We start from the raw sequence: 56,994 nt of genomic DNA, 5'->3' as shown, positions 1-56,994 counted from the left end.
CCAGCGTTGACACTGGAAGCGGGGGAATTGGCACTCGCAACGGATACAGGTAAGGTTTACGTAGGTACAGGCAGCGGAGATAAGGTCATGGTGAATCCTGACCAAGCGGCCGCAGAAACAGCTGTTAAGCTAAAAACGGCTCGTACCATTGCGCTGGCAGGAGATGCTACCGGATCCACACCATTTGATGGATCAGCCAACGCTACTATTACTGTGGTTCTCCCCAATCTTGCTACGGCAGGCACTTACACCAAATTAACGATTAACGCAAAGGGACAGGTTATTAGCGCCACACAAATAACAGCTGCTGATATCCCGATGCTGACATTATCTAAGATCAGTGATGCAGGCACAGCAGCTAGTAAAAATACGGGTACAGCAGCTGGAAACGTTCCACTGATCGGAGCCAATGGTAAGTTGGACGATAGCATCTTGCCCGCACTAGCGATATCGGATACTTTTGTCGTCGCTTCACAAGCTGCTATGCTAGCTTTGACGGCTGAGGTTGGAGATATTGCAGTTCGGACAGATCTAAATAAAACGTTTATTCTCCGGTTATCTGGTGCTTCTACGCTTGCTAATTGGCAGGAAATCCTTGCACCTACTGCGGCAGTGTCCAGTGTGGCTGGTAAGACCGGAGTTGTTACACTGTCTGCGTCGGATGTAGGCTTGGGTAATGTGACTAATGAGAGTAAAGCAACAATGTTTACTAACCCTTCGTTCACTAATCCAGTAGTGACCACTCAAGCCACTTCGGATAACAGTACTAAGGCGGCTTCAACTGCATTTGTTAAAGCTCAGGGATATCTAACCGCATCCGACACCATTGACGGCGGCACATTTTAGGAGGTGCATTATGGCAAATAAAATACAGTTCAGACGCGGGTTAAAATCCGCTTTACCGACACTTTCCGTGGGGGAGCCGGCGATTACCACAGATACGGGTGAGGTATACGTGGGACACGCAGGAGGCAACGTTGGACTTGCAACTGCTTCGCAGCTGGCGGAAAAAGCGAATCAAACTAGCCTCAATGCAACGAACACAAAAGTTGGATTCATCCGCAATGTAAAAGAATTTGGCGCAGTGGGTAATGGATCTGTGGATGATACAGTTTCCTTCCAGACCGCTATTAATAGCTTGGGAACACGAGGCGGAAAGCTATATGTGCCAGCTGGTAATTATCGATTATCGGATATGCTAGACATCACTAACTCAATCACGATAATCGGGGATGGTTGGTCTATGCGAGATGGCACAACCATATTATCATTTTACATGGATGGGAAACCTATCACACGACCTGCTATTAAGATACACAAAACTGAATGCGTACATCTTGAGGGTTTATACGTTCTTAACAATGGCGTTGAACTACGTGATGGGATATCTATAGATGGTGGTAACGGTGGCGCGAACAATGAAATGAACAGTTTTGTGTCATGTGAAAAAGTGATATCGAATAAATTTAAAAACAACTTTTTTGTATCCCATACTTGGCTGGTATCGTTTAGGGATTGTTACGCAGGTCACGGAACGTTTGGGTGGTATTGTGCAGGTGGCACAATCACTACACTATTATTTGATCATTGTTATACCGCCAGTCAATCCGCGAGAGCTTACTACATCAATGGTGCTTATTACACGACTTTCATTAGTTGTGCTACGGATTATGCTCCGATAGGTTACAAATTTTCTAACGCGGAAAATGTAGTAATGATTGGTTGTGCTGCAGAAAGTTGCATTGATACAGCTATAGATACAGATAATTCAACTGTAGTTATTGATGGGTTCGTATCGGTAGGAAACGGAACAGGCCAAAACGGAAATTATGCAACGATGTTAAACGCCGTATCTTCGCGCATTTCCGCAAGGGGATTTAGCGAGATTACCTTAGCTGATCCCAATGTGAAGATCGCATCTGTTTCTTTGGGGAATGACGTTACCGGTGAATATGTATCCTCTGGCAAAGAGTTATTAGGAATATACTACCCTAAGAACGGTAAATTCCTTTTCAATGGACAAACATACACGACAGGCGTACCAACTACAACTGGATGGAAAACAACGGACATGGGTAAAGTGGTATATGAGTCCGCACCAGTTCAGGCGGGAAATGCCGGGAGCAAGTATGTGACATTCGGATATCAACGATTAACATCAGGAAATGGCAATGAACTTGGGATTGACTGGCTTGCGTTGAGAGCATTGACTGGTCAATAAAAATTGTTGTTTTTACCTTTGACTGAATGTATGATATTTTCATACACAGTAAAGGGGTTGTAGAAGTGAGTTGGCTACTGTTGGTTTTTGGAATTATCAGTTACTTTTATGTGATTTTTAATGTGGACATTATTTTTTTAACACCCATATTAGGAATGGCGTTGCTCTGTTTTAATGCTTTATTAGTTACTCACATAGCAACAAAAGAAAAGCATACATTACTTGGCCTGTTAAATCCATTCTTGAGTCGGAGCATGCGATTTAAAAATGTAATTAGACTCCCTAACATTTATCGAATTGGCATACTCTTCATACTGGCAATTTCGTTGGTCTTACGTCTTGGTGTAGTTGATTTGGATAGGGATTTAGTGCCTGGGAGCGATGAATACGTATATCACTATGGGGCTGAAAACCTCCTGAAACATGGGGTTTTGGCGTTTGATAGAGAGGGAACTATGTTTAGTGGTATCCAGGAGATAGTACCCACCACGGCATTATCCCCTGGATACCCGGTTTATATTGCAATAATATATTTTCTTTTTGGTCACTCGACTAAAGCGGTATTATTATCACAATTAGTTTTGAGTGTCGTTTCATTGATCTTAATGTTCAAAATTCTAGAATTGTTAAGAATGAAGAAGCCATATGTGCTAATATCACTTGCTTTGGCAGCGATTTATCCAGGGTTAATATACAATATTGATCGCATGCTCACAGAGCAATTGTTTATGACTTTGCTTTTGGCATTTACTTATTTTTTCTTAAAGAGCCTTCAGAATAATAATATCTATTTACTTGGGTTATCCGCAGCCATTTTGACTTGTGCTACTCACATCAGGGCTTTGGCCTTACCGTTTGCAGCCCTTGCAATATTATTTTTATTGGTATATGGCAGGAGGGACAAGAAAAGTATTATACGAAATATAGTTGTATTTATTGGGATCATTATATTATTTATGCTCCCGTGGTGGATTCGTAACTGGATAACGTTTGACAAATTTATTTTGTTTTCGGACGCAGGGTACAGTCCTAAGGTTTGGGGAGCAGTGCCATACTTTATTGATATGACAGCTACTAATAATCAGTCTTTAGAGAATGTTTTGAAAAGTAACCTAACGCCAAACCCTGCAGTTTACTACAAATGGAGAATTTTTGGATTCTTTCAATACATGTGGGGTGATCTTTGGGACGAGCGCCTAGTGCATCCGTTCAAGTATTTTAGGCCGCTTATAGCATTGCAACAGTTAATAATTGTTCCTTGTGTTATCGCCATTCCTTTTCTGTTGAAAAAATGTCGAAAAGAAGTTCTATTTTTATCATGCTTTCCTATAGCATTTACATTGATGAACATGCCGTTTCATGGGCTACCCAGATATGTCTATCCATCAATACCATTTGTGATAATACTTGTAGGGGTTTTATTGGAAAGGGTTGTCGATCTTTTTAAGAAAAGAGAAGTCTTAACCTCAAATGAATTTTTATTTAAGTGGCAAGGTTTACTTGAACGTTGTTTCCGTTATGGATTTATGGTAATTGCTTCTGCGTTTGCGATCATATTATTCTACAGCGTTTATTTCTTTGCTTATAATATCAATACGGAAATGTCAGAGTATCGCTTAGGCAGATATCTTGGAACATCGGTCGAATCAGTGAAGTCTTCTGAACCGGTATCAAGCAAATTTTATGGTGCGGAAGAAGTGCTAGTCGAAAATAGCGTTTCTTTGACGAAGGATACTTTTAAAAACATCCCTCAAGCGCCGTCCATCATCAAAGTTCATGACGAATTATTGAATGATGACAGAATTGTGACAGAGGTTGATTTAAACATTCAAGGCGGTTATATCCACGATTATATGACTATTTACTGGACTGGTAAAAACACAAAGGAAATATCAGAAAACACCGTCTATAAGTTTCCAATTAACCGTTTTGAGAAATCTCAGAAGATCTACATTGATGATGACGTTAATTTTTTGATGATTGTTCCAGCAGTATTTAGAGGTGGTAGTTTTACAATAGATTCGGTACAAATACAAAAGTATAAAGTGCAGTAGGATCATACTGTTCACTACTGAACAACCGAAAATGGACATGAAAAAAGAGCTGCCGGATCATTCCGAAGGCTCTTTTTTGTTCCATTAAAGTTTTCAATTTCCCTATAGGAATTATATCCCATATATCGTATTATTGTTCCATATGATTATTGGGGGAGATCAAACAATGTGGCATGCTCAAAGAAAAGTTATAGCTGGGATATTGAGCTTCATATTCCTTGGATTAGTTGTGTATGGTGGAATGACCAAAGTCTATGTGCCAGAAGGAACTAAGTTAGAAGTAAAGGTATTAGATACAGATTTTGTTCAGGAATTTCCACACATGTTCACCAAAGTTGATAGTGGTTTAACGATGACTGAGGGGATTCAAAACGGATTATCTATAACGGGAAGAACTATATGGGCTGGAATGAAAAGTACCTGGGCAGATTATTCGAATGGATTTCCAGATGGGTTATTTAAAAAGATTCTATGGCTAATTTTTGGTATACCAATTGAGGCAATTAAGTATTTCTTTGTTTATTTAGTGATGTTTTTCATGTTTATTTATAAGTTATTTCCTTTGGGTGACGCTGGATATAAACTCTCTTTAATATTATCTTCTTTGATTCCACCTTTGATGGCTGTATTAGTATCAATAATCCAGCCAGAAGATGACTCTCCAAGCCATGATAAATCAGAAACGACTGCGCAGAATTGAGCGCAGTTTTTTATTTATGAAAGGAGCCTACAACATGCAAAAGCACCTTAAATCCTTTGACCGTAACCGTTCCCCAACTGGCTTACTAGTCCAGTGCACCGACGTTCAACGCCGACGTCGACTTAATAGCGATTATGAAATCTCCTTCACTGTTCCGATGACGAGCGATGACTACAAAGAAAAGATCATACCTAAAGGCCACGTTCAAGACGAGCGTGGCCAATTTTATGTCGTTCAATCACGCGCCCGGGATCGTAACAACAAGATAATCAGCGCTCAAGTTCTCTGCACACATATCATGTTTAAGATGATCGACTTCAAGATTCCGTATGATCAATATATCGATGAGGCGTATGGTGTTCATATTAGTGAGTTGTTAGATAAGATTAGCGCCGCAACTGGTTATGTGTACACCTTTGTTCTGCACAATACTTTCGATCTCCGAGACGTAAAAGACTGGGGAGCGACCACGGCACTGGCAGCATTGCAGGAGGCTGTCAATCTTTATGGTTGTGAGATTGAACCGGATAATACTGTGATTCACCTATACAAGCGTATTGGCAGCGATGATGGCTTTGAGTACCGGATCCGTAAGAATATCATCAGTGATAGTTTCAAGGATGATAATTCGAATCTGACAACTCGGATGTTCTCGCAGATGAAGGACGGTCGGACATTCATTGGTATATCTGCTGACTTCCTGACCACCGAAGAGCGCAGTCTTCTGCAGTCCGTTCCTGATGCAATCGTAGACAACAAACTGGCTGTCAATTACCTGATCTCACCTTATGCTCAATACTGGACCAATAACGTCAACATCTTTTATGACGGAGAAATGATCGATCAAAACATTGAAGATCCAGAAGAGTTGCTAATAGCCACTCGGGAGGTTCTACGAAAGAAGGAGATGCCAGAGTTTGAGATCGGTGTTAGTGCGGCAGATATCTATAAGATTGATCCAGATGAGCAACAACCGAGATTAGGAGATACGGTTTATGCTTATGACCCTGATATAGAGTTACAGAGAGTGAGCTGCCGGGTGGTGGAACTTACAGAATATCCTTTCTCCATGGATAAACATAGCCAGGCTACTCTCTCCAATTATCAGATGCGGGATGATACGCAGGTGTTGGCAGATCTCGAGCGGAGCAAACAGATTCTAAATGATCTGTTATCCGGAGGTCGGGTTCGTGCTTCGGCTTTCGAGGAATTTGCGAAACAGGCTGTTATCGACATCAACGCATCTAAGACAGAGATTAAGTATGACGGTAGAGGGATAGTACTTCAGTCTACTGTTAATGCTCTCGATCAAGTCATTATGACATCAAACGGAATCATTGTTACTCGAGACGGCGGCGCTACGGCTATGACGGCAATAACCGCAAATGGAGTTTCAGCTCCGGCTGTTGTTGGGATTCTTGGTAACTTTGTAGAGATGAAGATCGGTGAGGGAGAGAACGTTACTCAGATCAATCTTAACGGGATAGCTGCGGGGCGTTCGGATTTTCATTCAGCACCATTCCGTGTTTACATGAACGGTGATGTAGTGGCGAGGTCGATAACACTGACTGGCTTGATCGAGGCTTCTTCGGTATATGAGACAGACTTTTACGCTGGGACCATAACGGGGGCGAAGATCCGGACAGCTGCACCTGGTATTTATCCGCGAGTGGAGATCGATCCTTCATCTATAGCATTTGGAGTTTACTCTGATCCGAACAGTGGAATATTGATTCCGGCTTATGATGGCGGTGTAAGTAAAATCAGGTTCCTAGCAAATGGAAATGAGTCAGCAATTTTCAATTCGCCTACATCCGGATTTATCTTTCAAGGATTTGGTGATGCAACTATCTCTGGATCAAATGTTCGATTGAATCCGTCAAGCGGATACATTAGGATTCCATCATGGGGAGCGCTTTACTCTAATTCAGATAGTTTGACTTTACAAAATGTACTCGATTCTATTAATAGTTCTATCGTTGCATTGTGGAATGCGTTGAACTGAAAAACCAGCATATCGCATTCTCTCACCGTTAATCTTGGATCTCATAATCACGGAATTGCTGGTGCAGTTAACTGGGGAGGTTCATTCTCAGTTTCTTAAAAATATCCTACCATGTCGTTGACCTCTTGGATATACTTGGTATATTACAAAAATGGGAGGTCAGATATTGAATAAGAAGATTATAATCATCACGACCGCTGCACTTATGCTTGGTGGCTCAGTCGGTTTTGCAGCTGCAAGCTCACCGTTAATTGGTGCTAAGGTGCAAGGATTATTTACAGTTCAGAAGGTGGATGGAACGAAGATTGGTGATGCGGTCATTATCAACGGTTCTGCATATGCGCCAGTTCGTGCCATTTCAGAGGCGACTGGAACAGGACTGAAGGTGGAAGGGAAAAAAATAATCATGGAAAGTACTACGGAAACAACACCATCGATTGGTGAGTCAACAAGGGCGGAAGCAGTAGACTTAGATACGAAAAAGGCGAGTATTGAGGCGGAAATAGCAAAAAAGAAGGCAAACATCGCAGATCTAGAAACAAATGTGATTCCTCCATTGGAAGCTCTTGCGAAGGAACTGAAGAACAACGGGACACTAGGGAAACAAAATCAACAAATGGCCGATGACTATAAAATACTGGTCGAAAAACGTAAGACTGAACTCGCTGATCTTCAAAAGCAACTTGCTCAGATTGCTGAGTTGCAGAAATAGAAATGAATAGAAAAATAAATTGTCTGCTGCTAGTCGTTATTCTATTGTCAGGGTGCTCATCTAATAATGAACTTGCTGAGCCAAGCCCGTCTCCTTCGCCTGTTGTAACGGCGTCTCCAAGCCTGGACAACTTATATAATGAGGCCAAGAAATATTATGAGTCTGGAGATTACAAAAGTCTTCTAACTGCTGGGGATACTTTGAACAGTCATTATCCAGAAGATCCAAAGACCAAGGAAGTCTTAACCTGGACAACTGAATTGTATAAGGAGACTAGCAGTGAATTGGGGGATGTATCATCTTCGCCGTCTCCAGATGAAGTTGAGCCAACCAAGTCTCCAGAAGAGATTAAACAAGCGTTGTCCGGTCTGAGAGAGCGCAAGGATGAAGTACGTGAGATCTCATTCTTCTACGCTCAGTCGACTTCCGAGTTCGTAGATGAGAACGATGTGTATGTATATTTCTCGAAATCCAAGGATGGCGTTATCTCGAATCCGCGCTTTAAAATCCAATATGCTGGGGATGATTGGGTTTTCATTGATAAGTACACCATTAATGCTGATGGCGAGATTTTCGAGATCACTCCTGAATACTCAGAAGTCGTAAGAGACAACAACAGCAATGGGGTTTGGGAGTATTACGAAACGTACATTGATAAAGATACCATCGATATGGTTCGGAAAATCGCAAATGCTGAGAAGGTCATTATTAGATCTTCAGGGGAAAGCCGTCACTATGATATGACACTTACTAAACAACAGAAACAAGCAATGCAGAAAGTGCTGAAGGCCTATGAAGATGCAGGTGGATTGACCATAATTTTCGACATTGATCTTTAATTAATGGAGGGCTTTTGTGAAGAAACCTATTGTTTGGGTAGCTGCAGTTCTGCTGCTACTTTTCGCCTTCAGTGTCTTAATTTATCCAACTCCCTACCGATACTTAGAGTTTGAATATGACAACAACGGCGGTAGGGTCCCGGTCAGATTGAATGTGATCACTGGGAAAACTGAAACATTCACTCCTATGTTTGGCTGGACAACAATAAGAAACCAAGAACAGTGAGTCCTCAGAAGAGGGCTCTTTATTTATTCCCTAGAAAGGAGATGATCCTTGTGAAAATAACAAATATCGGCGTATCCATCGATCTCACTCAGCCAGTGCAGGAAGTGGTAGATATTATTTCCATCGTTTTAAATCACCATCCTAGCCGACACCAAGAGATCCTTGAGGCTATTGATATAAAGGTCTGCGAAGCGCTGGCAGATCTCCAAAGGCTCAAAGAACCACCGCCACAAGAGACTGAGGATAAAACAGAAGAAGCTGTAATGTAGAAGACACGCCCGACATGGAGCGTGTTTTTTTATGCCCTCGGAACTGATTCGAGGTTGATTGGTATCCTAAACAGAGAGAGAAGGGAGCGGGGGAATGAATAGTAACGATGTATCGAACTTAGAAAAGCTGTTACCGCTAGCAGACAAATACGGCCTTGCTTATCTGGTTGCGCTTGTACTGCTGTTTTTTGTGATCTTACAGTGGAGGGCAGTAATGAAAGGCGATCTAGTCCCGCGAGAACTGTTAGATCGCGCTGAAGAGGACCGCGACCGATTACAGGCAATTCTGGATAAAGAACGAGCCGACTTTATGGCTCCGACACTAGAGGTGCTACAAAGACTGAAAATAGATCATGCTGCTGCCAGCGGTAATGACCAGGATAGGGGAGGATAACGTGTTGAGTAAATTAATCAAACGATTCTCCTGGCATAAAAAGAAAGAGAAAGAGATGGAAACCGCATCTCGCCGGGTGGCACTGACGATTCTTCGTTATAAAGAGTCGTCAAAAGAAATACAGGAAGAGATCGAACGAAATCGATTTGCTCGATACCTGGTTTACGATAAGGGGGATCACCATGGGATTCATTGATGTTTTATTGCTGCTGCTTTATGTCATTGCCATTGGGTCGGCGATTTACATCTTGTTCAAGCACAGATCATATTTTTACGATAGGTTTCAAAAAGGCGTCGTCAGTGTCTTCATGCTGACGATGCTTTTTTTCTTGGGTGCTTACACCTTTAAAATGATGATCACCTTGTTAATTCGGGCATCTGTTGTGTTTGGATTCTCCAGTCCTGAATTATCTGAGTGGCTACTGCAAGGCTGGACTATTGCACAGATTGGGACAACTGGTGGACTGATCTCTTTGGCATGGTTGACACACTCTGGACGCTACGATCAGTTTGTGCAGTTGCGGAAGATTTATAAAAAGGGAGACGATGAAGAATATGATCAAAAATAAATATTCAATTGAGCGACGTTACATCAACAAGCGACAGAACGTTCGGCCCGGCACCCGGCTTGTATCGGGGACACCGGGCTTTTTAGTTGCCCATGATACCGGGAATCCCGGAGCCACAGCGGATAATCACTTCAATTATTTCCAGACTCTTATTAACCGTTCAGCCTCCGCACAGGTATTCATCGACGATAAGAAGATTTTGGAGATTATCCCAACGGGGACTGGATCCGATCCAGCTGAGCGTGCATGGCATGTCCTATATAACCTAACCACTGATAATAAGCTTTACGGGGATGATGCTAATGACATCGCTCTAGGAGTGGAGTTGTGCTATGGAGGCAAGATCAATACCCTTGATGCGTATAAGCGTTTCGTCTGGTATCTGGCCTATTGCTGTGATATGTGGAAGCTTAACCCGCTGACTCATATCCCAAGCCATAAACAGTTGGACCCAACCCGCAAGAGTGACGTTGACCAAGCTCTGAAGACTATCGGAAAGACACTCAAGGATCTGCTCTATGATGTGGTAAGAGAAATGCAGGAAGAACCGGCTATGATTGTGGCACCTACCGCAGTGCAGTTACCGTCCAATGTAGCCCAGGCTCTCATCGATGATTACGTATCCCCAGCATGGTTTGTGGCTCGGAAGGATGGAGACTCAGTAGGCACTTTGCATCTACACAATCTCGCTAATAACCTGCGTCTGGCTGCTCGCATCCCATTGCAACCAGGATCAGCAGCGCCATTCACGCAGCTGCCGAAGAGCAACGTCCAGGAACTTGTGTTTCGTTGGTTGTCACCGGGCTGGATGGCAGCAAAGGTTAAAGGAGATAAGACAGCGATGTCGTTCTACAATAATACGGCGAATCACCTGCGGGCAGCTGCTGGTATGCCGAAAGAATAGGAGAGATTTAAATGCAACCAATTATTGACCAAGCTCAACCGTATATTACTGCCGTTGCATTGGCTATTGTTGGTGTAGTGGCTACTGTAATTTTGCGAGCAGTAGCGTTGCTACAACAGAAGGCAAATTCATGGTTTGACGCAAAGCTATCTGTATCTCAGCGGGAACTGTTGCATAAAATTGCCTCAGAGGGTTTTGCCTTTGCTCAGACCGTTTACAAGGATCTGGGTGGAGAAGAGAAGCTGCAGCAGGCGCTCCTTTATTCCTCAGATCATTTGGCAGCCAAAGGGATAAAGGTATCCACTGAGGAAATCCGCGCAGCAGTTGAGGATGCTTACCTGAAGTACAAAGCGACGGTGTTAACCAAGCAATAATTCATATGCCCACTGGCTTCGGCTGGTGGGCATTTTTTATTTGAATAATATTACAAATATGTTGTATAGTTAACTCTATCAAAAGAAAAGAGGGTCAATTGTTGAAAGTATACCTACCTGAAAAGATGAACAGAGCTACGATGTACAATTTCATTAACGAAATTATCGATGATGACAGACAACCGAAGGCTGATTCATTTGAGTTTATGTTCAATACCTTGAAGTTTATTGAACCTGTTGGTGTGACCGTTCTTAGTAATATAACCGAGTGGTTGATCGACAAAGGAATAGATCTGGAATATACATATCCCAAAATAAACTATTTTGAAAAAATTAACTCAATGTGTTATTTGGATGACTCCCTTTATTTCGAAAGATACTTGAATGAAAAAATAAGACCCAACGCTGAACCGCGTCCAACAACGATTCCCCTAACTTTGGTGACGATAAATGAGAGTTACCAATGGTTTCAGAAAGTGATATTCTGGATGTCCGGGAAATTGGGCATTACCACTGAATCCCTTGCTGATTATAAAATGTGTTTTCAAGAAATTTTCAACAACATTAATGATCATTCTACGGAGCACATTGGCTGTGCTTTTATTCAGCATTACCCCAAAGAAAATAAAATATGCATTGCAATTTCTGATTTTGGTGTAGGAATACCATACAACTTACAAAAACTTCATCCATCATTGAATGACGCACAAGCAATAAAAGAAGCAGTGAAACAAGGAATTTCAACAAAAAGTACACCGAGAAATAGAGGGGCCGGGTTAGATACATTAATACATAATGTTGTACTGAATAACATGGGCAGTGTTTACATACACTCTAACTATGGTATATTAGAGTGTAAATACAAAAACGAAGGTATTCAGATGAGTAGCCGATTAAAGCGAGTGTTTTATCCGGGAACACTCATCGAAATTAACTTGCGAACAGATACAATTGAGAATATCTTGAATGACAGGGAGGATTTCGCATGGGACTAATTAAAGTTCTTGATCATGTAGCTCATTGCTACACGAATGCTGACGGAGACAAAATCAGACATCTGATCACCGACGAAATTCAGAAAAACAACAAAGTTGCACTTTCATTTGATGGAGTTGATAGCGTTTCGTCATCGTTTCTGAACTCAGCATTAATTGATCTTCTTGATGTCTACAATTTTGAACAAATCAAAAGAAACATTATTTTTGTGGATTCATCTAAGGCCATAAATGATGCAATCAAACGCCGATTTACTTTTGAAGTAAATGAAAAAAAAAAGCCCCTTGGGGTTTAGAATGATTTCCATAATTTGATTTCAGAACATTGCCATACAGGCAATGTTCTTTTTGTTTCCGAATACATGAATCATTCTTTCGTTTCTCCTTCAATCCGTAATCTGATGACTCGTGAAATACTCTCCACCTCAATTAAAGGAACCCACACTGGTCCGTCAATTGAATTAATCTTTATTCTCTCTGGATCTACTGACACCTCAACAGTTCCCTTTATCTTTTCCCCATTCATGAGCCATACTACAATCATTTCCTCTCTAACAGCCGCAACCTTCAAACTTTGCTTTAGTTTTTTGTCCATAACCACACCCCGGTATTTTTTATCATTATAAATTAATATTTGATTAGAAACGATATATACATTATTTCCCATTGATTAACGAACGCATGTTTGGTTATAATACAAACAAACGTTCTTATTTTTGGAGGCGATCACATGAAAATAAGCATCGGCCAGACGGTAGAAATCGTATATGAAGATAAATCTGGTAAGATCACTCAGCGTAAAATCGAGGTTCTTGGAATCCGTGATGGTCGGATTCGAGCCACTTGTCTTTCAACACGTGCCCCCAGAGTCTTTTTAGTCTCCAACATCCTTGCTTGGCAACCTGTGAAGGAACAGCGTTATGCTTAGCGACACAGCGCGCAAACTGCTGATGATCATGCGGCATTCGTCAGTGCACCACGGCTATATGCCAACAATGGAACAACTAGAAAATAAGAGCGGTCGGACTTCAAACAAAATAAGGGCTGGTCTTCAAGAGTTAGCCGATGGGTCATACATTCAGTGGCAAAGTGGAAAGCAGCCAGAAACCGCCTTAGTATTGGAAGGATGGGAACGAATTAAGGATCAGCCAGCAGTAATATCATGGGGAATAGATGGAGGCAATATAGATTATTGGACAGATTATTAGGAGGGTAGTCATCATGGTGAAAAAACTAGAAAGCATTTGGGACTGTAGCAGAATGATGCTACCCGAGCACAAAATACGCATCATCAGTGATGAAAGAGCACAGAGCCTGCGCAGTAAGCCAATACTCGATGCGCAAGAGTGGGAACTGATTATCATTTGTTTACTTATTCCAAGAGATACAATGAGCAGATCACAATAACTCTGTTTGAGCCAGGGCAGGATATTAATGTAAGAGGTGTTGTGTTAGCTGTTGATCGACAACTGCGACAGATCAAGTTCAAAATGGAAAATGATTATAATTGGATTAAGATCGACAATGTAATTCGGGTCACTACATAATTAAAACCCCATCAGCGATTATGCTGATGGGGTTTCTTCGTCTTCTATGTATTCTATCAAATCTCCAGTACCCACATTTAAATACCTACAGAGCTTATCTAACGTTTCCATATCCACACGCTTAGATATATTGTGATATAACCCAGACACCGTATTAATAGCAAGCCCCGTTTCTCTGGCAACTCCTCGTATAGACTTTCCTTGCAAATCCATGATACTCCGAACGTGATTCTTAATCATGGACACGCCTCCCTTTCCAAAAGTATACAGTAGCAAAATAAATGTATCAACTAGCTCATACGTGTATCAACATCCTGATACATCATGCATATATTGTATCAGGAAGCTAATACAGGGAGTGATTCATATGTTATCAGTACATTTGCGATTGGCAGAGATCTTTCATATTAATCTGAATGGACCTCTCACACTCGAAGAAGCTAAGGAGCTGCAGCACTGCTTACGGGAGAACGCTAGGTATTGTTGGGACTGTCTGATGATCGATAATCAATCCAGACTGGCGAGCAGTACGAATGATCATGAGTGGCAATTGGATCTTCAACGTAAGCTGGAGGTGCTCCGGTTGACGGGACGGGTTCCAAAGAATTAACATATATATAGAAGAAACACGTTTATAACAAAAAACCACTCGATAAAATCACGGGAAAATCACATAATCTCTTTTCGTTAGTTTGTACCTGTTTCTACTATTGAGAGGTATGTATCCATGAGCAGTAAAAATAGATCATATTTTTACACTGGTTTTGACCTGTTTTTATGGGCTATGTAATAATATAATAAAGTATATATTCAAAAACGTGATTCTAGACTGGAGATGAAACCATTGGGAAATTGATACTGAAAGGAACAAACGGCGAGCATTTTGCCAATACTCTGAAAAAACGAAGGAGGTGGGCCTATCCATCCATGTACGGAAAATGGTGGATAGGAGTATAAATTGAGCGACCCTTTACCCGGTATATTACATGTTGGTCTTATTATTTTGTTGGTATTGTTAAATGGATTTTTTGTTTCAGTCGAATATGCAATGGTGAAAGTACGAAGTGGTCGAATTGATACCCTGATTGAAGAAGGTAGTAAAAAAGCTTTTAATGCAAAAAGCATTGTCAGCAACCTGGATGGCTATCTCTCAGCCTGTCAGCTCGGCATTACATTGGCTTCACTTGCATTAGGGTGGCTGGGTCAACCGGCTATAGCTAATCTTATCGGGCCTTTATTAGGAAGCATAGGTTTAGGAGAAACTGCTGTTAATGTTGTATCTTTGGTTATTGCTCTTATGTTCATTACTATCTTGCATATCGTATTAGGTGAGCTTGCACCTAAGACCATTGCTGTTAACAAGGCTGAATCTGTCCTTTTACTAACAGCGGGACCGATGAATGTATTTTACAAAATCATGTATCCAGTGATATGGATCGTTAATGGGCTGGCGCGTGGTTTACTGCAAATTTTCCGATTAGCCCCGGCTTCAGAGCTGGGAACGGCGCATACGGAAGAAGAAATTCGTATTATCATGCAGGAAAGTAACAAAAGCGGCTTTATCGATAATACTGAAATGGCGTTGGTTGACAATATTTTTGAATTTGTGGATACGATGGCTCGGGAGATCATGATTCCGCGGACAGAGATGATCTGTCTGAATAATCATGTTTCTGCTGAGGAGAACCTTGAGATTGCCTATGATGGCATGAGGACACGTTATCCCGTCTGTGACGGTGATAAGGATCATATTTTAGGCTTCATCCATATAAAGGACTTAATTAAGGATCGTCCGCAAAGTTATCAGAAATTAATTCGTCCAATATTGACCGTGCCGGAATCCATTCAGATTAGCGCTTTGCTGAAAGTTATGCAGCGTGCGAAGACACAAATCGCCATATTGATCGACGAGTATGGGGGTACTTCAGGAATGGTGACACTGGAAGATATCATGGAGGAAATTGTTGGAGAAATTCAGGATGAATTTGATGAGGAACGTCCAGGTGTTGAGAAGCTTGGCGAGGATGAGCACTCCATTGACGGTTTGATGCTTATTGAAGAGATTAATGATCTTTTGGGTCTTCATATGGAGACTGAGGATTACGATACGATAGGCGGCTGGCTGTATTCTAAATTGGAGGTTAATCCACCTCAAAAAGGGCAATCCGTAGAATTTGATGATCATCTATTTATTGTAGAAGAGACTGAGAATAAGCGAATTTCTCGAATTAAGCTATTGCGGTTACAGTTATTGAATGAAGAAGCTGGAGCTTGATGGAATTATATATTTTAAAATAAGAGCAGCGTTTCTCCTTTTGGAGTCACGCTGTTTTTTTTGACCCTACTGTTTGCCAAAAATAGATTAATAATTATATAATTTTAAATGTATATGATAAAAACTACATTAGTCCCTAGAGGACAGAAAGGAATTCTCCTTGAGTAAACCTAAAAAAAGTCCAAACGTTCCCCAGTTGAGCAAACAAGAGAAACGACGGGTAGAACAGGAGCAACAGAAGCAGAAAACGAGAATTTTAGTTATTAGTTCAATAGCTGTAGTAGTTATCATTTTTGTTGGATTGTTTATGTTAGCTTCGAAAGATGCAGCAAAGAATGTCTCTACAGGAGAACCGGTAGAATTCAATTACAGTGAGCTACCTAGGATTGGTAATGAGGATGCACCTGTTAAGCTTGTTGAATTTGGCGATTTCAAATGTCCAGCTTGTTCCCAATTTGCTGGCTCCATGAAACCGAAAATTGTTCAAGATTTTGTCAACGAGGGAAAAGCAGCTCTTTACTTTGTAAATATGGCTTTCGTTGGTCCTGACTCTGAAACAGCTTCATTAGCTGCATTGTCTGTATACCATCAGAATAAGGATGAATTCTGGAAGTTCTATGATGCTGTGTATGCGCAGCAAGGGGATGAGAGCGAGGAATGGGCCACTGAGGATTTCTTGGTAAGCCTTGCTGAAAAAGAGAAATTAGCGATCGATTACGATCTGTTGCGTAAAGACATCCAAGAGAAAACTTATGCAGATGAGCTGAAGAAAGATATTCAGTTGGCAACTGACGCAGGCGTGACAAATACGCCTTCGCTCTACATTAATGGAGTGAAAACGGCTGAACCATTCGATATTGAAGCGATTACATCTGAAATTAACGCCGCCGCAAAAGCAGTGGAGGCAAAGTGACAAAATTCCTATCTTTTTGCAAGCGTAACTGCCTCTATCTGGCCTGGTTCGTCTCTTTGGTAGCTGTAGCTGGTAGCTTGTATTTAAGTGAAGTCTTGAATTATGAACCTTGTAAGCTTTGCTGGTTTCAGCGGATTTTTATGTATCCACAGTTATTTTTATTGGGAATTGCCACTTTCCGCGGAGATAAGCGCATCATTCCTTATGTGCTTCCATTAAGTTTGATTGGTGGCAGTATCTCAATCTATCATTATGCGGAACAGAAGATTCCAGCGTTAAGTAAAGTTCTACCTTGTACAATTGGTGTTCCTTGTAATAAAGATTACTTGAACTACTTCGGATTTATAACGATTCCTTTGTTAGCTTTAATTGCGTTTGCTTTAATTAGTCTCCTTCTTTGGTATGGACGTAAGGAAGAAGAAGTGATTGAAGTAGATGCAGAGGAGAGCTTAGGATTTTAGTTTTTACTTTGGAAGGTACAAATACGCTGAAAAGGTATTAAAATCACGGGCTAGAGGGATAATTGAAGATAATGAAAGAGAGCATCCAATAAGACGCTATATTTGAGCTTATTGGATGTTTTTTCATTCTTTTTTCATTTTTTTCAACGCTTTACTGTAGGCACTTTGTAGACTAATATTAGACCTTGTGAGAAGTTGAATATGCGCTGAATTTTCTTAGGAAAAACGGGGGAACCAAACTTGGCATTCATGCCAATGGGGTGAATCGGAACCGGGTCGAACAGACCTCTACCGTAGGGCTATAACCACAGCCCGAATCCGCCAGCTAACCTCGTAAGCAAGGTGGGAAAATGACCATGCATAAGCATGCGGATCATTTCCGTATGCTTATTTTTGTGTCTGCATTTATGAAATCCACCGATGAAAACAGCGCACGGAAATTCCGTTTCAGCTCCCAAAGAAAGGAACTGTATCCACCATGGTAAGCAAGGTAAAACGACTATTGATCGGACGTCCGATGAAGTCGAATGAACTCGATCATGAAAAGTTATCCAAGGTTAAAGCACTGGCTGTCCTGTCTTCTGATGCGCTCTCGTCTGTAGCCTACGGAACAGAACAAATTCTGATTGTACTGGTGGCTGCCGGGTTTACTGCCATCTGGTATTCCCTGCCAATTGCATTAGCCGTATTGGGCCTGCTGGCCATCCTGATTTTATCCTACCGGCAGACGATTTTTGCTTATCCGCAAGGAGGCGGAGCTTATATCGTAGCCAAGAGTAATCTTGGTATTCCGACAGGGCTGCTCGCTGGGGGTTCATTATTGGTGGATTACATTCTTACCGTAGCGGTTAGTGCCTCGGCAGGGACGGATGCGATCACATCGGCTTTTCCAAGTCTTCATAATCATACTGTTCTCATCGCTGTATCTGTTATCGTTCTATTAACAATCATTAATCTTCGCGGAGTGACTGAATCGGCTTCATTTATCGCAATTCCCGTGTATTTGTTTGTGGTTTCGATTGTTGTTCTGATTATCTCCGGTATCGTTAAATATGCAATGGGTGGCGCGCATGCGAATGTTCCTGAAATAGGAAGCGCCGTATCTAATGTAAGTTTGTTTCTACTATTAAAAGCGTTTAGCTCTGGTTGTTCAGCCCTAACGGGAGTTGAGGCCGTATCTAATGCGATCCCAAACTTTAAAGCACCGGCTGAGAAAAATGCAGCCAAGACGCTAATGATCATGGGACTTATCCTTGGCTTTATGTTTACCGGAATCACTGTGCTGGCGTATTGGTATGGTATTGTGCCAGATGAAAAGGCTACGGTTGTCTCTCAGATCGCTGAATCGACCTTTGGCCGTGGCGGATTGTACTTTTTCATTCAAGGGATTACTGCAGTGATTTTGTTCTTGGCAGCTAATACAGCATATTCAGCGTTTCCGCTGCTCGCCTTTATGTTTGCAAAAGATAAATATCTGCCACATGCATTTATGGTCCGTGGTGACCGCCTGGGCTTCTCAAACGGCATTATTTTTCTAGGAGTTATGTCTATCATACTTGTGACTGCATTCCATGGGAATACGGAAGGGTTGATTCCACTATATGCGGTAGGCGTGTTCATTCCTTTTACCTTATCCCAACTGGGGATGATGGTGCATTGGATCAAAACCAGACCCGCTGGATGGGTGAAAAGATTTGTAGTAAATACCATCGGTATGCTGACTACATTGACGATTACACTTATTTTTATCATTACTAAATTCTCAAGCGTATGGATGGCATTCATTTTCTTACCTGCTGTAATGTTCGTGTTCCACCGTATTCATAAGCACTATTTGAACACTGCGGATCAACTGCGTATATGTCCTGCTACTGATAAACCTGTAATTAAAGGAAGTACTGTAGTTGTTCCTGTTGCAGGGGTTACACGTGCTGTATTACATTCCATCAGCTATGCGAAGTCTCTAACAGATAATGTTGTTGCTGTGTATGTAGGCTTTGATGAAGAAGACATTCATAAGATGGAGCAACGGTGGGAGGAATGGAATCCAGGTGTACGCCTGATTGTACTTCGTTCCAGATATCGTAGTATCATTCGTCCGTTAGTGAAGTTTATCGATACGGTAGAGTGGAAGACAGCTGCGACGGATCACATCACAATCCTGATTCCACAGTTTATTACCAAACATTGGTGGCAAGCCGTGCTTCATAATCAGACCAGCTTTTTAATCCGCTCGTATCTAATGAATCAAAAGGACGTTGTAGTAGCGACTGTCCCTTATCATTTAAATAAATAAGCAGAAGATAAAAAAAGAGGTTATATCCGGAACGTTCGGAATATAACCTCTTTTGTATTTTATATGAAGGAAATTGTTGCAAATCCACAGAATTTGAAATTTATATGTTGACATAGAGAATGAGAATCAATATCATTTAAAAGTGAAGCAGAGGTAATGGTCACCTTTGAATATCAAAGCAGTTACATATAGGAGGGTTTTTAATGTTTTGGCTTAACAGAAAAAGATCAGGAAGCATGAAAGTAACGATGAGCGGATTAATAGTGATGACGCTTTTACTTTCCGCTTGTGGTAATAATAATGCTGAAAGTTCATCAAATGCAGGAGCAGCGCCTACAACAGCTCCTACAGCAGAATCTACAGAGGCACCTGCTGCACCTAAGACGTTAACTGATGCAATGGGCCATGAAGTATCGATTCCAGCTAATCCACAGCGCGTACTAGGTTCATATTTGGAGGACTCTTTGGTAACTCTGGGTGTAACTCCAGTAGCTCAATGGTCAGTTACAAATGGCGTTCAGGATTATCTGGCCACTGAATTGAAGGATGTTCCTACAATTAGTTACGATCTTCCGTTAGAGGCTGTAACCAGCTTTGCTCCGGATCTTATTATCATCCCATCGGAGTCTTCTGTTCAGAACGGGATTTACGATCAGTTGAATAAGATTGCACCCACTTATGTAATTGGGGATGAACTAAATCAAGATTGGCGCAAATCGTTGCTCAAGATGGGTGAGATTTTGAACAAAACCCCTGAAGCAGAAAAAGCCATTAAAGATTATGATGTTAAAGCAGCGGCTGCGAAAGAACAGCTTGCAGGAGCTATTGGACAAGAGTCCGCGGCGATTCTATGGTTGGTGCAAAAAAACTTCTATATTGTAGACGAAACCCGCAGCAGTGGAGCTGTATTATATACAGACCTTGGCGTAACGTTGCCTAACTTAGTAACAGAGATCCCAGTAGGAACAAGAGCAACTTGGAATCCGATCTCGCTAGAGAAGCTTTCTGAGCTGACCGCAGATCATATTTTCCTTGTAAATAGTGATAAGACTGAGGGTTCGGAGATCCTAGATAGTGCAATCTGGAAGGGCATCCCAGCTGTAAAAGCTGGAAATGTGCATGAAATGAGTTCAACGAGCAGCTGGCTTTACAGTGGTGCGAACGCTGGCAGCAAAATCATTGACGATGTGCTAAAAAGTCTTGTGAAATAAAAGTCGTAATTCACCATGGATGAGACTGATCATTTCGGTGGGGAAGGGCGTGCAGATCAAGTATCTCGGGATACAAAGATCTGCACCATTTTTTTATAAACCAATCCCATAGTACGAAAAATCGTTCCTGCAATTGTACAACATAAATATTTTTGCGATAATGAGAATGATTGTTGTTATCATATAAACCATTGTAACTATTGAATAAGGAGACGACTCATGGTTTCACCCTCAGATTTCGCAAATCGTATTAACAATGAACCCAAAAAAGCTCTACATACCCGACCGGCAGCTGCCATTGGTATTCTTATTTTTGGACTTGCTGCCATTGCCTTCGGATTGGCACTTTCGGTCTCAGTGGGTGCGGCAGATATCAAGTTGGCTACGGTATGGGAAGCTATATTTCATTTCAATCCAGATTTACAAAAACATCAGGTGATTAGAGAACTGCGATTTCCACGTGCTATTGCTGGCGCCTTAGTCGGTGCTTGCTTCGCAGTAGCAGGGGCTATCATGCAGGGGATGACAAGAAACCCGCTTGCGGATTCAGGGCTGTTAGGCTTGAATGCAGGAGCAGGGGTAGCGCTGGCAATAGTATTTGCTTTTGCACCCTCACTCTCATTCACTTCACTAATGTTGTATTGCTTTATCGGTGCCGCTGTGGCCTCTTTTATCGTATTCGGAATCGGTTCGCTTTCTTTTAATGGCCTGACCCCCTTGCGATTGACATTAGCAGGTTCGGCAGTTAGTGCTTTATTGGTTGCTATTAGTCAGGGAGTAGCTATTCTTTTCAACTTATCTCAGGACATAGCCTTCTGGTTAGCTGGTGGGATGGGTGGAGCTAGCTGGACTCAGATCAAGATTATATTCCCTTGGGTGGCCGTAGCCTTAATTGCAGCGATGATGTTATCACGATCCGTCACATTGCTCAGCCTAGGAAGAGAAGTTGCGGTTGGTCTGGGGCAGCGGACAAGGTTAGTTCAATTGGCATGTATGATTGTTGTGGTTATCTTAGCTGGAAGTGCGGTTTCAACGGTTGGCCCGATTGCTTTTATAGGACTAATTATTCCGCATGTTACACGTTATTTCGTTGGAGTGGACTACCGCTGGATTATCCCTTGCTCGGCAGTTCTAGGGAGCTTATTGATTATCTTTGCAGATATTGCCGCAAGAATGATAAATGCACCTTATGAGACACCGCTAGGAGCTTTAATTGCCATCATCGGCGTACCGTTCTTTATTTATTTAGCGAGTAAGCGGAAGGGGGAGCTGTAATGCCCAAATTAACCCTTACTCCAGATGAAAAAGAACGCCGTACACGCGCCCTAACGGTGTTATCACTCCTTGCTATACTGATCGTCGTTGTGTTTATAGTCAGTATGAATACAGGGTTTATGCGTCTATCCCCACTGGAGGTATTACATACACTGCTGGGTGATGGAACACATCAGCAAAAGCTTATTTTATTTGATTTCAGATTACCCCGCATCGTAATTTCATTGTTAGTTGGAGCGGGCTTTGCAGTATCGGGCTGTATTCTACAAAGTCTTGCACGTAATGCACTCGCTGAACCGGCTACGCTGGGAATAAGTGCTGGTGCAGGTTTTGCGGTAATCATTTTCATCTCGTTTTTTCCGGCTACAACAGCAGCGCCGATATTTGTCTTGCCTCTCCTAGCGCTTGGTGGGGCTGGCCTGACCGCAGCTTTAATCTATATTCTTGCCTACCGGAAGGCAGATGGTCTGTCTCCTACAAGGCTGATCCTTATCGGGATTGCGGTCGCTGCAGGAATCAATGCTTGCCAGCTTGTATTGGCACTTAGGCTTGATCCTAATAATTATCAATTTGTAGCTACTTGGATCGCCGGGAAAATATGGGGTGGGGATTGGAGATTCGTCCTTGCTTTGCTGCCTTGGATCGCGATTCTGTTACCGTTCGCTTTCTATAAAGCCCGGGTTCTAAATGTATTGAATCTAGGAGATCATACTTCATTAGGTCTAGGAATGCGTGTGGAGAAGGAACGTATTCTCCTTCTGGTAACAGCCGTAGCGCTTGCCGGCGCCTGCGTCGCAGTAAGCGGAGGTATTGGCTTCGTCGGCCTGATAGCACCACACCTGGCTCGCAGGCTCGTGGGACCCCGTCATCAGGTGTTATTACCTGCTAGTGCTTTGACAGGCTCGCTTCTTATGATTACCGCCGATACCATCGGCAGATGGGTGCTGCAACCTGCGGAAGTTCCTACTGGCATTGTGGTTGCGATTATTGGCGCACCTTACTTTTTATATTTACTCGCCAAGTCTAAAGCGTAAATTCGTTCATACTTAGGAGCATAGCTCCATAAATCTTTTAAGGGAGTTGTAGATCATGTCAGAACGTTTGAATACAGAAGAATTAAGTATTGGGTATGCAGAGGCTACTATAGTTAAAGGATTGAACTTGTCTATCCCTACGGGAAAAATCACCGCACTGGTGGGCGCTAACGGCTCCGGTAAATCTACAATCCTCAAAACGATGGCCCGGATTATGAAGCCGAAGAGTGGCACTGTAATGCTGGACGGCAAATCAATCCATAACTTTTCAACTAAAGAGGTTGCTCGTCAGCTAGCAATTCTACCGCAGAACCCAACGGCTCCTGACGGTCTGACGGTGTCTGAGCTGGTCAGCTACGGTCGTTTCCCTCATCAAAAGGGATTTGGCACGATGACCGCTGAGGATCGCAACATCATCTCCAACGCCATCTCTGTTACGGGAATGGAATCTTTTCATGATCGCCCTATTGACCGTCTCTCAGGTGGACAACGTCAACGCGCTTGGATCGCTATGGCGTTAGCACAAGAAACAGATATTTTATTCCTTGACGAGCCTACAACGTTCCTAGATATGGCGCATCAACTCGAAGTTCTTCAACTTTTGCAAAAGCTGAATGAGGAAGAGGGCCGTACCATCATCATGGTCGTGCATGATTTGAATCATGCTACTCGTTATGCGCAGCATATGGTAGCGATTAAGTCCGGTACTGTGGTTAGCGAAGGCTCACCTACTGAGGTTATGACACCAGATGTATTGCGGGAAGTGTTTGGAATTGAAGCGGATATCGTTCCGGATCCACGTACGGGTGTGCCACTGTGTCTTCCTTACGAGCTTGCTGCCTATAAAGCTGTGTAATTATCATCTAAAATCATACAACGAACAGGCTCCTGTCATTGACAAGGGAGCCTGTTCGTTGTTACAGTTGTGGTTGCCTACAATTTCATAATAACTCTTTAAAATAGATCAAGGACCATCATTTATACATGGTTAAAGGAGCATGAAAACATGAATATTGACAAAATTCAAGATGACCTAGAGCAGCTAATGACTGCAGGAATAGTGAAAAGTCATGAGAATTTAAAAGATCACGTGTACACTAAAATGGGCGGCAAGGCTGATATTTTGGCTGCACCAGCTACTTATGATGAAATTCAAAAGATCGTTACATATGCAGAACAAAATGGGATAACCCTTACGGTACTTGGGAATGGCTCCAATGTGATTATCCGTGATGGAGGTGTACGTGGGATCGTTCTGCAAACGGCAGGTCTGACCGAAATGGGAATTCGCGACAATCTCTTATATGCGCAATGTGGTGCCAAAATAATTGATGTTTCCAGATATGCGCTTGATAAGGAGCTTACGGGTCTTGAGTTCGCCTGTGGCATTCCAGGAACTGTTGGTGGAGCGCTTTATATGAACGCAGGTGCTTATGGCGGTGAGATCAAAGATGTCCTGCATAGTGCACTAGCTATAAATAAGAATGGGCAAATGGTAACTCTGCAAGGTGATGAGCTGCAATGGGGATACAGAAAAAGTGTGTTCGCAAGCGGTGAGTACATTGTACTTGAGGCCAAATTTGCTATGACTTCCGGTGATGTTTTAACGATCAAGGCAAAAATGGATGAACTAACTTATTTACGTGAATCGAAGCAACCGCTGGAGTATCCATCCTGTGGGAGTGTATTTAAGCGGCCTCCTGGCCGTTTTGCAGGTCAGTTAATTCAAGAGAGCGGCTTACAGGGTACAAGAATTGGCGGTGCTGAGGTATCCAAGAAGCATGCGGGATTTATTGTGAATGCAGATAATGCAACAGCCAGTGATTACATCGGGCTAATCCACCATGTAAGAGCGACTGTGAAGGATAAATTCGGTGTGGATCTGGAAACTGAAGTGGAGATCATTGGAGAAGAATAAATGATAAGCAAAAAGAGCCCGCAGCGAACTGCGGGCTCTTTTTGCTTATCGTAATCATGTTCGTTTAATCTACTGAAAGGGTGTAATTAGCTCTGTCCGTAGTTATTTCTGCCTTGCGGTCGGCTAAGTCTACGATTTGAAGACCTTCAACAGCTAAATCATAAGTGGATTGTGGCAGGGATACCAGTTCACCATCGGCGTTAAGTGTGCTGCCGAAACCTCTTAATATCAGTGCACTTCCAAGATATTCATCAATAACATCGTCTGCACTCCGGAAATCTACGGACTCTAAATTGAAATGAACTTTATCCAAATCACGAAGTTCTTTCTTTTCAATAGCGATTGTTTCATTCAAATGATTGTTAAGCCAATCCATAAGCTGCTGTATACTTTGTTCCATAACATGCTCCCACCCTTAGCTCGAAGATTATTATGAATAAGTTACCCCTTTCTTAGGATTTGAATCCTTTTTTTTGCCACATCTTAATTAACCATATGAATAATTCATGTGATTAAAAAGAAATTCACGATCAAATGGCATTGTTTTTGAACTTCATAAATTCTACGTACGTAAAGAGTAGAACTTGTCAGGAGCGGGCTAGCCATGGTATAGTTCAAGACGCAATATGTTTTAAGAAGAAGTCTGCGCTAAAGTTATGCAGGAGAGGTTCGCGAACTCCCTCTATAAAAAACTAAGAATATATTAAACAGTACAAGCGGTTGCTGTCCTTTATCCGGACGATGCTTCCGTTTCTTCTTAGTGGAGCCAAGTTTTCGAAATCTCGTTCTTCTTTCCATTACCGGCCAAGGCCGAAGGAAAAGAGAGGGGTTTTTTGTCGTGTCAGAAGGAAGATTGAAAGAGGAAATGCAAGAAGTTACTTTGCTTGGTAATCAGGGAACACAGTACAAGTTTGGTTATGATCCAGACATTCTGGAGGTGTTTGATAACAAACATCCCGGGCGTGATTATTTTGTTAAATTCAACTGCCCTGAGTTCACTAGCTTGTGTCCTGTAACGGGTCAGCCGGATTTTGCCACGCTGTATATTTCGTATATTCCTGAACAAAAAATGGTGGAATCCAAATCATTAAAGCTGTATCTGTTTAGCTTCCGCAACCATGGTGACTTTCATGAGGACTGTGTCAACATTATTATGAATGATCTGATCTCACTGATGGATCCGCGTTACATTGAGGTATGGGGCAAGTTCACTCCGCGCGGAGGCATTTCAATTGATCCTTATTGCAACTATGGAAGACCGGGTACGAAGTATGAGGCGATGGCAGAACACCGCTTAATCAATCACGACCTCTATCCAGAAAAAGTGGACAACCGCTAAATTCCAACTTGTGATAAGGAGAGATTCATATGAACAAAAAAGCACTCGTCGTATTCAGCGGCGGACAAGATAGCACCACTTGCCTGGTTTGGGCATTGCAGCAGTATGAGGAAGTGCAGGTAGTTACCTTCAACTATAATCAACGTCATGCGGCTGAAATCGAAGTTGCAACAGAGATAGCAGCTAAGTTTAATGTAAAACAGCATATTCTTGATCTGGGGCTGCTTAATCAGCTGGCACCCAATGCACTTACCCGTCAGGATATAGATATCGTGGCTGGTGAAGGGGATGAGCTTCCAAGTACTTTCGTCGATGGGCGTAATTTGTTGTTTTTATCTTTTGCCGCCATATTAGCTAAACAACTGGGGTACTCCCATATCGTCACTGGGGTTTGCCAAACGGACTTTAGCGGTTATCCGGACTGCCGTGATGTTTTTGTGAAATCATTGAATGTTACGCTGAACTTATCTATGGACTATGAGTTTGCGATCCACACTCCCCTAATGTGGCTTGATAAAAAAGAAACGTGGAAAATGGCCGATGAACTGGGGTATTTTGATTATGTTCGCGAACACACACTGACCTGTTACAACGGTATTATTGGCAGTGGCTGCGGTACTTGTCCAGCCTGTCTATTGCGTCAGCGTGGTCTTGAGCAATATGAGGCAGAGAGAATGGAGGCCGGCTCTTAATGCTTAACGAGGTTTCAGTCTGCAAAATATTTACGTTCGACGCGGCACACCAGTTAGTGGGACACAAAGGGAAATGCAGCAATCTGCACGGACATACTTATAAGCTCGAAGTCGTGCTGAAGGGCAAACCTATGGCCGCGGAAGGCCACTCGGATGAAGGTTTTGTCATTGATTTTAGCGATATCAAAATGACAGTACAACAAAGCCTTGTAGATCGTTTAGATCACGCTTTTCTTGCCATGGGAAATGAACCTGTGTTAGAGACGTTAACGAATACGGGCTCCAAAGTAGCCTTGTTGTCTTTCCGCACCACAGTGGAGAATATGTCTTCATATATTGCTTACAAGCTTAAGCAAGCAGGGTTGCCATTGTACTCGGTAAAGCTATGGGAGACTCCAACCTCTTGGGCAGAGGTGCTGGCTGAAGATGTTCCGGATGAAGGGCCATCCTACCGTTTGTATGGAGGCTGTGACTGTGAGTAAGATTCCTGTAATAGAAATGTTCGGTCCAACTATTCAAGGCGAAGGTGCGGTAATTGGAGTGAAGACGATGTTTGTCCGCACCTATGGCTGCGATTATCGCTGCGGCTGGTGTGACTCCGCTTTTACTTGGGATGGTACGGTTAAGAATAAGGTTCACATGATGGAAGCAGAAGAAATCATAAATGAATTATTGGCGTTAGCTGGAGATAATTTCGACTGTGTTACGATTTCAGGCGGTAATCCTGCCTTGATTGGTGAAGGAATGGGTACCTTCATCAATCTGCTTCATGAGCGTGGAATAAAAGCAGCGATAGAAACTCAGGGGAGTAAATGGCAGGATTGGTTCAATGACGTGGATGTGCTGACAATCAGTCCTAAACCCCCAAGCTCAGGAATGACAACGAATTGGGAAATGCTAGATAACATCATGAGTAAGATGGAGAAACTGGGTCGTTCTACGCATAGCTTGAAGGTCGTAGTGTTTGATGATAAGGATTTTGATTATGCGAAAAACGTTCACCAGCGATATCCGAATGTGCAGCTCTTTCTGCAGCCTGGTAATGATGATGTCACGGAAGAGGGCAACATTTCTGCTCGGCTTCTGGGAAGGCTGGAGTGGTTGTTTAATAAAGTAATCGTGGATTCGGATATGAACAAGGTTCGTGTACTTCCACAGCTGCATGCATTGATTTGGCATAATAAGCGTGGTAAATAAAAGATTGATGAAATCGTCCGGGTATCTGCTTACAGATACTCGGTTTTTATTTTTAACAGTTGTAACTTCTAGCAGGTAGATAGTCTGTCCCAGTTTCTGGTATGATTTTGAAAAAAGCTCTTGGAGGTTATTCATTTGGAACAATCAACAGCACTATTAGTTATCGATGTTCAAGAAGCCATGTTCTCCTATGATTTAAAACTGTACGATGAAGAGGGTGTAATGGAAAGGATTGTCTCCCTTCAGCAAAAAGCTCGATTAGCAGGTACTCCTATTGTGTATATTCAACATACCGAAGATGAGGAATACACAAAAGGTACACCCACTTGGCAGATCAGTCACCGCATCACACCGCAAGAAGGCGAAGTTATTGTTGAGAAGCCTACTTGGGATGCTTTTCACCGAACGGAATTGCAAGATGAACTCCAGAAGCTCGGGATCACGAATCTGGTAATCTGTGGGATGCAAAGTGAATTCTGTCTGGATACGACGATAAGACGCGCATACAGCATGGGATATAAAAGTGTACTGGTTTCAGACGCCCATAGTACCTTTGACAATGGGGTTCTGAGTAGTAGGGAGATCGTTAAGCATCATAATGCGATAATTGGAGGTAGATTCGCCCAGTTACGAGCTGAAAGCGAGGTTCAGTTCTAGATGAATACACCCCAGGCTGCCATGAAGCCCATTAAGCGTTCTCGCCTTAGATTGTTTGCTGGCAAACGATATTTTATTTGGAAAAGATATCTGAAATGGTGCACTGGACGAAGCAAAATAGCGAAGCAGCGTACGGATGAAACATTATCTTATGCAGCTATGACTCATGCTACCCCGTTATTAAGAAGTCTTCGGAATGTAGATATGGTGCTTCAATACAATAAAATAACTAACTTACGGCTGGCAATTGCGAAGCTGGATGGACTTGTTGTGCAGCCGGGGGAGACTTTTTCCTACTGGAGAAGTATTGGTAAGCCCACTAAGCGAAAAGGGTATCTGGAGGGTATGGTGCTGCATTATGGTGGTTTTCATTCCGGGGTTGGAGGAGGCTTATGCCAGTTGTCTAATCTGATCTATTGGATGGCACTGCACACACCACTTACCGTTATGGAACGGCATCGTCACAGCTATGATGTATTTCCAGATGAACAACGTACACAACCTTTTGGAAGCGGGGCGACCTGTTCTTATAACTACTTGGATCTTCAATTGAAAAATAACACCGCTCAAACGTATCAACTAAAGCTCTGGCTGGACGATAGCCATTTACACGGGGAATGGAGATGCAATGAGCAGGCGCTTTATGATTATGAAGTATACGAAAGTGATCATAGGATTAGTCTAGAGCCTTGGGGCGGATATATACGCAGTAATAAGATCAGTCGAAAAGTATATACACGCTCTGGAGATTTAATTGGAGATGAAGCTGTAACTGATAATTACGCACTGATGATGTATTCTCCGCTTCTTCATGGATAAGAGTTTAGGGCTTAGGGATATAACATAGAAAGGTATGAACGTTATATCTCTAGACCATCTCCAAAGGAGCGGATTAACAGCATGAAAGCACTAACCTACCAAGGGAAGAAAAAAGTGAAAGTTAAAGAAGTAGCTGATCCGAAGCTTGAGAAAAAAGATGACATCCTCGTTCGGATTACCACTACGGCGATTTGTGGCTCGGATCTGCACATTTATAACGGAGAAATTCCAGGTATGCATGATGATTATATTATTGGTCATGAGCCGATGGGGATTGTTGAGGAAGTGGGACCTGACGTAACTAAAGTCAAAAAAGGTGACCGAGTCATCATCCCCTTTAATGTCGCCTGTGGGCAGTGTTTTTTCTGCCAGCATGAGATGGAGAGCCAATGCGACAATGCTAATGACGCCAAGGACACAGGCGGTTATCTTGGTTATTCCGATACTTATGGCGGTTTTGCAGGCGGACAAGCTGAATTGCTGCGGGTACCTTATGGTAATTTTGGCCCTTTTGTCGTTCCTGAGGATGCAGAAATGGAAGATGAGCGGCTTCTTTTCTTATCGGATATCGTTCCTACTGCTTGGTGGGGAGTAGAAAGCGGGGGAGTGAAGCCGGGAGATACGGTCATTGTTCTCGGCTGCGGGCCCGTTGGACTGTTAACTCAAAAGTTTGCTTGGATCAAAGGCGCCTCAAGAGTCATTGCGGTTGATCATATTGGCTATCGTCTGCAGCATGCGAAGCTGACCAATAATGTCGAAATTTACAACTTTGAAGAGATTAAGGATATTAAAGCTCATTTGAAGGAGATAACACATGGGGGCGCTGATGTAGTTATTGACTGTGTAGGTTTAGATGCCAAAATATCTGCCTTGGAGAAAGTGGAAACGGTTCTGATGCTGCAAGGAGGCTCGCTCAGTGCATTCAGAATGGCCGCGGACATCGTACGTAAATTCGGAACTATTCAGCTTGTAGGGGTCTATGGCCTTAATTACAATATGTTCCCTTTGGGTCATCTATTTGAACGGAACATTTCATTAAAGATGGGACAAGCGCCGGTGATTCACTATATGCCGTTGCTGTATAAGATGATTAAAGAAAATAAATTTGATCCTACAGATATCATTACGCATCGCCTGCCAATTAGTAAAGCGGAGCATGGCTATGACGTTTTTAGTGAGAAAAAAGAGGATTGCATCAAGGTTGTTCTGAAGCCGTAGCCTTTTAAGAAGCATGAGCTTTCGTCAGAAATGACATTGCTTGTGCTTTTTTTAGTGAAATCTTATGAAAATAGATGCATTTTTTCACGGTCTGCGTTAAATTAACATAAGTGACTTAAGATATTGAAAGGACGCGTAATATGTGAAACTTAAAAAACCGCCACTTCCGATTCCACTATTAATGTTGATAGGGATTGTGGCCATCTCTTTTTCCGCCATTTTTATTAAATGGTCTGATGCACCTGCATCTATACAAGGCATGTACAGATTATTATTTACCTCACTGCTGATGCTGCCTTTTGCAAGACCCTATAGTGGAGCTGCTTTTGCTCTTCGTAAAAAAGACTGGCTAATGCTCATCCTCTCAGGCGCAATGCTTGCGCTGCACTTTTTGCTATGGATGGGATCATTAAAGTATACTTCGGTAGCTAGTTCAACAATGATCATGGCGCTGGAGCCTGTATTTATTATGCTGGGTGTTTATTTTTTGTATAAGGAAAAGACAGCTCTGTCCGCTATTCTAGGGCTTGGCATTGCGATTGGCGGTGTCGTGTTTATCGGCTGGGGGGATATTGGAATCTCTGCAGATAATCTAAAAGGAGATCTATTATCGGTCGGAGGCACTGTCGCGGTAGCTGTACATATGCTGATCGGTCAAAAGCTAGTGGTGCGCATGCCCTCTTACTTATATAGCTTGATTGTCTTCTTATCAGCCGCTGGCGTATTTGCTGTATACAATCTGTTCATGGGGATTTCCTTTTTTAATTATCCGGCCAAGGAATGGGGAATCTTTGTATTGTTAGCAGTGGTGCCAACGGTGTTTGGCCATATTTTGTTTAATTGGTTACTACAATATGTATCCGCGACTACGGTTTCAATGAACATTTTAGGAGAACCAGTGGGTGCCAGTATCTTAGCGTATTTGCTCTTGGGTGAACAGCTAACATCGTTACAATGGGCAGGTGGAGTGCTCGTCATGATTGGACTCGCAGTATATTTGTACGCGGGAAGAAGGAAAACTATCCGGATGGCTGAGGCCATTCAGAACGCTTCATAACAGATATTTTACACATAAAGGGGTAGCAATGGATGGAAGAACAGAATCAATATCCAAATAATCAAGCAGAAAAAAACGCTGTGCCAACAAGTGAAGAGCTTTGGAACGAAGATACTTATACCGCTTGGGTAACTCGGTTTGGTACACCGTCAGAAGCAGCTGCAAAATTAATAAAGGAACCAAGTGCAAAGCTTCACCCGCTCCTTTCTTTTTTTGGAGAGGTGAAGGGTAAGAAAATGATGAATTTAATGGGCTCAAACGGGATGAAGGCCGTGGCACTCTCATTACTAGGTGCGGAAGTAACGGTTGCGGACTTCTCGGAAGCCAATGCGCGATATGCGGCTGATCTTGCCCAAGAAGCAGGGGTACCATTAACCTATATCGTCTCAGATATTCTTAAGCTGCCAGAAAACGTCCTTGATGGTTCATATGACATCGTCTTTGCAGAGTTAGGTATTGTTCATTACTTTACCAACCTTACACTATTCATGGAAACAGCTCGCCGATTGCTTTCTCCTGGAGGCGTATTTGTACTCCGCGATTTTCATCCGGTAACGACCAAACTTATTTCCTCGAAGGGATCTACTGCGAAGGTACGCAAACACAAAGTAAACGGAGATTATTTTGACTCATCATTGGAAGAGAAGAAGGTATCCTATTCCAAGTATTTGCCTTCCACAGGTAAACCAGCAGGTGAAGAAGAGCATAGTGTTGTGTATTGGCGCCGCTGGACACTCGGAGAAATTGTAACCGCAGCAGCTAATAGCGGACTAGTGATCCGCCAATTAGTAGAAGAACCTAATCTATCTTCGGACGTGTATGATAAGGGAATTCCTAAGACCTTCACATTGGTGGCTGGAAATGGCGCAAGCCTGTAGGAGGGTTGGCTGACATGTGATTTTTAGGGTATAACATTTGTGCTGAACTGAGGTGCTCTCGGTTCAGTTTTTTTGTGTGTAAAACATAAAATTTTAAACTTTTTTACGGAGATTATTCCATTACAATGGCAACTTATAGGGAATACAATGATTTTACATTCCGGATTGAAAGCGATTACTTAAGGGTTAATGCATTCTCAAAGAATTTGAGGTGGATATCAAAATGAACGAAGTGTTGCTTTGTATGGAGGGAATCAACAAGTTTTTCCCAGGTGTTCATGCTTTGAATGAATGTCAATTTGAGCTGAAGCGTGGGGAAGTTCATGCGTTAGTAGGAGAAAATGGCGCTGGCAAGTCTACCCTTATGAAGATTGCGACAGGTGTCTATTCCAAGGATACTGGTCAAATGTGGTACAAGGGAAATGAAGTGGAGATTGTTAATACCCGTGAAGCACAGGAACTTGGAATTAGTATCATCCATCAGGAATTGAATTTAATGCCTCATCTTACGGTCGCCCAGAATATTTACATTGGACGAGAGCCGCGAAAAGCTCTGAAATGGTTCGTTGATGATGTAGAGATGAACCGCAAAGTTCAGGTACTGTTTGATCAAATGAATCTGAAGCTGGATCCCAGAGTTTTGGTATCAGACCTGACTGTTGCTAATCAGCAAATGGTTGAAATCGCTAAAGCCTTGTCTTTCCAAGCCGAGGTATTGATCATGGATGAACCAACCGCCGCGTTAACAGATACAGAAATTAACGAGTTATTTCGAATGATTGAGCAGCTACGAGATAAAGGTGTGGGAATTATTTATATCTCTCACCGCATGGATGAATTGAAGCGAATTACAGACCGCATTACAGTTATGCGCGATGGTTGTTATGTAGATACCGTTCGTACCGATTCAATAACGATTGATCAGATCATCAGCATGATGGTTGGTCGTGAATTATATCAAACGTCGAAACCAACGATTGCGAAACAGACTCAGCAAGTTGTCTTAGAAGTTCGGAATCTTTCTAGAGGGCATGCGTTCAAGGATATTAGCTTTCATCTGTATAAAGGTGAGATTTTGGGCTTCGCTGGTTTAATGGGGGCTGGACGTACCGAGGTTGTTCGTGCCGTATTTGGTGCCGATCCCATCGATGAGGGTGAAATTATGCTCCATGGAAAATCGGTTCGTATACGTCAGCCACATCAAGCGGTACAGCATGGTATGGGGTATTTGTCCGAAGACCGTAAACGTTTCGGACTGCTTGTGGATATGGATATCAGCATGAATAATGCGATTGCCTCCTTTTATAAATTCCGTAATTCATTTGGCTGGATGAAGGAGCGGGAGATGCGAAGCTCAGCGGAGCAGCATGTTGAAGCGCTAGCCACCAAAACTCCAAGTGTAGGTCAAAAGGTTAAGTTTCTGTCCGGAGGTAATCAGCAGAAAGTGGTCATTGGCAAGTGGTTGACTAGAGACTGTGATGTACTCATCTTCGATGAGCCCACACGAGGTATTGATGTAGGCGCGAAAAGTGAAATTTATAAGCTGCTGGATCAGCTTGCGAGTCAAGGGAAGGCGATCATTATCATTTCTTCAGATCTTCCTGAGATTCTAAGAATGAGCCATCGGATTATCATTATGTGTGAAGGGCGTATAACAGGAGAACTCCCCGCAGAAGAAGCATCGCAGGAGGCGATTATGAAATATGCGACGAAACGTTCATAACTGTTCAAGAGTTAACCGGAGGTGTCAGGACTATGAAGATCGCGGATAAAGGGATTGGTCAGCCAGCGGGTATGAAGCAAACGGGAGGGCAATCCGGATTCAAACAAAAATTATTGGCATTTGCCAGTCTGATCATATTGGTCATCGTATTCTCTTTATCCTCCAGTAACTTTTTTCAATTCTCAAATCTTGTCGGAATTCTAGTTTCTACAGCTGTAATCGGAGTATTAGCGCTTGGAGCTACCTTTGTTATTATTACGGGTGGCATCGACCTCGCTCTGGGTACTGTAATGACATTCTCATCTGTTATGGTTGGAGTCATTATTACCTTCTGGGGTCTGCCCGTCCCGTTAGGCATTGTAGGTGGGATTCTGGCTGGAGCACTGTGCGGCTTTATCAGCGGTTTGATGGTGGCGAAGATGAACATTCCACCCTTCATCGCCACTCTGGCGATTATGATGGTCACCAAAGGGTTGTCGCTTGTCATTACAGGAGCCAAACCCATTTATTTCAACGATGATCCGATCTTCGCCAAGATCGCTATGGGTAAAATGATCCCCGGTATACCCAATACCATCGTTATCTTCTTATTACTCGGTATGATCGCAAGCATAATCTTGTCTAAGACGATAATTGGGCGTTACAACTTCGCGCTTGGCAGTAATGAAGAAGCCACTCGCTTATCAGGTGTGAACACAGTCAAATGGAAGATTATTATCTATTCCATTACAGGAATCTTTAGCGGAATCGCAGGTATCCTGATGGCCTCACGTCTGAATTCAGCTCAGCCATCACTGGGCACTGGCTATGAACTAGAGGCTATTGCGGCAGTGGTCATTGGCGGAACTTCCTTAAGTGGAGGTGTAGGTTCTATTCTAGGCACGATTATTGGCGCACTGATTATGAGTGTGCTGACGAATGGCTTGCAGATTATGTCCGTGGCTCAGGAATGGCGGACGGTCATTGTCGGTGTTGTAATCATCATTGCGGTTTACGCTGATATTCTACGCCGCCGTAAGTAATAAACTTGGTATGATCTCCATCCGGAGTGATATACAAAGCAAATGACGAGGGGGAAGATTCAAATGAAACTGCGTCGTAGAGGGTTTATCATGCTTGCCAGTCTATTGTTAGTCACTACTTTGCTGAGTGCATGTAACAACAATGATAGTAACAAGAGTGCATCCGGTTCAGACAAACCATACATTCCAGTCATATCAAAAGGGTTCCAGCATCAATTCTGGCAAGCGGTAAAGCAAGGAGCGGAGAAAGCTGCTAAGGAGTTTGATGTTGAGATTACCTTCGAAGGTCCAGAAAATGAGAGTCAGGTGGATAAACAAATTGAGATGCTGCAAACCGCTCTCGATAAGAAGCCAGCTGCAATTGCGCTTGCCGCACTGGACAGCAAGGCTGCGATTCCTTATCTAGAAAAGGCAAAGGAAAATAAGATTCCGGTCATCGGCTTTGACTCTGGTGTAGACAGTGATATCCCTGTAGCAACAGCAGCGACTAACAATAAAGCAGCAGCTGCTTTAGCCGCAGATAAAATGGCTGAACTGATTGGCAAGAAAGGTAAAGTGGGCCTTGTCATACATGACCAAACGAGCAGCACAGGGCAACAGCGTCGCGATGGCTTCTTGGAACAAATGAAAGCAAAATATCCGGATATTCAAGTGTTAGAGCCGCAATATGGGGGTGGAGATCAGTTAAAGTCTACAGACCTTGCGAAAGCGATGATGCAGGCAAATCCGGATCTGAAAGGAATCTATGGCTCTAATGAAGGCTCTGCTGTAGGTGTGGCTAATGCTGTTAATGAATTGCAAATGAATGGTAAGATCGTAGTCGTCGGCTTTGACTCTGGCAAGCAGTTGATGGATGCTATCCGCAGTGGTGTTGTGGCTGGCGCCGTTACACAAGACCCCATTGGTATTGGCTATCAAGCTGTGAAGGCAGCTGTGCAAGCGATTAAAGGGGAAGCGGTTGAAAAGAACATCGACACGGGGTTCCACTGGTATGATAAAAACAATATGGATTCCGATGAGATCAAACCTCTACTATACGAATAGAGTTTATTAATAGAGGTTGCCTCACGCAGGCGGCCTCTATTATGCTTATGCTGATAAGTTCAAAGTTGTGGAGGTGTTGGATGTATAAGATAATTCTGGTTGATGATGAAGATGAGGTTCGTGAAGGGATCAAACAGAAGATCTTGTGGAGTAAATATGGGTTTGAGCTGGTTGGTGATTTCGATAATGGCAGAGATGCACTGGAAGCAATCGAGCAGCATCGGCCTGACGTAATTATTACTGATATTTGTATGCCTTTTATGGATGGACTGGGATTGGCCAGAGCTGTGATGGATAGGTACCGGGATATGAAGGTCATTATCGTCACTGGATATGAAGACTTCGAATATGCGAAGCAGGCCATAACACTGAAGGTGACTGAGTACTTATTAAAACCGATTAATGCACGTGAGTTTGCTGAATTTCTAAGTAAGATGAAGCAGGATTTAGATGAAGAGCATCTACAAAAAGCGAATTTAGTTAAGCTTCGTATGCAACTTAATCAGAGTCTTCCATTGCTGCGGGAACGATTCTTGGAGCAGCTGGTAACTACTCGAATGAAAAGCGAAGAAATCGAGAATAAATTGAGTTATTTTCATATTCAGTTGCAGGGTCAAGTGTACCTTGCGCTCGTTATAGATATAGAACTTGAGAAACGAAGCCAGGACCTATCTTTTGATGCAGAGCTACTACGTTTCGGAGCCTTTAACATTGTTCAGGAGCAGCTGGAGAAAGAGCAAGACGGAGTGGTATTCCAGACGAGAGATGGAAAAATCGCTGCGATATTATCCGGCAATTCACAGACGTTAGAAGTAGCAACGCAGCTTCTTGCAGAGCAAGTCCAGGGTAGCTTAAATAAATATTTGAAGCTGTCATCAACCATAGGCATCGGTAGAAAATATAATACTTTGCAACAAATTCCACTATCCTTCCAAGAAGCGGTCTCCTCCATAGAATATCGTTACCTTTTAGGTATAGATAAAGTTATCTCCATACAGGATCTTGAGTTTGGCAAGGGATTGGATCAGGCGCATTTCACCTCATGGGAAAAGCAATTCATATCCGCTTTAAAGACAGGTAAAGCTTCTGCTGTATCGGAAATTCTATTGAAGTGGTTTCAGGAACTTAAAAGTAATACCTCCTCTATAGAAGGCTGCCGTAGCAGCATCTATCAGCTGCTGGTTTCTTTGATGAACTATGTGGCCGACATCGGCTTCCCAAATACAGTAGTTGTTTCGCATAATATGTTTGCAGAGGTTGCTGCGCTTAAGACTTTAGATGAAGCTAGGAATTATCTGGAGAGGACTTGCCATGAACTGATACTTAAACTATCGGAACAGAGAACAACGGTTCGGACTTCTCAGATGCAAGCCGCAGAAGCTTATATTCGCGAGAATTATTGTAATGACAGCTTTTCACTCAATGAGCTGTGTAGCCATATTTTTATGAGCATCAGTTATTTCAGTGCAACTTTTAAACAGCATACCGGAGAAACATTTATAGAATATCTGACTCGACTCCGTTTGGAAAAAGCAAAAGAACTCCTTACGGTCACACAGTTGAAGACATATGATATCGCTGCCAGAGTTGGTTATGCTGATCCACAGTATTTTAGTGTTATTTTCAAACGTAATGTAGGAAGCACACCGAAGGAATATCGACACCGGCAGAAGGAGAATCTCTCTCTATGAGAGCACAGCGCTTTTTCCGCAGCCGAAGTATTCATACTAATATTGCTGTCTCGTTTTCACTTCTTATCCTCTGCACAACTATTGTCCTGAGTTATACTTCCTATCGCCTGTCCTCAGCCGCGGTCAAGGGCAATTCTGTAGCCTACACTTCACAGTTAATAGAACAAGTAAAACTGAATATCGAGAATTACATTGGCAATATGGAGAGCATAGCCGCTCTGGTGTTAACTAGCAGTGATCTAGAGAAGTATATAAAAGGCTCAAATTTAGATAAAGAAGAGGCGCTTAAGAATAAACTGCTTGCCAGTCATTATCTCCGGTCAGTCGTTCAGTCCCGCTCGGATATTTCCTCTATATTATATGCAGGCTCAGATGGCATGACCGTTTCGGATCGACAGCATGCTGTTTTGAAACCGCTTCCTGAACTAATAGCTCAAGATTGGTATCAAAAAGCTATGAATCAACTTGACGTTGCAGTTTCTTCCTCACATGTGCAGCACATCTTTCAAGATGAATACCGGTGGGTAGTCTCGATCAGCCGAAAACTCACGAATGCGAATGCTATGACGGAAGCGGATCAACAAGGTGTACTGCTCGTAGATCTCAATTACAGTGTAATTAATAATCTATGTAAACAAATCGAACTGGGAAAACGCGGTTATGTTTTTATTGTCGATCCCGCAGGCAGCCTTGTCTATCATCCACAACAGCAGTTGATCTACTCCCAGCTCAAGTTCGAACAATTGGAGACGGTCCTTGGGATCAAAAGTGGATCTGTTACGGTTAACACGGGGAATGACCAGAAACTGTACACTGTGGACACTACAAGCTTTGGCTGGAAAATAGTTGGAGTCACTTATCCGGATGATTTGGTCGCGAACAAGCAACGTATGCAAGGAACTGCCGCCTTATGGGGAGCCATTAGTTTGATTTTTGCTATGGCTATATCGATTTTTCTCTCTTACGCACTGACCAAACCGCTGAAGAATTTGGAGCTGAATATGAAAAAAGCGGAACGTGGAGAGTTCGACATACGCGTGGAGATTGAGAGCACGAATGAAATCGGCAAGCTTGCTCGTACGTTTAATCTTATGATCATGAAGATTAAAGAGTTAATGGGTCAGATCGTCTTGGAGCAAGAGATGAAGCGTGTGAGTGAACTGAAGGCGCTGCAAGCGCAGATTAAACCTCACTTTTTGTACAATACACTTGATTCGATTATTTGGATGGCAGAGACAGGAAAGATGGAGGAAGTGGTGGAGATGACTTCATCTCTATCCAAGCTGCTCCGTTCAACAATTGGTGAGGGTGAGGAATTGATTCCGCTGGCCAAAGAATTAGAGCATATTCGGCACTATTTAACGATTCAGAACATGCGTTATCGTAATAAGTTCACTTATTCCATAGAGGTACAAGAAGATATCCTAACCTGCAGCATTTTAAAAATGGTACTTCAGCCTTTGGTTGAAAATGCGATCTATCACGGCATAAAACATAATCCTGAGCAAGGGCACATTCTGATCCGGGCAAGACAAGAACAGAACGATATTATCGTACAGATCATTGATGACGGTATTGGGATGGATGAAGAGCAGATGGGTAAGGTACTGCTGCAAAAATCAGATTTCAAGACTGGCAGCGGTGTAGGTGTCGCGAATGTGAACCATCGTGTCCAGCTGTATTTCGGTGTGAAATACGGTTTGTCTTTTGCAAGCGAGATGGAGGAAGGAACGACGGCCACTTTACGAATACCTGTGATTTATGAGGAGGAGAGTTAATGAGCGCTTTACGGTCAAAAATTGGCCTGTATACTCTGCTGCTGCTCTTCATTGTTACTTTGGGTTCATTAGCCTATCGTATGTTTACAAATGAGCTTGACGCAAAGGTTAGGACCATTATTTATGTGCCCAAGACTATCGACAGCAGTATTGAATTCTGGGAAGTGGTGAAACAAGGTGTGGCAACAGCGGCTAAGGAGTTCGGCGCAGAGGTTCGCACGGTTGGAACGGATACAGAGCTTGATGTAGATCAACAGATAGAACTGCTGGAGCAAGCCATTAAGGAGAAGCCTGACGCCATTATTTTATCAGCTACGGATTATTATCGCCTCATTCCAATCGCAGAAAAGATCAAATCTGCTGGCATTACACTTATTACTGTAGATTCGGGCTTGAGCGGTGGTGTATCAGAGAGTTTTATTGCTACAGATAATTATGAAGCAGGACGTAAGGCAGGGCAGGAGTTAAGAAAATATATCGATCCAGAGGATAAAGTCGCTATCGTTAACTTTGTACAAGGCTCTGCCACCGCAATCGAGAGGGAAAGAGGAGCTCGTGATGCCCTTTTAGAGAATGGAGTTCATGATGTGCAGCCTACATTATACAGTGATGGTTCCGTGCGAAAAGCGTACCAGTTAACTGTTGATTTACTAAAGGACGAGCCAAATCTAAAGGGGATAATAGGTCTTAATGAACCTTCTACACTAGGTGCTGGGCAGGCGATTATGGATATGGGATTTCAGGACAAAGTGAAATTATTTGGGTTCGACAATTCTAGCAATGAGGTGAAGCTTCTCGAAAAAGGGATTTTACTTGGTACGGTTATGCAGAAGCCTTTTAATATGGGGTACTTAGCTGTGAAGACGGCGATTGAAGCTGTTGAGGGTGAAAAAGTGGAACGGATAATAGACACAGGCTCCGTGATCATCACGAAGGAGAATATGTATTTAAGTGAAAATGAGAAATTAATGTTTCCTTTTATAGAATAAATGAACAAGGAAGCTTCTAAAACCGTTTGCGGCTTTAGAAGCTTCCTTGTTTTTTTAAAGATCAAGAGTCGTTACTATTTCAACAAAGGATTGCTGCAACGGTGTTAAAATATGATCTTTACGCCAGCCGAGCACAAACCCGCCGCTTTCAGGCAAAATCCCTGGTAGGTTGGCATAGCTAAGCTTGCCTAGCTCAATCTCAGCTTTAACAGCCGCTTTAGAACAAATGCCAACACAGTCACTCCCGTTAACTAGCTGCTTAATCACTTCTGGAGAATTCAACTCGGATCGGTTCCATAAACGGATTTGATTGAATTGTGCCCATTGATCGGCATACCCTCGTAAACAAGATCCTTGCTCATGCTGAATCCACGGCTCATTGGCAATTAGTTCAGGTGTTAATTTCTCTAGGTCTTCAAATGGGTGACCAGGTGCAAAAATTAGGACAGGTTCATCACGGACAATAAGCTGAAAATCAAAAGATTCGTCCTGCCAATCCGAAGTATGTAAAATGGCCATCTGAATATCTCGACTACGGAGACGTTCACGTAACAAAGCATCGCTTTGAACAGTCAAGGAGTTGTTAATCCCCGGATAGAGTTTCATGAATTGGATTAACATATTAGGTAAAATATAAGTTGCAGGAATAAAACTGGCTTCCAGCTCTAATGTTCCTTTTGAGGGAGAAGAAAATTGTTTGACTGTACGCTCAGCTTCTGCTGTGAGGGAAACGATTTTGAGGGCGTATTGATAAAGGGCTCGCCCAGCATCCGTAAGCAGCACTCTGCCGCTGCGGTAAAGAAATAGAGGGGTTCCGAGCTCAGCCTCCAGATTCTTCATATGAAAAGAAACAGTAGGCTGTTTAAGGCCTAATTCTGCGGCTACATCGGTTACCTTTTTATATTTTTCAATTAGAACTACGATGTTCAATTTCATAATATTCATGACTTTCCTCCACATAATGCTAAGTTGGATTATAAATTATATCTCCATTATAGATTATATCTATACAGATATACACTTTATATTGGTATTTTTTTCGTTCACTTTACAAAGATAAGAAGTTTCTCTAACGAACGAGCTCTAGAATAAGAAGAGACAGAGGGGCCAAGAAGTCCCGGACAACATATAACATATGCGTTTGATGAACTTTTACAGTAACCATGCATATGGGGGCCAAGCTCCACAACACCATGTTAAAGCTTTCGAAGCCAGTTTGGTATGAACTGATCAGGGAGCCATGCTAACAAACCATTTAGGAGGAGACAAAACAATGCAATTCAAAAAATCATGGATCATGACTTTGGCTTTAACAAGCGTACTGGCACTATCGGCTTGCGGTAACGGCGGGGCTAACAACACAGGAGGAAACGCTGCAGCAACTAACGAAGGAAGCGGCGGCGCTGAAATAAGTGGTTCGATTCTGGCTTCAGGTTCAACAGCATTACAACCCTTGGTTGAGCTGGTAGCAGAGAATTTCATGGATAAAAACACTGGCGTGGACATTCAAGTTCAAGGCGGTGGCAGTGGTACTGGTCTTACTCAAGTAGCTGAGAAACAAGTAGATATCGGAAACTCTGACGTATTCGCAGAAGAAAAATTAAAAGATGCAGATGCAGAAAAAGCAGCAGCACTTGTAGATCATCAAGTAGCAGTAGTAGCGATCGCAGCAGTATCTCATCCTGATGCTGGTGTGGATAGCTTGACTAAACAACAACTGGTGGACATTTTCACTGGTAAAATCACTAACTGGTCTGAAGTAGGCGGAGCGGATCAAAAAATCCAGATCATCAACCGTCCAGGCAGCTCCGGTACTCGTGCAACCTTTGAAAGCTTTGCACTTGGAACCAAAACAGAAGATATCCCAGGTTCGATTCAAGAAGATTCCTCCGGTACGGTTAAGAAAATGATCGGTGAAACTCCAGGGGCAATCGGATACCTTGCTCTTTCTTACCTGGATGATTCCATTAAAACACTTAGTCTTGACGGTGTGGAAGCATCTGTTGATAATGTTGTTTCTGGTAAATACCCAGTGTGGGCTTACGAGCATATGTACACAAATGGTGAACCTAACGCAACAGTAAAAGCATTCCTCGACTTTTTCTTAACTGACGAAGTGCAAACTGGTGAAGTTGTTGAACTTGGATACATCCCAGCTGTTAAAATGCAAGTTGTTCGCGACGTTGCAGGAACTGTTACCGCTAAGTAATTTAATTCTAGGCAATGTTATTGATTAGAATCTCAAGTGATTAGAGGCGGATACATCTGCCTCTCTTTTCACTTTAGAAAGAGGGAGCAATTGAGGGTGAAACTAAAGAACTCACGATTCGAAAAACATCATATTGAAGATTTTGTTGGACGTACTTATATGTCCTTCTGTGTATTACTGTTGATAACAATCATTGTATCGATGGTATATTTTGTAGCGTCTAAAGGAATTTCAACCTTCACAAGTGGCAATGCTACAGTTTCTGAATTTCTATTCGGTACAAAGTGGTCGCCAGAAGCGGATACGCCTTCCTTCGGAGCTTTTCCATTTATCTCGGGGTCCTTCCTGGTTACTTTGCTTGCCGCATTGATTGCTAGTCCACTTAGCTTATGCGCTGCGTTATTTATGACTGAGATTGTTCCAGGGTGGGGCAAAAAATTACTTCAACCTGTTATTGAGCTTTTGGCAGGGATTCCTTCGGTAGTATATGGTTTCATCGGATTAAGTGTAATTGTACCGTTTTTACGCAACAACCTGCCGGGCCAAGGCATCGGGGTAGCTGCAGGCGCGCTTGTGCTCTCGGTAATGATTCTTCCGACGATTACAAGCGTGGCTGCAGACGCGCTGGCTTCATTGCCGCAAAACTTAAAAGAATCTTCCTATGCGCTTGGTGCCACCCGGTGGCAGACGATTTCGCGGGTGATTATTCCAACAACCTTTCCTGCCATAATGACAGGGATTGTATTGGGAATGGCTCGTGCTTTCGGTGAAGCACTCGCTGTACAAATGGTTATCGGGAACGCGCCATTCGTGCCAAAATCACTCTTTGAGTCAGCTTCTACCTTGACCAGTGTGATCACACTCGGTATGGGGAACACGACTATGGGCTCACCTCACAATAATGCACTGTGGAGTATGGCACTGGTTCTCATGCTGATGACTTTCGTATTTGTCTTCTTTGTGAGAATGCTTGAAAGGAGAAATAAAATTTGAAGCCGAGAACCGTAAATAAAATTGCCACCAGTCTTATTGTATTTTTCGCGATGCTCATCGTTGCCATTCTACTTGGACTTTTGGGATATATCCTCTTTAGAGGCTTAAGCCATATCAGTTGGGATTTTCTTTTCTCTGCACCGCAAAAAATTCGTGCAGGTGGAGGGATCGGACCGCAGCTATTTAACTCCTTATTCCTGTTGGTACTGACACTTATTATTACAGTTCCGCTTGGACTGGGTGCCGGTATTTATATGGCGGAATATGCTCGTCCCGGTAAGATTACCGGCTTTATTCGCTTGATTGTTGAAGTATTGTCATCTTTCCCTTCCATCGTAGTCGGCTTGTTTGGTCTATTGCTGATTGTTAACTATTTCAATCTGGGCTTCTCCTTAATCTCCGGTGCGCTAGCATTGACGGTCTTTAATCTACCCCTGATGGTGCGGATTACGGAGCAAGCTTTTCGTAGTGTTCCAAAACAACAAAAAGAGGCCGGTTTTGCACTAGGATTGTCCAAGTGGAAAATTGTTACCTCGGTGTTGTTTCCGGTAGCATTACCTACAATTATTACAGGCACTATCTTGTCCGCTGGCCGTGTCTTTGGGGAAGCAGCTGCGTTGATGTTCACAGCAGGGATGAGTAGTCCAAGATTGGATTTCACCAACTGGAATCCACTTAGTGCGAATTCACCACTGAATCCCTTCCGTCCAGCGGAAACGCTGGCTGTCCACATTTGGAAGGTCAACAGTGAAGGCCTAGCTCCAGATGCTGCACAGATTGCTGCAGGAGCTTCGGCAGTGCTTGTAATTATGGTGTTAATCTTCAATTTGGCAGCACGTTATTTCGGAAGATTTATATATCGTAAGCTTACAGCTTCAAAAAGAATGAACTAATCATACAAATTAAAGTAGAGATGTAGGAGGAGTAATCGATGGGAACGTCGGCAACAGCAGTGCGTGAATCTTTTCAAACCGAAGACCTGAGTATTTTTTACGGAACATATGAGGCAGTAAAGGGGATAAGCCTTCCATTTGCTGAAAATACGGTTACTGCACTGATCGGCCCATCCGGCTGCGGTAAATCAACCTTTCTTCGTTCTTTGAACCGGATGAATGACGAAATTTCTGGCTCAAAGACAAAAGGAAGCATCTGGATTGATGGAGTGGATATTAATGCTCCGGGTACGGATGTGATTAAGCTGCGCCAGAAGATCGGGATGGTATGGCAAAAGCCAAATCCGTTCTATAAATCGATTTACGATAACATCGCTTTTGGACCTAAGTATCATGGCATTAAAGGTAAAAAGGCTCTTGATGAGATTGTTGAGGGCAGTCTTCGCAAAGCAGCATTGTGGGATGAGGTTAAGGATCGTTTAAAAGATTCAGCACTTGCACTTTCCGGTGGACAACAACAGCGCCTTTGCATTGCTAGAGCGTTGTCGGTTAACCCGCAAATTCTGCTCTTGGACGAACCAGCATCAGCTCTAGACCCGGTCTCCACAGGTAAAGTAGAGGAGCTAATCAAAGAGTTAAAAGAAGAGCTTCGCATCGTTATTGTGACACATAATATGCAGCAGGCAGCTCGGATCTCTGATTATACCGCATACTTTTATCTAGGCTCCCTTGTAGAATATGATAAGACGGATAAAGTCTTTACCAATCCAGAGAATCAAATGACGCAAGAATATATCATGGGCCGATTCGGCTGAAGCTGTGAACATCGTTCCTTCGGGAACGGTGTTTTTTTGTGAATTCAAGAGTTGTGATTCGAAGGTTTACCTGTTATTTGCAAAAGGCAGAAAGATGCTGTATCATTTGTGATAATGATTATCATTATTACTATAATAGGGAGTGGATCTTATGACGCAATCTCAACAGACTCAACAGAATAGTGTGGCCCAAATAATAAAAGAACGACGCTCGATTAAGCTTTTTAAAAAAGATCCACTTCCACAAGGCCTTTTAGAGGAATTATTAAATGTAGCGGTATGGGCACCGAATCATGGTGTGCGTGAGCCGTGGAGATTTATTGCTTTTCAAGGGGAAGGTTCGAAATTCCTAGCTGAATCTGCATTTGCTTTTGTAAAACGTGCTATAGCTGATCCAGAAGTGGCTGCTAAACGTAAAGAATATATCTCGAATATTCCATTAACAGTAATCGTAGTGATGCCTGAAGATCCTCGGCAGAGAGAGTGGGACGAGGATTTTGCAGCAGCGTCCGCACTTGTACAGAACTTCCAGCTCGCAGCTTGGGAACAAGGTGTAGGAACGATTTGGAAGACTGATCCATACATCAACAACCCTGAATTCCGCACTAAAATTGGTGTGAAGCCCGGCGAAAAAATTGTAGCCATGATCCATGCCGGATATCCGGAGACTGTACCTGACAGCCGTCCACGCACAGACGCTTCGGAGCTGCTGAAGATCGTAGACTTCTTTCCAGAGAATGGCGTAGTGGAATAAGGAAAGTCGAAGGCATTCGTATATTAAAAGCGGCGAAAGATCATAAATATTGAAAAAACGTCGAAATATCAAATAGATCAAATGATCAAAAGTATCGAAACATCAAAAGTATCGAAAGATCAAAAGTATCCTTAGGGATGCTTTTTTTGTTGCTTAGACTAGCGGAAGTAGGGTGAGGGCTGATGAGTGATGGGTGATGGGTGATGAGTGATGGGTGATGAGTGATGGTTGATGAGTGATTTATGCTGATCACTTTTCGCTGCTGGTTCCTCTGCTGATGTGGCTCAACCTTCTACTTAATTCTTAGTAATATCCTATTGACCTCCTAGTGGCTTCCTAGTGATATCCTAGTGACCTCTTGCGCGGCTTACTAGTGACCTTCTAGAGATCTCCTAGTGACCTTCTATGGGCTTCCTACTGATCTCCGCATCGGACTGTATTGCAGCTATTTGAGCTTTTTGAGTCATTTTGCCGAACTATCGGACCGCATAGCTCTTATTACCATGTAACTGCTCAGAATTGGTGTGGTTTTGAGTAAATAGCTGCAACTGGGTCCGATAGCTCGTCTAAAACGTTCAAAACGGTGAAATAAGATCAACTGAGTCCGAACAATCGGAAAAGTGTGTTCACCAGCATGGGGGATAGTTCAAATCGCGTAAGAACCCAAAGTAACCTAAGAACTAAACCAATGATGTCCAAGTTACCGAATTAAGCTAAGAAGTCCAAATAGCCCAAACTAACCCAACTAACCAAACTAGCCAAAGACCCTCAGTATGTTTCGGACTGTATTGCAGCTATTTGAGCTTTTTGAGTCATTTTGCCGAACTATCGGACCGCATAGCTCTTATTACCATGTAACTGCGCAGAATTGGTGTGGTTTTGAGTAAATAGCTGCAACTGGGTCCGATCGTTCGCCTAAAACGTTCAAAACGGTGAAATAAGATCAACTGAGTCCGAATCATCGGTAAAAGTGTGTTCACAAGCATGGGGAATAGTTTAAATCGCGCAAGAACCCAAAGTAACCTAAGAACTAAACCAATGATGTCCAAGTTACCGAATTAAGCCGAGTAAGCCAAGAAGCTCAAGTCAAAAAAGTAGTCAAAAAAGTAAAAAGAGCCAAGATAACCTCAAGAATTTGATGAAGCTAATGAAGCTAATGAAGCTATTGAAGATCAAGTAGTCTCAAGTAGATGAATAACCCAAACTAACTAAAGACCCTCAGTATGTTACGGACCGTATTGCAGCTATTTGAGTTTTTTGAGTCATTTTGCAGATGTATCGGACCGTATAGCTCTTATTAGCATGTATCGGCGCTGAATTGGTGTGGTTTTGAGTAAATAGCTGTAACTGAGTCCGATAGCACGTCAAATAGCTGCAAATCTACGAAATAACGACTCCTCAGTCCCATACAACGGCGAATAAGCGAACTAAACTCAAACTACCCAACTAACTAAAAGATCCGCAATATATCGAGTACTCTCGTGGGGGCGGTTGTTTTTTTCATAGGGATCACTTTGGCGATGTGGTACATAATTAATAAATCCAACAAAAATGCTGACAAGACAATTGAGAATTAAATATTAAAGATAACAATCTCTTGTAAAACTAATATCATTAGTTTATATTTAAGCTAATACCATTAGTTTATCGGAGGGGTAAGGATGAGAGTAACACGTGAAGGTCATTTATTGCAGTTGACTTGGATGCCAAATTTTTTTCCAGTGAATTGTTACATTATTGAGGAAAACGATGGATTGACTTTAATAGATGCCGCTATGCCATTTAGTCTAAAAGGAATTATGGAAACTGAAGCGAAACTAAATAAGAAGCTTACACGCATAATCTTAACGCATGCGCATGATGATCATATTGGGGCACTGGATGGACTAAAAAAGCAACGTCCAGAGGCTCAGGTTTACATCTCTGAGCGAGATTCGGCATTACTTCGTGGAGATCGTTCACTTCGGGAAGGAGAACCTCAGACCCCTATTAAGGGAGGCGTGCCGAAGAAGATAGCTACCAAGCCAGATGTCCTTCTCCACGAAGGGGATACCATTGGATCATTAACAGCGATTCACACACCAGGACATACCCCCGGCTCTATGTCTTTCCTTGATTCACGCAGCGGTGCTGTAGTCGTGGGGGATGCTCTTCAGACCTTCCGGGGAACTGCGGTGGCTGGAACCATCATCCCCCTGTTTCCTTTTCCAGCAATGGCTACATGGAATAAAGCTCAAGCTCTGAATAGTGCGATTAAGCTTCTAGAGTTATCTCCAGCTTTACTTGCTGTTGGTCACGGCAACTTACTTAAAGCGCCAAAGCAGGAGATGGAGAAAGCCATAAGTAAGGCACAAATGATTCAGGATAGGAGTAATTAAATGTCACCTAGAGCAGGATTAGATCGTCACACGCTAGTGATTAGAGCAGCAGAAATTGCCGATGCTGAAGGTATAGAAGCTGTTACCTTGGCTGCACTAGCAGCTAAACTAGGTGTTCGTTCCCCGTCATTATACAACCATATAAATGGACTGCAGGATTTGCGGACTGGACTCGCCATTTACGGTTTAGAGTTGTTATTTACAAGCATGTCGAATGCAGCTGAGGGATTAAATGGAGATGCTGCTGTACACGCGATGGGCCGAGCATATGTGGATTTTGCTAGAAGTAGACCAGGTTTGTATGAGACTACACTACGAGCGCCTGAACAGGAGAACACGGAGCTTGAAGCGGCTGGTGAGCATATTTTGCAGTTTATAATTCAGGTGATGAAGAGTTATCAATTAGGTGAAGAAGGAGAACTTCATGCCGTAAGAGGATTACGGAGTATCCTACATGGATTCGCCTCTTTGGAGCAAAAGGGTGGATTTGGTATGGCGCTCGATACTAACGAGAGTCTAACCCGCTTGATTAGCACTTTTATAACCGGAATTGGAAATATGAAATTAGATTAAATTAGATCTAGGAGATGATGAACAAATGGGTCAGGAATATGAACAAGGTAGTGTCACCACTTATGGGGAAACAGCAGAAATTATTACGAAATTGGGGATTTTACCGCTTGCTGCGCTGATTCCCGGGCACCCGTCTTTAAACGTCTTAACTAAGCCCGAGAATTGGCATACCGGAACAGAATTAGATCCGTGGTCATGGCGTGCGCAGTTTCCAGGTGAGGGTCTTGCAGGATACGGAAAGTTTATTAAGAAAAAGGCTATTTTAGTCTCAAGGGAGTGGTTCCCGGCATTTGTAGCAGCTGTAGGCAGTACCAAATCTATTGAAGAGCGGTATAAGGATGGGTTGGCTAGTAAAGAAGCTGTGACCTTGCTGCAGATTGTTCGTGAACATGAAGGCATTGACACACGTAAACTTCGGGCAGAGGCTGATATGAAGGCAAAAGATAAGAAAACAGCCTTCGATAACGCGGTTACTGAGCTGCAAGGATCGTTAGATATGGTGATTTCAGGCATCAAGCAACGCCTGAATGATGAAGGTGAAGTAAATGGTTGGAGCAGCACCTCGTTCGAGACGGTCAGTCACTGGATGTCAGATAACGGTTTATCCGCTTTTGAAGGGGATAGAGAAGAGGCCATAGCTTGGATACAAACGAAGATGAACGGGGTATGGTCTCCAACAGCAATAGCTTGGACAAACAAAGCATTCTCATGGAAGTAATAAAAACGGTTAATCACTGCTCCATAGAGAGTGATTAACCGTAAGCGTTTTCCAATAAAATTATATCCATCACATTAAGGTTCCAACATAGGTGCCAAGTAAGCAATCAGGAAATACAAAAATCCAAAAAGCAGCATAACATAGGCAGTGTATTTAATAGCATTAGAGGCAACAATTCTTGAATCTACCGGTGGTTGAATTTCTAGCTGTTCTTCTTCGAGGCTGTCAACTTCTTTGGAAACTGGGTCTCTCAACATGATAATCCCCTCCTTGGAAATTCAATCCTTAACTGTATTGTGACATATTTGTGAACGGAAATCAACAATAGTGTGAACAAATATTGAACTTTTATTCAAATTTGGGCATTTTACCACCTGAAATGTTGTTGTTAAAACAAAAACAACCCGTTTTACTCTCTACTTAGAGAGTAAAACGGGTTGTTTGAAGTTGGTTCTATCTAGGCTATCTAGGATCTAACGGGTGTTGTATAAGCCTTAAGCCCAATCCCCATTACGGAAGATAGGTACTGTTGTTCCATCATCGTTAATTCCGTCAATATTCATTTCAGGTGAGCCCATCATAAAGTCAACATGGGTATGGCTTTGATTCATTCCTTTTTCCAACAGCTGTTCTTTAGTCATCGTAATTCCTTCTTGAATTGTGAAGGCATAAGCTGCACCTAAAGCCAAATGACAGGAGGCATTCTCATCATACAGCGTAGTGTAATAAAGAATACCGCTCTCAGAAATCGGAGAGTGGAAAGGTACCAAAGCAACTTCACCAAGATAGGAAGAGCCTTCATCCAGTGCGATTAGTGATGCCAAAGTTTCTGCGCCTTCTTCAGCAGTAAAATCAATCACTTTACCGTTCTCAAAGGTCAGCGTGAAGTTATTGATTAGATTGCCGCCGTAGCTAAGTGGCTTAGTGCTGCTCACTTTACCATTAATACCAGACTTCAGAGGGGCAGTAAACACTTCTTCCGTTGGAATGTTGGCTAGGAAAGGGACGCCCTTACCGTTCACAGCCCCTGCCTGACACCAGATGTGACCTTCCGGCAACTCAATAGTTAAATCTGTACCAGGTGCTGTATAGTGCAGCTTGCGAAACTTACTTTCATTCAAGGACGCGCAACGAGTTTTGAGTCCATCTAAATGGCGGCTCCATGCTTCAATAGGATCTTCCTGATCCGCACGTGTGGCTTTAAAGATGGCGTCCCATAACAGTTCAACCTGCTGCTCGGATGGAGCGTCAGGGAACACTTTTGCAGCCCAAGAGGCTGATGGGAAGGCAAGGCCGCTCCAGCTCGCATGATTTCCCATTAAGTACTCACGATAAGGTGCTAGGGTCTGCCCAGAAATACGTTGATTATCGGCAATTCTTCCAGGTTCAACGCCTTTTAAAAGATCTGGGTCTGCGGAGATAATGGTTAGAAATGCAGCTCCCTTTTTAGCAAGATCCTCTAATTCATCGGCTTGCCACTGCGGCGGCTCCAGGAAGGAATCGGATGGAGCAAGATCATATCGTGTGCGTAATACAACTTCATCACTATAATTCACCTTTACAAGTCTCGCGCCGGCTTCATAGGCTTTACGAACCACAAGTCGCACAAGGTCTGCGGAAACAATATCTGCATTCACAACGAGTGTCTGACCCGGTTGAATATTAACGCCAATCTTCACGGCCAGCAATGCGTAATTCTCCAGCTTTTGCTTGAAATCCAACATAGTTTCTATTCCTCCCAATATCCTGTATCTCTTGTGTGCTTAAATTAGAACGCCCAGTTTCCATTCAGGAAGACAGGTTCTTCAGTTCCATCCGCAGTTATCCCGTAAATGTTCATCTCAGCTGATCCGATCATGAAATCCACATGGGTTACACTATTGTTGAGGCCATGCTCAATTAACTGCTCTGGATTCATGTCTTTACCGCCTTCTAAACAGAAGGCATAAGCCATACCTATAGCAAGGTGATTAGAAGCATTTTCGTCAAACAATGTGTTGTAATAAAGAATGTTGGATTCAGAAATAGGAGATTTATGAGGAACCAAGGCAACCTCTCCTAAGTATTTCGCTCCTTCATCCATGCTAATGAGGTGCTCTAGCGCTTCTTGACCTTGCTCAGCAGTAACACTTACAATACGGCCGTTCTCAAAGCTAATAGAGAAGTCATCGATAATGTTGCCGCCATGACTAAGTGGCTTTGTGCTTCTTACAGTGCCATTAACACCAGTCTTTAGTGGTGCAGTGAAGACTTCTTCGGTAGGCATATTGGCTACAAAAGAATGACCTTTTGCATTAATGCTGTCTCCTTGTGCCCAGATATGGCCTTCAGGAAGCTCGATGCTAAGGTCAGTGCCAGGTGCTATGTAATGCAGCTTTTTATATTTTTTTGCATTGAGTACATTCGCTTTTTGCTCCAAGGTATCAAGATGCTCCTGCCATGCAGCTACTGGATCTTCACGGTCAAGACGCACGGTGTGGAAAATGGCTTCCCAGAGTTTATCTACACGTTCTTCGGCTGGAACCTCAGGGAACACTTTATCCGCCCAAGCTTGACAAGGAACAGCTACAATACTCCAGCTAACTTTGTCGGACATTTGCATTTCACGATATTTGGTGAGGGCAGCTCCACGTACTTTTTGGAAATTGGAGATACGTACTGGATCAATGCCTTTAAGTGCATCAGGATCTTCAGCGATCACGTTAAGGATAGCTGCACCTTTTTCGGCGAATTCAGTCATTTCACCTGCGTACCATGTAGGAGGCTGAGTGAATACCTCTGGCGCAGCGTGTTCAAACTGTTGGCGTGTAATGCTTGCATCACTCCAGTTCACCTTAACTAAACTTGCTCCGATTGCATATGCCTTAGCGGTAATTAGACGTACGAAATCAGCGGCAAGAATCGGTGCATTCACCACTAGAATTTGCCCGGGTTGAACATTAACACCTATTTGTACAGCTAAATCTGCATATTTACTAAGCTTAGCCTGAAAATCAGTCATTGTAATTTCCTCCATTTACTAATAGTTTAGTACTTTACAAGCATTGTACTAAATTATTAACCGCCGGATGAAAAAAGTCAATTACGTGGAATTTACAGTGCAAAGAGAAGGAATTACATTCATTTCAATGATATACTGAAAGGGTAGCTGATTTGATGATAGGAAGGAAGAGAAGTGGATGAATTTAGAGATCGTAAGTGCTGAAATGAGCCGTAAAGAAGATAAAAGTTATGTAGGGAGGACTGTATTCACTCTCGAAAATCATAAGGCTCCATATGAAATTACTTTCTTCAGTACAAGAGGAACGGAATGGGATTACAGTCTAAGCTTTGCGGGTGAGCCTGGGAGCGAGGAACAGTTCTTAGAAACGGATGCATTGCTGGAGAATAACGATGATGTGTACAATCAGTTGCTGGATGCTGCACTTGATCAACAAGAAATCGTGGAAGAACAATAATATTATTGATATGACAGCCAGCGGCATTATCTGGTAGCCGCTGGCCATATCATGATTATCCAATCGTTATCTTACCTTCTGGGTAGCGATACAGTTCTTTACTACCTTTTGGTTTCAAAGCATAAGCAAGTGTAAGTGGTCCGGTCCGGCCCATAAACATCAGGATAATCACTAGAACCTTTCCTGCCGTAGTTAGTTCCGGAGTAAGGCCCATAGATAAGCCTGAGGTTCCAAAAGCAGATACAGCTTCAAAAAGGACTGTTAGAAATTCAGCGCTCTCGGTCAAGGATAATAACATCGTAGCGATGACAAGCAGCATAAGAGACATTAATGTAATAGTAAGGGCTCTATATACATTTTCTTTAGCGATCCGGTGGCGAAACATTACAATATCTTCTTTCCCCCGTAATCGTGCAGCTACCGCAGTAACCAGTACGGCGAATGTTGTGATCTTAATTCCTCCACCCGTCGACCCAGGTGCAGCTCCAATAAACATCAATAGAATCATCAGAAATTGTGTGGATTGCCGTAAAAGTGGAACTTCAATGGTGGTGACACCACCAGATCGCGGAGTTACCGCTTGTAAAAGGGTCGCCCAAAACTTTCCGCCAGCACTCAAGGGCTTCAGCGTAGAATTATACTCCAGCAAGAAAAACAGCCCCGCACCAATAACAATCAATATAAGAGAAGTCCAAAGAACAACCTTTGAATGAAGAGTGAGTCTTCTGCGTTTAGGAAAGTCCATAAGATCAGACAGTACGATAAAACCAATCCCTCCAAGAAATATGAGACTCATTGAGGTTAAGTTAACAATCGGATCATTTACAAAACGAGTAAGTCCGCTAAAGGGTCCATGAATATCACCGAAGAGGTCAAAGCCTGCATTATTAAAGATAGATATACTATGGAAAATCCCATAATATGCTGCTTTCCCAAAGGGCATATCCATCATAAACCTTCCAGCAAACAACACGGCACCCGACAGCTGAATCACAAGAGAATAGATCAGGACTCTACGGATTAAGAGTACAATTCCCTGCATCGAATTTTGGTTCATGGATTCTTGCAAAAGGATTCGCTCTTTCAAGGATATCCGTTTATTAAGGACCAATGTAATCAAAGTAGCCATCGTTACGAAGCCTAATCCTCCGATTTGAAATAAAATAAGCAGAACAACTTGTCCGAAGGTAGTTAGCTGAGTTCCCGTATCAATGACCGCAAGGCCTGTAACACATGTGGCTGAAGTCGCCATAAACAAGGCATCAATAAAGGATATTTGTCCGGATGTTGAGGAGACCGGGAGACTAAGCAGAAAAGTCCCGGCAGTGATAAGGATTAAGAATCCTAGTGATAAAACTTTGGGCGGGGTCATTTTAAAACCACCGAAGTTCAGGTTAGCCAATGTAATTCTCCTGACGTACGTGATATTGGAGTAATGCTCACAGAATTATAACACAACTTACCAGCCCTTCCCTAAATGGAGGGAGGTAATTGACATATTTTATCGAATTATTCTACAATAACACCCTATCCGTCAACTTTAAAGAGGAGGCTTTCTTAATGATGATAAGTCCGATTCTGAATCAGATTGGTGCTGTTTTTATTCCGGTAAGGGATATTGAGAAATCAAAACAATGGTATTGCCAATTGCTTGGACTACCATTGGATGGAGAGGTATTATTCGGTCATTTATATGTAGTCCCTATGCAGGGACCGGGCATCGTTTTGGACAGTAAGATTTACACCGCTGAATCTGTTCTAAACATCCCTTCGTTTCATCTTAACACCGAGGATATTGATGCTGCTTATGATTATGTAAAGGCCAACGGAGGAGAGATTCTCACGGATATTGAGCATGATCATTGGTTTAATTTTAAAGATCCCGATGGAAATGTGATCATGGTCTGTCGTTGTTAAGCGTTATATAGAAGGGAGTAGACAAATGATAAGAGAAGCTGTGCCCGAAGACGCTAGCCTCATTGAAGAACTTTATCGGATTTTGCTGCCTGAGCACCCAGCTGTTCATGTATCTCCTGAGCGGCTGAAGCAGATAGCAGAACATCCGGAGAGTTTTCTATATGTGTACGAAGAACAAGAAGCAATTGTCGGGTCGTTACATCTTCATTTTTGTATGGATGCCTTATGTGACGATAAGCCCTTTGCTGTCATAGAAAGAGTTATTGTGGCTGAAAAAGTACGAGGAAAAGGGTATGGCGCAATGCTAATGAGACATGCCGAGAATGTAGCAATCTCCAAGGGAGCCCTTAAGATTATGCTATCAAGTGCAGCAAAGAGAGAAGAAGCACATCGCTTCTACGAGCATCTAGGTTATGATGGCAGCTCCAGCAAGTTGTTCAAGAAGTATTTATAGTTATTTACGATTGGAAGTGATGATATGATGGTTACTCTTAGAGAACTGGTGCCGGACGATGCAGGAGAATTGCTTAGACTTCAGCATCAGTTAGACCAAGAGTCCAAATTTATGTTATTGGAACCGGACGAAAGACAAGCAAGTCTTTGTCAGGTCAAAGAAATGCTTGAAAGCTTTCTGGCAGCAGAAACTTCAATTCTTATAGGGGCAGAGGTTGACGATCATTTGGCAGGTTACTTGTCTGTTAGAGGTGGAAATGTCAGACGCAATAGACATAGCGCGTACATAGTGATTGGGATTCAGAAACAATATCAGGGGAATGGGATTGGAGCTGGCCTGTTCCGTGAGATGGACATCTGGGCTATGAACAATGGGATTGTTCGTCTTGAGTTATCCGTCATGACCCATAATCAAGCTGCTTTGGCGCTATATATCAAGAACGGGTTTGAAATCGAAGGAACGAAGCGGAAATCTCTTATTATCGATGGTGAGTGGGTGGACGAATATTATATGAGCAAAATTTTCCCAAAAGAAAA

The 56,994-nt window shown here is 42.7% G+C and carries 64 protein-coding genes and 2 riboswitches (2 of these 66 only partly in view); of the genes, 56 read left to right on the top strand and 8 right to left on the bottom strand.

From position 1 onward, the window contains the following. The 15 genes from MKZ09_RS18790 to MKZ09_RS18720 all read left to right on the top strand — a co-directional run. Nucleotides 1–846: the 3' portion of a hyaluronate lyase N-terminal domain-containing protein gene (locus tag MKZ09_RS18790; protein WP_076201024.1), read on the top strand. The gene continues 42 nt to the left of window position 1, outside the view; the window shows 846 of its 888 coding nt (coding positions 43–888); its start codon lies beyond the left edge, outside the window; it ends in the stop codon at nucleotides 844–846. Between the two features lie 10 nt (nucleotides 847–856). Beyond that, entirely contained in the window at nucleotides 857–2,221 is a 1,365-nt protein-coding gene (locus tag MKZ09_RS18785; RefSeq protein ID WP_076201027.1) for a glycosyl hydrolase family 28-related protein, read from the top strand. Nucleotides 2,222–2,286: 65 nt separating this feature from the next. Further along, entirely contained in the window at nucleotides 2,287–4,275 is a 1,989-nt protein-coding gene (locus tag MKZ09_RS18780; RefSeq protein WP_076201030.1) for an ArnT family glycosyltransferase, read from the top strand. 166 nt (nucleotides 4,276–4,441) lie between these two features. Beyond that, on the top strand, nucleotides 4,442–4,975 hold the full coding sequence (locus tag MKZ09_RS18775) for a hypothetical protein (RefSeq protein WP_076201032.1): 534 nt from the start codon (nucleotides 4,442–4,444) through the stop codon (nucleotides 4,973–4,975). A gap of 34 nt (nucleotides 4,976–5,009) precedes the next feature. After that, a complete protein-coding gene (locus MKZ09_RS18770) occupies nucleotides 5,010–6,980 on the top strand; it encodes a prophage endopeptidase tail family protein (protein WP_076201035.1) in 1,971 nt (656 codons plus the stop codon). A gap of 166 nt (nucleotides 6,981–7,146) precedes the next feature. Next, nucleotides 7,147–7,692: a hypothetical protein gene (locus MKZ09_RS18765; protein WP_076201038.1), complete on the top strand. Its 546-nt coding sequence runs from the start codon at nucleotides 7,147–7,149 to the stop codon at nucleotides 7,690–7,692. A 2-nt stretch (nucleotides 7,693–7,694) separates the two neighbouring features. Then, on the top strand, nucleotides 7,695–8,531 hold the full coding sequence (locus MKZ09_RS18760; protein ID WP_076201041.1) for a hypothetical protein: 837 nt from the start codon (nucleotides 7,695–7,697) through the stop codon (nucleotides 8,529–8,531). 276 nt (nucleotides 8,532–8,807) lie between these two features. Further along, a complete protein-coding gene (locus MKZ09_RS18755; RefSeq protein WP_076201047.1) occupies nucleotides 8,808–9,026 on the top strand; it encodes a hypothetical protein in 219 nt (72 codons plus the stop codon). Nucleotides 9,027–9,120: 94 nt separating this feature from the next. Next, a complete protein-coding gene (locus tag MKZ09_RS18750; protein ID WP_076138979.1) occupies nucleotides 9,121–9,420 on the top strand; it encodes a hypothetical protein in 300 nt (99 codons plus the stop codon). A 1-nt stretch (nucleotide 9,421) separates the two neighbouring features. Next, nucleotides 9,422–9,616, top strand: coding sequence for a hypothetical protein (locus MKZ09_RS18745; RefSeq protein ID WP_076138980.1), 195 nt, complete (start codon nucleotides 9,422–9,424; stop codon nucleotides 9,614–9,616). After that, nucleotides 9,603–9,989, top strand: a complete 387-nt coding sequence (locus MKZ09_RS18740) for a hypothetical protein (protein ID WP_076201049.1) — start codon at nucleotides 9,603–9,605, stop codon at nucleotides 9,987–9,989. The genes MKZ09_RS18745 and MKZ09_RS18740 overlap by 14 nt, the downstream gene beginning before the upstream one ends. Beyond that, on the top strand, nucleotides 9,976–10,893 hold the full coding sequence (locus MKZ09_RS18735; RefSeq protein WP_076201052.1) for a peptidoglycan recognition protein family protein: 918 nt from the start codon (nucleotides 9,976–9,978) through the stop codon (nucleotides 10,891–10,893). The genes MKZ09_RS18740 and MKZ09_RS18735 overlap by 14 nt, the downstream gene beginning before the upstream one ends. An 11-nt stretch (nucleotides 10,894–10,904) precedes the next feature. Further along, entirely contained in the window at nucleotides 10,905–11,267 is a 363-nt protein-coding gene (locus tag MKZ09_RS18730; RefSeq protein ID WP_076201055.1) for a phage holin, LLH family, read from the top strand. A 101-nt stretch (nucleotides 11,268–11,368) separates the two neighbouring features. Beyond that, nucleotides 11,369–12,262: a hypothetical protein gene (locus MKZ09_RS18725; RefSeq protein WP_076201058.1), complete on the top strand. Its 894-nt coding sequence runs from the start codon at nucleotides 11,369–11,371 to the stop codon at nucleotides 12,260–12,262. Further along, nucleotides 12,253–12,558, top strand: a complete 306-nt coding sequence (locus MKZ09_RS18720; RefSeq protein ID WP_076201060.1) for an STAS-like domain-containing protein — start codon at nucleotides 12,253–12,255, stop codon at nucleotides 12,556–12,558. The genes MKZ09_RS18725 and MKZ09_RS18720 overlap by 10 nt, the downstream gene beginning before the upstream one ends. A 71-nt stretch (nucleotides 12,559–12,629) precedes the next feature. Here the strand turns inward: MKZ09_RS18720 and MKZ09_RS18715 are convergent, their stop codons facing one another. Then, nucleotides 12,630–12,857, bottom strand: a complete 228-nt coding sequence (locus MKZ09_RS18715) for a hypothetical protein (RefSeq protein ID WP_076201063.1) — start codon at nucleotides 12,855–12,857, stop codon at nucleotides 12,630–12,632. A gap of 135 nt (nucleotides 12,858–12,992) precedes the next feature. Here MKZ09_RS18715 and MKZ09_RS18710 point away from each other — a divergent pair, with 135 nt between their 5' ends. Genes MKZ09_RS18710 through MKZ09_RS34500 form a run of 4 tightly spaced genes read left to right on the top strand, consistent with a single transcriptional unit; the run spans nucleotide 12,993 to nucleotide 13,809 of the window. Next, nucleotides 12,993–13,190, top strand: coding sequence for a hypothetical protein (locus MKZ09_RS18710; RefSeq protein ID WP_076201065.1), 198 nt, complete (start codon nucleotides 12,993–12,995; stop codon nucleotides 13,188–13,190). Further along, nucleotides 13,183–13,470 (top strand): hypothetical protein, encoded by a 288-nt coding sequence (locus tag MKZ09_RS18705; protein WP_076201068.1) that lies wholly within the window; start codon nucleotides 13,183–13,185, stop codon nucleotides 13,468–13,470. Before MKZ09_RS18710 ends, MKZ09_RS18705 begins: the two co-directional genes overlap by 8 nt. A gap of 13 nt (nucleotides 13,471–13,483) precedes the next feature. Then, nucleotides 13,484–13,669 (top strand): YolD-like family protein, encoded by a 186-nt coding sequence (locus MKZ09_RS18700; RefSeq protein WP_218643095.1) that lies wholly within the window; start codon nucleotides 13,484–13,486, stop codon nucleotides 13,667–13,669. Continuing rightward, nucleotides 13,609–13,809, top strand: coding sequence for a YolD-like family protein (locus MKZ09_RS34500; protein WP_076201071.1), 201 nt, complete (start codon nucleotides 13,609–13,611; stop codon nucleotides 13,807–13,809). The genes MKZ09_RS18700 and MKZ09_RS34500 overlap by 61 nt, the downstream gene beginning before the upstream one ends. A gap of 18 nt (nucleotides 13,810–13,827) precedes the next feature. Here MKZ09_RS34500 and MKZ09_RS18695 read toward each other — a convergent pair whose 3' ends face one another. Then, nucleotides 13,828–14,049, bottom strand: coding sequence for a helix-turn-helix domain-containing protein (locus MKZ09_RS18695; protein WP_076201074.1), 222 nt, complete (start codon nucleotides 14,047–14,049; stop codon nucleotides 13,828–13,830). A 127-nt stretch (nucleotides 14,050–14,176) separates the two neighbouring features. Here MKZ09_RS18695 and MKZ09_RS18690 point away from each other — a divergent pair, with 127 nt between their 5' ends. The 10 genes from MKZ09_RS18690 to murB all read left to right on the top strand — a co-directional run bounded on the left by MKZ09_RS18690 (nucleotide 14,177) and on the right by murB (nucleotide 25,192). Then, nucleotides 14,177–14,419 (top strand): DUF7667 family protein, encoded by a 243-nt coding sequence (locus MKZ09_RS18690; RefSeq protein ID WP_076201077.1) that lies wholly within the window; start codon nucleotides 14,177–14,179, stop codon nucleotides 14,417–14,419. 348 nt (nucleotides 14,420–14,767) lie between these two features. Beyond that, nucleotides 14,768–16,084 (top strand): hemolysin family protein, encoded by a 1,317-nt coding sequence (locus MKZ09_RS18685; RefSeq protein WP_036687555.1) that lies wholly within the window; start codon nucleotides 14,768–14,770, stop codon nucleotides 16,082–16,084. A 160-nt stretch (nucleotides 16,085–16,244) separates the two neighbouring features. Continuing rightward, nucleotides 16,245–16,997: a DsbA family protein gene (locus MKZ09_RS18680; RefSeq protein WP_081389195.1), complete on the top strand. Its 753-nt coding sequence runs from the start codon at nucleotides 16,245–16,247 to the stop codon at nucleotides 16,995–16,997. Then, complete coding sequence (locus MKZ09_RS18675) at nucleotides 16,994–17,458, top strand: disulfide oxidoreductase (RefSeq protein ID WP_076138741.1); 465 nt, start codon at nucleotides 16,994–16,996, stop codon at nucleotides 17,456–17,458. Before MKZ09_RS18680 ends, MKZ09_RS18675 begins: the two co-directional genes overlap by 4 nt. 194 nt (nucleotides 17,459–17,652) lie before the next feature. After that, nucleotides 17,653–17,812: riboswitch (cyclic di-AMP (ydaO/yuaA leader) on the top strand. 124 nt (nucleotides 17,813–17,936) lie between these two features. Next, nucleotides 17,937–19,754: an APC family permease gene (locus tag MKZ09_RS18670; protein WP_076126699.1), complete on the top strand. Its 1,818-nt coding sequence runs from the start codon at nucleotides 17,937–17,939 to the stop codon at nucleotides 19,752–19,754. A gap of 203 nt (nucleotides 19,755–19,957) precedes the next feature. Beyond that, on the top strand, nucleotides 19,958–20,965 hold the full coding sequence (locus MKZ09_RS18665) for an iron-hydroxamate ABC transporter substrate-binding protein (protein ID WP_081389194.1): 1,008 nt from the start codon (nucleotides 19,958–19,960) through the stop codon (nucleotides 20,963–20,965). 219 nt (nucleotides 20,966–21,184) lie between these two features. Continuing rightward, complete coding sequence (locus MKZ09_RS18660; protein WP_051491521.1) at nucleotides 21,185–22,240, top strand: FecCD family ABC transporter permease; 1,056 nt, start codon at nucleotides 21,185–21,187, stop codon at nucleotides 22,238–22,240. Beyond that, nucleotides 22,240–23,274 carry a FecCD family ABC transporter permease gene (locus MKZ09_RS18655; protein WP_076138740.1) on the top strand — a complete coding sequence of 345 codons (1,035 nt, stop codon included), beginning with the start codon at nucleotides 22,240–22,242 and terminating at the stop codon, nucleotides 23,272–23,274. The genes MKZ09_RS18660 and MKZ09_RS18655 overlap by 1 nt, the downstream gene beginning before the upstream one ends. A 55-nt stretch (nucleotides 23,275–23,329) precedes the next feature. Next, entirely contained in the window at nucleotides 23,330–24,130 is an 801-nt protein-coding gene (locus MKZ09_RS18650) for an ABC transporter ATP-binding protein (protein WP_036687549.1), read from the top strand. A gap of 150 nt (nucleotides 24,131–24,280) precedes the next feature. Then, a complete protein-coding gene (gene murB / locus MKZ09_RS18645; protein ID WP_076138739.1) occupies nucleotides 24,281–25,192 on the top strand; it encodes a UDP-N-acetylmuramate dehydrogenase in 912 nt (303 codons plus the stop codon). A gap of 64 nt (nucleotides 25,193–25,256) precedes the next feature. Here the strand turns inward: murB and MKZ09_RS18640 are convergent, their stop codons facing one another. Further along, a complete protein-coding gene (locus tag MKZ09_RS18640) occupies nucleotides 25,257–25,592 on the bottom strand; it encodes a hypothetical protein (protein WP_036687547.1) in 336 nt (111 codons plus the stop codon). Nucleotides 25,593–25,850: 258 nt separating this feature from the next. Continuing rightward, a riboswitch (PreQ1 riboswitch) is annotated at nucleotides 25,851–25,894 on the top strand. Nucleotides 25,895–26,057: 163 nt separating this feature from the next. On the opposite strand from MKZ09_RS18640, the gene queF reads away from it, so the two are divergent. The 15 genes from queF to MKZ09_RS18565 all read left to right on the top strand — a co-directional run bounded on the left by queF (nucleotide 26,058) and on the right by MKZ09_RS18565 (nucleotide 41,296). After that, the gene (gene queF / locus MKZ09_RS18635; protein ID WP_036687775.1) at nucleotides 26,058–26,531 is read left to right on the top strand and encodes a preQ(1) synthase; all 474 of its coding nucleotides are present in this window, start codon (nucleotides 26,058–26,060) and stop codon (nucleotides 26,529–26,531) included. 29 nt (nucleotides 26,532–26,560) lie between these two features. Then, entirely contained in the window at nucleotides 26,561–27,223 is a 663-nt protein-coding gene (gene queC, locus MKZ09_RS18630; protein ID WP_076138738.1) for a 7-cyano-7-deazaguanine synthase QueC, read from the top strand. Further along, a complete protein-coding gene (locus MKZ09_RS18625) occupies nucleotides 27,223–27,705 on the top strand; it encodes a 6-pyruvoyl trahydropterin synthase family protein (RefSeq protein ID WP_036687544.1) in 483 nt (160 codons plus the stop codon). Before queC ends, MKZ09_RS18625 begins: the two co-directional genes overlap by 1 nt. Next, a complete protein-coding gene (gene queE, locus MKZ09_RS18620; RefSeq protein ID WP_076201079.1) occupies nucleotides 27,698–28,420 on the top strand; it encodes a 7-carboxy-7-deazaguanine synthase QueE in 723 nt (240 codons plus the stop codon). The genes MKZ09_RS18625 and queE overlap by 8 nt, the downstream gene beginning before the upstream one ends. 135 nt (nucleotides 28,421–28,555) lie before the next feature. Further along, nucleotides 28,556–29,077, top strand: a complete 522-nt coding sequence (locus MKZ09_RS18615; protein ID WP_076201082.1) for a cysteine hydrolase family protein — start codon at nucleotides 28,556–28,558, stop codon at nucleotides 29,075–29,077. Further along, entirely contained in the window at nucleotides 29,078–29,896 is an 819-nt protein-coding gene (locus tag MKZ09_RS18610; protein ID WP_076201085.1) for a VanW family protein, read from the top strand. A gap of 81 nt (nucleotides 29,897–29,977) precedes the next feature. After that, a complete protein-coding gene (locus MKZ09_RS18605) occupies nucleotides 29,978–31,114 on the top strand; it encodes a zinc-dependent alcohol dehydrogenase (protein ID WP_076201088.1) in 1,137 nt (378 codons plus the stop codon). Between the two features lie 142 nt (nucleotides 31,115–31,256). Then, nucleotides 31,257–32,171, top strand: coding sequence for a DMT family transporter (locus MKZ09_RS18600; protein WP_179089495.1), 915 nt, complete (start codon nucleotides 31,257–31,259; stop codon nucleotides 32,169–32,171). A 32-nt stretch (nucleotides 32,172–32,203) separates the two neighbouring features. After that, nucleotides 32,204–33,049 carry a class I SAM-dependent methyltransferase gene (locus tag MKZ09_RS18595; RefSeq protein WP_076201091.1) on the top strand — a complete coding sequence of 282 codons (846 nt, stop codon included), beginning with the start codon at nucleotides 32,204–32,206 and terminating at the stop codon, nucleotides 33,047–33,049. Nucleotides 33,050–33,272: 223 nt separating this feature from the next. Beyond that, nucleotides 33,273–34,772, top strand: a complete 1,500-nt coding sequence (locus tag MKZ09_RS18590; protein WP_076201094.1) for a sugar ABC transporter ATP-binding protein — start codon at nucleotides 33,273–33,275, stop codon at nucleotides 34,770–34,772. A gap of 32 nt (nucleotides 34,773–34,804) precedes the next feature. Continuing rightward, on the top strand, nucleotides 34,805–35,794 hold the full coding sequence (locus MKZ09_RS18585) for an ABC transporter permease (RefSeq protein WP_076138731.1): 990 nt from the start codon (nucleotides 34,805–34,807) through the stop codon (nucleotides 35,792–35,794). 63 nt (nucleotides 35,795–35,857) lie between these two features. Further along, complete coding sequence (locus tag MKZ09_RS18580) at nucleotides 35,858–36,838, top strand: ABC transporter substrate-binding protein (RefSeq protein WP_076138730.1); 981 nt, start codon at nucleotides 35,858–35,860, stop codon at nucleotides 36,836–36,838. Nucleotides 36,839–36,918: 80 nt separating this feature from the next. Continuing rightward, nucleotides 36,919–38,529 (top strand): response regulator, encoded by a 1,611-nt coding sequence (locus MKZ09_RS18575; RefSeq protein WP_076201096.1) that lies wholly within the window; start codon nucleotides 36,919–36,921, stop codon nucleotides 38,527–38,529. After that, a complete protein-coding gene (locus tag MKZ09_RS18570) occupies nucleotides 38,526–40,307 on the top strand; it encodes a cache domain-containing sensor histidine kinase (RefSeq protein WP_076201099.1) in 1,782 nt (593 codons plus the stop codon). Before MKZ09_RS18575 ends, MKZ09_RS18570 begins: the two co-directional genes overlap by 4 nt. After that, nucleotides 40,307–41,296: a substrate-binding domain-containing protein gene (locus tag MKZ09_RS18565; protein ID WP_076201101.1), complete on the top strand. Its 990-nt coding sequence runs from the start codon at nucleotides 40,307–40,309 to the stop codon at nucleotides 41,294–41,296. The genes MKZ09_RS18570 and MKZ09_RS18565 overlap by 1 nt, the downstream gene beginning before the upstream one ends. Nucleotides 41,297–41,350: 54 nt before the next feature. Here the strand turns inward: MKZ09_RS18565 and MKZ09_RS18560 are convergent, their stop codons facing one another. Then, nucleotides 41,351–42,241, bottom strand: a complete 891-nt coding sequence (locus MKZ09_RS18560; RefSeq protein ID WP_076201103.1) for a LysR family transcriptional regulator — start codon at nucleotides 42,239–42,241, stop codon at nucleotides 41,351–41,353. A gap of 328 nt (nucleotides 42,242–42,569) precedes the next feature. Here MKZ09_RS18560 and MKZ09_RS18555 point away from each other — a divergent pair, with 328 nt between their 5' ends. From MKZ09_RS18555 to MKZ09_RS18520, 8 genes are all read left to right on the top strand, one after another. Then, nucleotides 42,570–43,505, top strand: coding sequence for a phosphate ABC transporter substrate-binding protein PstS family protein (locus MKZ09_RS18555; RefSeq protein WP_076126671.1), 936 nt, complete (start codon nucleotides 42,570–42,572; stop codon nucleotides 43,503–43,505). A gap of 90 nt (nucleotides 43,506–43,595) precedes the next feature. Next, the gene (gene pstC / locus MKZ09_RS18550) at nucleotides 43,596–44,498 is read left to right on the top strand and encodes a phosphate ABC transporter permease subunit PstC (RefSeq protein WP_036687519.1); all 903 of its coding nucleotides are present in this window, start codon (nucleotides 43,596–43,598) and stop codon (nucleotides 44,496–44,498) included. Continuing rightward, nucleotides 44,495–45,391, top strand: coding sequence for a phosphate ABC transporter permease PstA (gene pstA, locus MKZ09_RS18545; protein ID WP_036687518.1), 897 nt, complete (start codon nucleotides 44,495–44,497; stop codon nucleotides 45,389–45,391). Before pstC ends, pstA begins: the two co-directional genes overlap by 4 nt. A gap of 38 nt (nucleotides 45,392–45,429) precedes the next feature. Continuing rightward, complete coding sequence (pstB, locus tag MKZ09_RS18540) at nucleotides 45,430–46,206, top strand: phosphate ABC transporter ATP-binding protein PstB (protein WP_076138725.1); 777 nt, start codon at nucleotides 45,430–45,432, stop codon at nucleotides 46,204–46,206. A gap of 151 nt (nucleotides 46,207–46,357) precedes the next feature. Next, nucleotides 46,358–46,960, top strand: coding sequence for a nitroreductase family protein (locus MKZ09_RS18535; protein ID WP_076201106.1), 603 nt, complete (start codon nucleotides 46,358–46,360; stop codon nucleotides 46,958–46,960). Between the two features lie 1,661 nt (nucleotides 46,961–48,621). Next, nucleotides 48,622–49,338, top strand: a complete 717-nt coding sequence (locus tag MKZ09_RS18530; RefSeq protein ID WP_076132969.1) for an MBL fold metallo-hydrolase — start codon at nucleotides 48,622–48,624, stop codon at nucleotides 49,336–49,338. Continuing rightward, on the top strand, nucleotides 49,339–49,911 hold the full coding sequence (locus MKZ09_RS18525; RefSeq protein ID WP_076132971.1) for a TetR/AcrR family transcriptional regulator: 573 nt from the start codon (nucleotides 49,339–49,341) through the stop codon (nucleotides 49,909–49,911). Nucleotides 49,912–49,936: 25 nt separating this feature from the next. Beyond that, nucleotides 49,937–50,629: an AlkZ-related protein gene (locus MKZ09_RS18520; protein ID WP_076132972.1), complete on the top strand. Its 693-nt coding sequence runs from the start codon at nucleotides 49,937–49,939 to the stop codon at nucleotides 50,627–50,629. 74 nt (nucleotides 50,630–50,703) lie between these two features. Here MKZ09_RS18520 and MKZ09_RS18515 read toward each other — a convergent pair whose 3' ends face one another. The 3 genes from MKZ09_RS18515 to MKZ09_RS18505 all read right to left on the bottom strand — a co-directional run bounded on the left by MKZ09_RS18515 (nucleotide 50,704) and on the right by MKZ09_RS18505 (nucleotide 53,630). Next, a complete protein-coding gene (locus MKZ09_RS18515; protein WP_076126661.1) occupies nucleotides 50,704–50,886 on the bottom strand; it encodes a hypothetical protein in 183 nt (60 codons plus the stop codon). Between the two features lie 237 nt (nucleotides 50,887–51,123). Continuing rightward, nucleotides 51,124–52,353: an aminopeptidase gene (locus MKZ09_RS18510; protein ID WP_076201108.1), complete on the bottom strand. Its 1,230-nt coding sequence runs from the start codon at nucleotides 52,351–52,353 to the stop codon at nucleotides 51,124–51,126. A 44-nt stretch (nucleotides 52,354–52,397) separates the two neighbouring features. After that, nucleotides 52,398–53,630, bottom strand: coding sequence for an aminopeptidase (locus MKZ09_RS18505; protein ID WP_076201110.1), 1,233 nt, complete (start codon nucleotides 53,628–53,630; stop codon nucleotides 52,398–52,400). A gap of 178 nt (nucleotides 53,631–53,808) precedes the next feature. On the opposite strand from MKZ09_RS18505, the gene MKZ09_RS18500 reads away from it, so the two are divergent. Beyond that, the gene (locus MKZ09_RS18500) at nucleotides 53,809–54,087 is read left to right on the top strand and encodes a hypothetical protein (protein ID WP_076126655.1); all 279 of its coding nucleotides are present in this window, start codon (nucleotides 53,809–53,811) and stop codon (nucleotides 54,085–54,087) included. A 55-nt stretch (nucleotides 54,088–54,142) separates the two neighbouring features. Here MKZ09_RS18500 and MKZ09_RS18495 read toward each other — a convergent pair whose 3' ends face one another. Continuing rightward, nucleotides 54,143–55,459 carry a TrkH family potassium uptake protein gene (locus tag MKZ09_RS18495; RefSeq protein WP_076201368.1) on the bottom strand — a complete coding sequence of 439 codons (1,317 nt, stop codon included), beginning with the start codon at nucleotides 55,457–55,459 and terminating at the stop codon, nucleotides 54,143–54,145. A gap of 191 nt (nucleotides 55,460–55,650) precedes the next feature. Between MKZ09_RS18495 and MKZ09_RS18490 the strand changes: the two genes are divergently transcribed. The 3 genes in view from MKZ09_RS18490 to MKZ09_RS18480 are tightly spaced (at most 25 nt apart) and all read left to right on the top strand, a layout consistent with a single transcriptional unit that may run on beyond the window. Continuing rightward, nucleotides 55,651–56,004, top strand: a complete 354-nt coding sequence (locus MKZ09_RS18490) for a VOC family protein (RefSeq protein ID WP_076133416.1) — start codon at nucleotides 55,651–55,653, stop codon at nucleotides 56,002–56,004. A 25-nt stretch (nucleotides 56,005–56,029) separates the two neighbouring features. Beyond that, nucleotides 56,030–56,458, top strand: coding sequence for a GNAT family N-acetyltransferase (locus tag MKZ09_RS18485; RefSeq protein WP_076201113.1), 429 nt, complete (start codon nucleotides 56,030–56,032; stop codon nucleotides 56,456–56,458). A gap of 24 nt (nucleotides 56,459–56,482) precedes the next feature. Beyond that, on the top strand, nucleotides 56,483–56,994 hold the 5' portion of the coding sequence (locus MKZ09_RS18480; protein ID WP_076201116.1) for a GNAT family N-acetyltransferase. 22 nt of this gene lie beyond the right edge of the window; only the first 512 of its 534 coding nucleotides appear in the window; it begins with the start codon at nucleotides 56,483–56,485; its stop codon lies beyond the right edge, outside the window.

It is taken from the genome of Paenibacillus sp. FSL R5-0908, from assembly GCF_038006245.1.
GTDB lineage: Bacteria > Bacillota > Bacilli > Paenibacillales > Paenibacillaceae > Paenibacillus_AQ > Paenibacillus_AQ odorifer.
The sequence above is the reverse complement of the archived record's forward strand: the minus strand, read 5'-3'. Positions and strand labels throughout refer to the sequence as shown.

Excerpts from the sequence above, each read along its gene's own strand:
- MKZ09_RS18785 (WP_076201027.1), top strand. The coding sequence starts at position 857 with ATGGCAAATAAAATACAGTTCAGACGCGGGTTAAAATCCGCTTTACCG.
- MKZ09_RS18775 (WP_076201032.1), top strand. The coding sequence starts at position 4,442 with ATGTGGCATGCTCAAAGAAAAGTTATAGCTGGGATATTGAGCTTCATA.
- MKZ09_RS18770 (WP_076201035.1), top strand. The coding sequence starts at position 5,010 with ATGCAAAAGCACCTTAAATCCTTTGACCGTAACCGTTCCCCAACTGGC.
- MKZ09_RS18760 (WP_076201041.1), top strand. The coding sequence starts at position 7,695 with ATGAATAGAAAAATAAATTGTCTGCTGCTAGTCGTTATTCTATTGTCA.
- MKZ09_RS18750 (WP_076138979.1), top strand. The coding sequence starts at position 9,121 with ATGAATAGTAACGATGTATCGAACTTAGAAAAGCTGTTACCGCTAGCA.
- MKZ09_RS18740 (WP_076201049.1), top strand. The coding sequence starts at position 9,603 with ATGGGATTCATTGATGTTTTATTGCTGCTGCTTTATGTCATTGCCATT.
- MKZ09_RS18735 (WP_076201052.1), top strand. The coding sequence starts at position 9,976 with ATGATCAAAAATAAATATTCAATTGAGCGACGTTACATCAACAAGCGA.
- MKZ09_RS18730 (WP_076201055.1), top strand. The coding sequence starts at position 10,905 with ATGCAACCAATTATTGACCAAGCTCAACCGTATATTACTGCCGTTGCA.
- MKZ09_RS18720 (WP_076201060.1), top strand. The coding sequence starts at position 12,253 with ATGGGACTAATTAAAGTTCTTGATCATGTAGCTCATTGCTACACGAAT.
- MKZ09_RS18715 (WP_076201063.1), bottom strand. The coding sequence starts at position 12,857 with ATGGACAAAAAACTAAAGCAAAGTTTGAAGGTTGCGGCTGTTAGAGAG.
- MKZ09_RS18710 (WP_076201065.1), top strand. The coding sequence starts at position 12,993 with ATGAAAATAAGCATCGGCCAGACGGTAGAAATCGTATATGAAGATAAA.
- MKZ09_RS18705 (WP_076201068.1), top strand. The coding sequence starts at position 13,183 with ATGCTTAGCGACACAGCGCGCAAACTGCTGATGATCATGCGGCATTCG.
- MKZ09_RS18700 (WP_218643095.1), top strand. The coding sequence starts at position 13,484 with ATGGTGAAAAAACTAGAAAGCATTTGGGACTGTAGCAGAATGATGCTA.
- MKZ09_RS18695 (WP_076201074.1), bottom strand. The coding sequence starts at position 14,049 with ATGATTAAGAATCACGTTCGGAGTATCATGGATTTGCAAGGAAAGTCT.
- MKZ09_RS18690 (WP_076201077.1), top strand. The coding sequence starts at position 14,177 with ATGTTATCAGTACATTTGCGATTGGCAGAGATCTTTCATATTAATCTG.
- MKZ09_RS18670 (WP_076126699.1), top strand. The coding sequence starts at position 17,937 with ATGGTAAGCAAGGTAAAACGACTATTGATCGGACGTCCGATGAAGTCG.
- MKZ09_RS18665 (WP_081389194.1), top strand. The coding sequence starts at position 19,958 with ATGTTTTGGCTTAACAGAAAAAGATCAGGAAGCATGAAAGTAACGATG.
- MKZ09_RS18660 (WP_051491521.1), top strand. The coding sequence starts at position 21,185 with ATGGTTTCACCCTCAGATTTCGCAAATCGTATTAACAATGAACCCAAA.
- MKZ09_RS18655 (WP_076138740.1), top strand. The coding sequence starts at position 22,240 with ATGCCCAAATTAACCCTTACTCCAGATGAAAAAGAACGCCGTACACGC.
- MKZ09_RS18650 (WP_036687549.1), top strand. The coding sequence starts at position 23,330 with ATGTCAGAACGTTTGAATACAGAAGAATTAAGTATTGGGTATGCAGAG.
- murB (WP_076138739.1), top strand. The coding sequence starts at position 24,281 with ATGAATATTGACAAAATTCAAGATGACCTAGAGCAGCTAATGACTGCA.
- MKZ09_RS18640 (WP_036687547.1), bottom strand. The coding sequence starts at position 25,592 with ATGGAACAAAGTATACAGCAGCTTATGGATTGGCTTAACAATCATTTG.
- queF (WP_036687775.1), top strand. The coding sequence starts at position 26,058 with ATGCAAGAAGTTACTTTGCTTGGTAATCAGGGAACACAGTACAAGTTT.
- queC (WP_076138738.1), top strand. The coding sequence starts at position 26,561 with ATGAACAAAAAAGCACTCGTCGTATTCAGCGGCGGACAAGATAGCACC.
- MKZ09_RS18625 (WP_036687544.1), top strand. The coding sequence starts at position 27,223 with ATGCTTAACGAGGTTTCAGTCTGCAAAATATTTACGTTCGACGCGGCA.
- MKZ09_RS18610 (WP_076201085.1), top strand. The coding sequence starts at position 29,078 with ATGAATACACCCCAGGCTGCCATGAAGCCCATTAAGCGTTCTCGCCTT.
- MKZ09_RS18605 (WP_076201088.1), top strand. The coding sequence starts at position 29,978 with ATGAAAGCACTAACCTACCAAGGGAAGAAAAAAGTGAAAGTTAAAGAA.
- MKZ09_RS18595 (WP_076201091.1), top strand. The coding sequence starts at position 32,204 with ATGGAAGAACAGAATCAATATCCAAATAATCAAGCAGAAAAAAACGCT.
- MKZ09_RS18590 (WP_076201094.1), top strand. The coding sequence starts at position 33,273 with ATGAACGAAGTGTTGCTTTGTATGGAGGGAATCAACAAGTTTTTCCCA.
- MKZ09_RS18585 (WP_076138731.1), top strand. The coding sequence starts at position 34,805 with ATGAAGATCGCGGATAAAGGGATTGGTCAGCCAGCGGGTATGAAGCAA.
- MKZ09_RS18580 (WP_076138730.1), top strand. The coding sequence starts at position 35,858 with ATGAAACTGCGTCGTAGAGGGTTTATCATGCTTGCCAGTCTATTGTTA.
- MKZ09_RS18575 (WP_076201096.1), top strand. The coding sequence starts at position 36,919 with ATGTATAAGATAATTCTGGTTGATGATGAAGATGAGGTTCGTGAAGGG.
- MKZ09_RS18570 (WP_076201099.1), top strand. The coding sequence starts at position 38,526 with ATGAGAGCACAGCGCTTTTTCCGCAGCCGAAGTATTCATACTAATATT.
- MKZ09_RS18565 (WP_076201101.1), top strand. The coding sequence starts at position 40,307 with ATGAGCGCTTTACGGTCAAAAATTGGCCTGTATACTCTGCTGCTGCTC.
- MKZ09_RS18560 (WP_076201103.1), bottom strand. The coding sequence starts at position 42,241 with ATGAATATTATGAAATTGAACATCGTAGTTCTAATTGAAAAATATAAA.
- MKZ09_RS18555 (WP_076126671.1), top strand. The coding sequence starts at position 42,570 with ATGCAATTCAAAAAATCATGGATCATGACTTTGGCTTTAACAAGCGTA.
- pstB (WP_076138725.1), top strand. The coding sequence starts at position 45,430 with ATGGGAACGTCGGCAACAGCAGTGCGTGAATCTTTTCAAACCGAAGAC.
- MKZ09_RS18535 (WP_076201106.1), top strand. The coding sequence starts at position 46,358 with ATGACGCAATCTCAACAGACTCAACAGAATAGTGTGGCCCAAATAATA.
- MKZ09_RS18530 (WP_076132969.1), top strand. The coding sequence starts at position 48,622 with ATGAGAGTAACACGTGAAGGTCATTTATTGCAGTTGACTTGGATGCCA.
- MKZ09_RS18525 (WP_076132971.1), top strand. The coding sequence starts at position 49,339 with ATGTCACCTAGAGCAGGATTAGATCGTCACACGCTAGTGATTAGAGCA.
- MKZ09_RS18520 (WP_076132972.1), top strand. The coding sequence starts at position 49,937 with ATGGGTCAGGAATATGAACAAGGTAGTGTCACCACTTATGGGGAAACA.
- MKZ09_RS18515 (WP_076126661.1), bottom strand. The coding sequence starts at position 50,886 with ATGTTGAGAGACCCAGTTTCCAAAGAAGTTGACAGCCTCGAAGAAGAA.
- MKZ09_RS18510 (WP_076201108.1), bottom strand. The coding sequence starts at position 52,353 with ATGTTGGATTTCAAGCAAAAGCTGGAGAATTACGCATTGCTGGCCGTG.
- MKZ09_RS18505 (WP_076201110.1), bottom strand. The coding sequence starts at position 53,630 with ATGACTGATTTTCAGGCTAAGCTTAGTAAATATGCAGATTTAGCTGTA.
- MKZ09_RS18500 (WP_076126655.1), top strand. The coding sequence starts at position 53,809 with ATGAATTTAGAGATCGTAAGTGCTGAAATGAGCCGTAAAGAAGATAAA.
- MKZ09_RS18495 (WP_076201368.1), bottom strand. The coding sequence starts at position 55,459 with ATGACCCCGCCCAAAGTTTTATCACTAGGATTCTTAATCCTTATCACT.
- MKZ09_RS18490 (WP_076133416.1), top strand. The coding sequence starts at position 55,651 with ATGATAAGTCCGATTCTGAATCAGATTGGTGCTGTTTTTATTCCGGTA.
- MKZ09_RS18485 (WP_076201113.1), top strand. The coding sequence starts at position 56,030 with ATGATAAGAGAAGCTGTGCCCGAAGACGCTAGCCTCATTGAAGAACTT.